This is a genomic window from Gilliamella sp. Pas-s95 (genome assembly GCF_009795795.1).
GTDB lineage: Bacteria > Pseudomonadota > Gammaproteobacteria > Enterobacterales > Orbaceae > Gilliamella > Gilliamella bombicola.
Genome location: NZ_WTFC01000023.1, coordinates 1 through 42,002, shown reverse-complemented (window position 1 = coordinate 42,002; position 42,002 = coordinate 1). Strand labels below are relative to the sequence as shown.

Annotated in this window: 36 protein-coding genes and 1 riboswitch; of the genes, 19 read left to right on the top strand and 17 right to left on the bottom strand. The window is 35.9% G+C overall.

Translation table 11 applies throughout. The features are described 5' to 3' along the window. Both GQ598_RS11120 and GQ598_RS07435 read left to right on the top strand, forming a co-directional pair. Nucleotides 1–208, top strand: a 208-nt coding sequence (locus GQ598_RS11120) for a hypothetical protein (protein ID WP_237410334.1), incomplete at its 5' end; no start/stop codon positions are given. 481 nt (nucleotides 209–689) lie between these two features. Further along, nucleotides 690–2,039: a hypothetical protein gene (locus tag GQ598_RS07435; protein WP_160403343.1), complete on the top strand. Its 1,350-nt coding sequence runs from the start codon at nucleotides 690–692 to the stop codon at nucleotides 2,037–2,039. 198 nt (nucleotides 2,040–2,237) lie between these two features. Here the strand turns inward: GQ598_RS07435 and GQ598_RS07430 are convergent, their stop codons facing one another. Genes GQ598_RS07430 through GQ598_RS07420 form a run of 3 tightly spaced genes read right to left on the bottom strand, consistent with a single transcriptional unit; the run spans nucleotide 2,238 to nucleotide 5,595 of the window. Then, nucleotides 2,238–2,873, bottom strand: coding sequence for a hypothetical protein (locus tag GQ598_RS07430; RefSeq protein ID WP_091350117.1), 636 nt, complete (start codon nucleotides 2,871–2,873; stop codon nucleotides 2,238–2,240). Between the two features lie 5 nt (nucleotides 2,874–2,878). Beyond that, a complete protein-coding gene (locus tag GQ598_RS07425; protein WP_160403342.1) occupies nucleotides 2,879–3,514 on the bottom strand; it encodes a hypothetical protein in 636 nt (211 codons plus the stop codon). Next, nucleotides 3,505–5,595 carry a hypothetical protein gene (locus tag GQ598_RS07420; protein WP_160403339.1) on the bottom strand — a complete coding sequence of 697 codons (2,091 nt, stop codon included), beginning with the start codon at nucleotides 5,593–5,595 and terminating at the stop codon, nucleotides 3,505–3,507. Before GQ598_RS07420 ends, GQ598_RS07425 begins: the two co-directional genes overlap by 10 nt. 408 nt (nucleotides 5,596–6,003) lie before the next feature. Then, nucleotides 6,004–6,129: riboswitch (molybdenum cofactor riboswitch) on the top strand. Here GQ598_RS07420 and moaA point away from each other — a divergent pair. Next, nucleotides 6,123–7,097 carry a GTP 3',8-cyclase MoaA gene (gene moaA, locus GQ598_RS07415; protein ID WP_160403337.1) on the top strand — a complete coding sequence of 325 codons (975 nt, stop codon included), beginning with the start codon at nucleotides 6,123–6,125 and terminating at the stop codon, nucleotides 7,095–7,097. It overlaps the preceding riboswitch by 7 nt. Here moaA and gluQRS read toward each other — a convergent pair. The 3 genes from gluQRS to folK form a co-directional block, all read right to left on the bottom strand. After that, nucleotides 7,077–7,964: a tRNA glutamyl-Q(34) synthetase GluQRS gene (gluQRS, locus tag GQ598_RS07410; protein ID WP_160403335.1), complete on the bottom strand. Its 888-nt coding sequence runs from the start codon at nucleotides 7,962–7,964 to the stop codon at nucleotides 7,077–7,079. The two genes, moaA and gluQRS, sit on opposite strands and share 21 nt — an antisense overlap. Before the next feature lie 33 nt (nucleotides 7,965–7,997). Next, entirely contained in the window at nucleotides 7,998–8,453 is a 456-nt protein-coding gene (gene dksA, locus GQ598_RS07405; protein WP_160403333.1) for an RNA polymerase-binding protein DksA, read from the bottom strand. Between the two features lie 142 nt (nucleotides 8,454–8,595). Continuing rightward, nucleotides 8,596–9,078: a 2-amino-4-hydroxy-6-hydroxymethyldihydropteridine diphosphokinase gene (gene folK / locus GQ598_RS07400; RefSeq protein WP_160403331.1), complete on the bottom strand. Its 483-nt coding sequence runs from the start codon at nucleotides 9,076–9,078 to the stop codon at nucleotides 8,596–8,598. A 226-nt stretch (nucleotides 9,079–9,304) separates the two neighbouring features. Here folK and GQ598_RS07395 point away from each other — a divergent pair, with 226 nt between their 5' ends. After that, nucleotides 9,305–10,663: an MmgE/PrpD family protein gene (locus GQ598_RS07395; RefSeq protein WP_160403329.1), complete on the top strand. Its 1,359-nt coding sequence runs from the start codon at nucleotides 9,305–9,307 to the stop codon at nucleotides 10,661–10,663. Between the two features lie 41 nt (nucleotides 10,664–10,704). On the opposite strand, the gene GQ598_RS07390 is transcribed toward GQ598_RS07395, so the two are convergent. From GQ598_RS07390 to syd, 7 genes are all read right to left on the bottom strand, one after another. Further along, nucleotides 10,705–11,457: an amino acid ABC transporter ATP-binding protein gene (locus GQ598_RS07390; RefSeq protein WP_160403327.1), complete on the bottom strand. Its 753-nt coding sequence runs from the start codon at nucleotides 11,455–11,457 to the stop codon at nucleotides 10,705–10,707. 11 nt (nucleotides 11,458–11,468) lie between these two features. Continuing rightward, nucleotides 11,469–12,140, bottom strand: a complete 672-nt coding sequence (locus tag GQ598_RS07385) for an amino acid ABC transporter permease (protein WP_160403326.1) — start codon at nucleotides 12,138–12,140, stop codon at nucleotides 11,469–11,471. Beyond that, nucleotides 12,137–12,919 (bottom strand): amino acid ABC transporter substrate-binding protein, encoded by a 783-nt coding sequence (locus GQ598_RS07380; RefSeq protein WP_160403324.1) that lies wholly within the window; start codon nucleotides 12,917–12,919, stop codon nucleotides 12,137–12,139. The genes GQ598_RS07385 and GQ598_RS07380 overlap by 4 nt, the downstream gene beginning before the upstream one ends. Further along, nucleotides 12,916–13,440: a GNAT family N-acetyltransferase gene (locus GQ598_RS07375; protein ID WP_160403323.1), complete on the bottom strand. Its 525-nt coding sequence runs from the start codon at nucleotides 13,438–13,440 to the stop codon at nucleotides 12,916–12,918. The genes GQ598_RS07380 and GQ598_RS07375 overlap by 4 nt, the downstream gene beginning before the upstream one ends. Continuing rightward, the gene (gene purB / locus GQ598_RS07370) at nucleotides 13,437–14,798 is read right to left on the bottom strand and encodes an adenylosuccinate lyase (RefSeq protein WP_160403321.1); all 1,362 of its coding nucleotides are present in this window, start codon (nucleotides 14,796–14,798) and stop codon (nucleotides 13,437–13,439) included. Before purB ends, GQ598_RS07375 begins: the two co-directional genes overlap by 4 nt. Before the next feature lie 424 nt (nucleotides 14,799–15,222). Further along, entirely contained in the window at nucleotides 15,223–16,398 is a 1,176-nt protein-coding gene (locus tag GQ598_RS07365; protein ID WP_160403319.1) for an amino acid aminotransferase, read from the bottom strand. Nucleotides 16,399–16,525: 127 nt separating this feature from the next. After that, entirely contained in the window at nucleotides 16,526–17,059 is a 534-nt protein-coding gene (gene syd / locus GQ598_RS07360) for a SecY-interacting protein (RefSeq protein WP_160403317.1), read from the bottom strand. Nucleotides 17,060–17,802: 743 nt separating this feature from the next. Here syd and rne point away from each other — a divergent pair. The 6 genes from rne to metA all read left to right on the top strand — a co-directional run bounded on the left by rne (nucleotide 17,803) and on the right by metA (nucleotide 25,308). Continuing rightward, entirely contained in the window at nucleotides 17,803–20,487 is a 2,685-nt protein-coding gene (gene rne / locus GQ598_RS07355; RefSeq protein ID WP_160403315.1) for a ribonuclease E, read from the top strand. Between the two features lie 75 nt (nucleotides 20,488–20,562). Next, nucleotides 20,563–21,498 carry an ABC transporter permease subunit gene (locus GQ598_RS07350; RefSeq protein ID WP_160403313.1) on the top strand — a complete coding sequence of 312 codons (936 nt, stop codon included), beginning with the start codon at nucleotides 20,563–20,565 and terminating at the stop codon, nucleotides 21,496–21,498. Next, on the top strand, nucleotides 21,491–22,351 hold the full coding sequence (locus GQ598_RS07345; protein WP_160403311.1) for an ABC transporter permease subunit: 861 nt from the start codon (nucleotides 21,491–21,493) through the stop codon (nucleotides 22,349–22,351). Before GQ598_RS07350 ends, GQ598_RS07345 begins: the two co-directional genes overlap by 8 nt. 2 nt (nucleotides 22,352–22,353) lie before the next feature. Further along, complete coding sequence (locus GQ598_RS07340; protein ID WP_091350065.1) at nucleotides 22,354–23,343, top strand: oligopeptide/dipeptide ABC transporter ATP-binding protein; 990 nt, start codon at nucleotides 22,354–22,356, stop codon at nucleotides 23,341–23,343. Nucleotides 23,344–23,362: 19 nt separating this feature from the next. Then, nucleotides 23,363–24,178, top strand: coding sequence for an ATP-binding cassette domain-containing protein (locus GQ598_RS07335; RefSeq protein ID WP_160403309.1), 816 nt, complete (start codon nucleotides 23,363–23,365; stop codon nucleotides 24,176–24,178). A gap of 197 nt (nucleotides 24,179–24,375) precedes the next feature. Continuing rightward, entirely contained in the window at nucleotides 24,376–25,308 is a 933-nt protein-coding gene (gene metA, locus GQ598_RS07330) for a homoserine O-succinyltransferase (RefSeq protein ID WP_160403307.1), read from the top strand. 95 nt (nucleotides 25,309–25,403) lie between these two features. Here the strand turns inward: metA and dtd are convergent, their stop codons facing one another. The 4 genes from dtd to rpsT form a co-directional block, all read right to left on the bottom strand. Continuing rightward, a complete protein-coding gene (gene dtd / locus GQ598_RS07325) occupies nucleotides 25,404–25,838 on the bottom strand; it encodes a D-aminoacyl-tRNA deacylase (protein WP_160403305.1) in 435 nt (144 codons plus the stop codon). Between the two features lie 7 nt (nucleotides 25,839–25,845). Continuing rightward, nucleotides 25,846–26,688 carry a virulence factor BrkB family protein gene (locus GQ598_RS07320; protein ID WP_255471337.1) on the bottom strand — a complete coding sequence of 281 codons (843 nt, stop codon included), beginning with the start codon at nucleotides 26,686–26,688 and terminating at the stop codon, nucleotides 25,846–25,848. A gap of 9 nt (nucleotides 26,689–26,697) precedes the next feature. Then, on the bottom strand, nucleotides 26,698–27,252 hold the full coding sequence (locus tag GQ598_RS07315; protein WP_160403301.1) for an SPOR domain-containing protein: 555 nt from the start codon (nucleotides 27,250–27,252) through the stop codon (nucleotides 26,698–26,700). A gap of 197 nt (nucleotides 27,253–27,449) precedes the next feature. After that, nucleotides 27,450–27,713, bottom strand: coding sequence for a 30S ribosomal protein S20 (rpsT, locus tag GQ598_RS07310; protein WP_160403299.1), 264 nt, complete (start codon nucleotides 27,711–27,713; stop codon nucleotides 27,450–27,452). A 224-nt stretch (nucleotides 27,714–27,937) separates the two neighbouring features. Here rpsT and pgk point away from each other — a divergent pair, with 224 nt between their 5' ends. The 9 genes from pgk (at nucleotide 27,938) to GQ598_RS07265 (ending at nucleotide 41,710) form a co-directional block, all read left to right on the top strand. Next, on the top strand, nucleotides 27,938–29,101 hold the full coding sequence (gene pgk / locus GQ598_RS07305) for a phosphoglycerate kinase (RefSeq protein WP_160403296.1): 1,164 nt from the start codon (nucleotides 27,938–27,940) through the stop codon (nucleotides 29,099–29,101). A 73-nt stretch (nucleotides 29,102–29,174) separates the two neighbouring features. Beyond that, on the top strand, nucleotides 29,175–30,254 hold the full coding sequence (gene fbaA, locus GQ598_RS07300) for a class II fructose-bisphosphate aldolase (protein WP_091350037.1): 1,080 nt from the start codon (nucleotides 29,175–29,177) through the stop codon (nucleotides 30,252–30,254). A gap of 187 nt (nucleotides 30,255–30,441) precedes the next feature. After that, the gene (gene rplK / locus GQ598_RS07295) at nucleotides 30,442–30,870 is read left to right on the top strand and encodes a 50S ribosomal protein L11 (protein ID WP_034884321.1); all 429 of its coding nucleotides are present in this window, start codon (nucleotides 30,442–30,444) and stop codon (nucleotides 30,868–30,870) included. A gap of 3 nt (nucleotides 30,871–30,873) precedes the next feature. Then, nucleotides 30,874–31,575: a 50S ribosomal protein L1 gene (rplA, locus tag GQ598_RS07290; protein WP_091350034.1), complete on the top strand. Its 702-nt coding sequence runs from the start codon at nucleotides 30,874–30,876 to the stop codon at nucleotides 31,573–31,575. 229 nt (nucleotides 31,576–31,804) lie between these two features. Further along, a complete protein-coding gene (rplJ, locus tag GQ598_RS07285; protein WP_065635705.1) occupies nucleotides 31,805–32,302 on the top strand; it encodes a 50S ribosomal protein L10 in 498 nt (165 codons plus the stop codon). Nucleotides 32,303–32,361: 59 nt separating this feature from the next. Further along, nucleotides 32,362–32,730, top strand: a complete 369-nt coding sequence (gene rplL / locus GQ598_RS07280) for a 50S ribosomal protein L7/L12 (RefSeq protein ID WP_065635704.1) — start codon at nucleotides 32,362–32,364, stop codon at nucleotides 32,728–32,730. A 247-nt stretch (nucleotides 32,731–32,977) separates the two neighbouring features. Continuing rightward, nucleotides 32,978–37,006 (top strand): DNA-directed RNA polymerase subunit beta, encoded by a 4,029-nt coding sequence (gene rpoB, locus GQ598_RS07275; protein ID WP_160403294.1) that lies wholly within the window; start codon nucleotides 32,978–32,980, stop codon nucleotides 37,004–37,006. A gap of 90 nt (nucleotides 37,007–37,096) precedes the next feature. Then, nucleotides 37,097–41,314: a DNA-directed RNA polymerase subunit beta' gene (gene rpoC / locus GQ598_RS07270; RefSeq protein WP_160403292.1), complete on the top strand. Its 4,218-nt coding sequence runs from the start codon at nucleotides 37,097–37,099 to the stop codon at nucleotides 41,312–41,314. Between the two features lie 84 nt (nucleotides 41,315–41,398). Beyond that, the gene (locus tag GQ598_RS07265; RefSeq protein WP_085247022.1) at nucleotides 41,399–41,710 is read left to right on the top strand and encodes an antibiotic biosynthesis monooxygenase; all 312 of its coding nucleotides are present in this window, start codon (nucleotides 41,399–41,401) and stop codon (nucleotides 41,708–41,710) included. Nucleotides 41,711–42,002 lie beyond the last annotated feature (292 nt).

Genomic DNA, 42,002 nt, shown 5'->3' with positions numbered 1-42,002 from the left:
CGGAATGGCTTTTGATTTAGTTATATCAAAACCCCAACTGACTTGGCCCTCAAAACCACTCAAAGCTAAAAATTCCCCACAAAAATCGGTCAGGAAAGGTATTGATTTTATTAAAGTTTTTATTTTGCTGTTTTTAAAAGAAAAACATCTCCTCCCAAAAAACACCCAACACTATTTTATTTATCATATTTCCCCATCATCTCATTAACTTAATTGAATTTATTCATCATGAGTAATTTTATGTAAACCTTCTTTGCTATGATTTATTCGCCTTGCAACTAAAAGAAGTGGTCAATTTTTTTTTATAAGCTATACTCTCAATAGGTTGCGGTAAATCAAAAATTAGTTTATCCATATTTTATAGACTAATCATTATAAGAAATACAAATAAGATAAACACTCTTGATATATAGGATATTATGCAACATAGCTACAACCGCTGTATATGGCGGTATTATTTTTTTAATCTTTTTCAGTATTTGTTTGGTCAACTTTTGAAAGTTGACCTTATTTCTATCCTAAACCTCTGTAATGTAAAAACAAAAAATTGTCGTCACACTTTAGTTATAATTTTTAATAAGTGGTCATGTTTTGGTTTAAAACCCCGATTGCGATTAATGCGTCATTCACGGTTACATTTATGGTTGACTTTTTTATTGTCACATAAAATATCTTTAACGTCGTTGATTTTGCTACCATATTCCGTCAGTTTGCAGGCATTATCAGTTAATACTACCAATACTACCAATGCTATTAATGGTTCGGCGCCATATTTTACGTTTGATGGTGGCCGAACCAAAGCAACTACGACTGATAGTTTGTTAGGTATTACTTTATCTGACGGTACAACAATCACTCCTTCAACCAACTTTTCGACGCTCATAAACCCAATAGTATTGCCTAATGTAAACGAAACTTTTACTGATGTGGGTATGTTGATGCCAGTAACAAGAAACTCTATACTGCTAAGCTCGCTTGTTAATGCAAGGTATAACTATTGGGGGGATGATGATGGCGATGGGCAAGGGACTAGGGGTGTTACCGCAACAGGTCGTTTAACTGTTGATATTCGAGATAAAAATAATCAAACCGTTGCTCGTAATGATACCTTAGATATTTGTAATGCACCTTATAAATTAGTATTACGTAACACTAATGGTAGTTTAACTACCCAGTACGGTGTGCCTAACCGTAGCATATTTACTGCCGATACAGTAACTTATTACATCAATCCAACATTATCCGCTAAAGTCTGTTATGCCAAGCCCGGGTTGCAAGAAGGTGTTGGTAGGTTTGCTGGTCCTGCTGATATGTGGGATACAAGGAAAGGATTTATCAGCCAATCTACCTCTTCCGATTCTTATAATCTTAACTTCCCAACTGTGGGGGCTAATGGTTTATACTTTGATTTAGACATAGGAGGAAGTGGGCTGCTGACTTGGGCTCCTGTCACTCAGGGCGGTATAACCGCCAATATGACGCCTAATGCGAGTGGTACTAGTGTGCGTGTCATGTTAACCGGTCCTGCAGCCACTAACGATGAACAGAGTAATGATTTACCTGGCCGACTTCAAGCCGGCATACCTGTTTTACCCCAAATATTCGAATTAGAAGGTAAAGATAGCAGTGGTAGAACCGTTGTAAAATATGGATTTGTTTTACAGAAGTGGTTTGTTAACCGTGGCTTGAGAACCGCGAAAGCGGCTAACATAACCGCTTGGTGTGCTAGTTTAGGTTACCGAATGATAAAAGTAAACGATGTCACCAATGCCGTTTGTGGCAATAATAGCTATTGTCAAGGCTCAGTTGGCGCTACACCGCCATCAAGTGGTAGCTATTACCAGCGTCGAATTAATGCTGGTTTGTTCAGCGAATGGGGGCGTATGTTAAATTATTCTGGTGCTGGTTTTTCTAATTCTGTTTATTGGACAAGTGATGTTACTGGTTCGCGTGCGTTTTATGTCTATGCATATAACGGACGAGTTTACCAAGGTAATCCAGCCACTGGCAACTATCATGGGCTATGTGTCTATCCTTAGGATTTCGTGTTTTACTCGCTCATCGTTGATAGGTGAATGGTGTGCTGGCTTAATTAAGACGAAGTAAACAAAGAATAGTTGCCTAGCAAAGATGTTTTTTAATATGAAAACGGAATACGATAATAATAAATACGCTAACGTGAGTGATAGCACGGTATGCTTTTCTACTTTTTGTCCGTGCTATTTTTTTGTATTTTGTTAATGCTTTAAGGTGATGAGATCTGTTTGTTCAATTCCTGTGTCGTAGGTGTCTTTTGAGTCAAAATACGTTGCTCTTGCATCAAAGAGGATTTCGTTGTTGAGTGAAATTCTTTTATAGTATTGTTCCAGTCGCTTATCCTGTGCCCAAGCGGGAATATTCGTATAATGATAGTAATAATAGACCCATTTCCCTGAGTCGACTTGGTAGTTGGTATATTCTATTTTGACGCTTTGAGTTTTCTCGATTTTATCTAGGATTATATTACCAAAGCAGAATGCCCCTTTACTGCCGATAAAGTATTTTTTCCCTTCTTCAGTTAATTGATATCTTAATCCTTCAATTTTGGTGGGGGATCTAGGCAGGGTGGTTATATCTGTATTGGCATCATAATATTGGGCTGTGATGTTTTTGGTTTTTAAGAATTTGAGATCGACAAATAGGTCGAGTATTTCAGTTTGTTTATCGAAAAACACATCGTTAGGAAAGATGTTTTGGTTATTTGGCAGGAAATAACATAATGCACGATTATCTTCTCTACTTAAAGTTTCTTGTAGCGATTGCTTATAATCTACATTATTGCAACCAAATAGTAGTAAGCTGAAAGTAGTTATCAGTGGATATTTTAGATTCATGATAATTAATCCCAATAGTTTTTAACAATTAAGCCAATACCACGGCTATAGAGCTTTTTTGTTTGTTCATCATAATAAAACCTTACGGTATCGGTTTTTAATTCATTTTTGGGCATTAATTTTGGCGGTAATTTATCAATAACATATTGATATTCAATTTCAATATAATTGCTATACGGCGTTATTTTGGTTACCGACTTGACAATCACTTTGCCAAAACAAAATCCTGACGAACTCAAGTTAGGCCATTTTCTATAGTATTTTTTGCCTTCTTCGGTAAGGTTATAGATATAAACGATGCGATTATTATCCATTCCGCTAATTTCAATTTGTTCTGTTAGCAAGCCTGCTTCTGTTAACGTTTGTAATAGGATCAATGTGTCAGAGTCGTATCGTCTGTCAAATATGTAATAAGGCGCAGTCATTACTATTGATATGCATTTTATTGGTTCGCCATTACCGTTTATGGTGTCAAATCGTTGTTGGATTTCGTTTTGCCATTGTTGTTCAGTTAAATTAAAAACCTCGGGCAGTTTTTCGAGTTCGGATTGGCTTTGTTGTGGCGGAGCATCACACGCATTTAGAGTGAGTCCGATTATTGTTACAGCTATTGTGCTGAGAAGATATTTTATTAATTCCATAAGGTTTTTCCCTCTTTTATTGGGTATCGGTTTTCCCTGAAGGAAAATAACTCATGGTAACTATTTAATTCAGTTTGCGTCGGATATTTTTCAAAGAGTGTGGTTATCGGTAGTGGAAAGCAAAATTCTTTATCTAAATAAATAAATTTATTGGCAGATAATGCCGAGTCTTTTATTGATAATTTGCTGCAAGGATAAGTCGAGCTGATATCGGCCTTTTCAAAAACCTTAATGCGATTAAGCCAATCAAATTCCATGGGCTTAAAATCGTTATAATCGTCGTAATAATCGTTTTTAAACACAATGATGTGGTCTTTGGCAAATTTTATATATTCGATAATTTGACTGGTTCTGTTTTGATCGCTTTCTGCTATGTGATATCGATAGCCAAATTTTAAACTTTGGTTTTCAAAATCAAATTCAGGGTCGATTAACCATTCAAATTTTTGATAGTCTTTGTATTCTTTATAATCTTCTATTCTTGAAGAAATTTTTGTTTTTAAATTTTCGATGTTGGTTTTGTCATCAAATAACTTTTTGACTTCAAGTAAGTCAATAAATCCGAGTTTATAAACATTTATACATAATCGGTTTTGATTGTCATAAGCTGGCGCGACAAACCTGTCACAATGTTCTGTGTTAGATGGGTTGTATTTTTCACTATATATATATCCTTCCGGTATACTTAGTTCTGCGATACCTTCAATTTTAGTTGTGTTGGGACCTGTAAGATAAATATCACCTTTTTCGAATGTAAATGGATTGGTATTTTTGTTGGATTGAATTTGTGTAAAATAGCGGCTGATTTCGGGAACTTTATCTTTTGGTATTTCAATCGCTTTACTTTCTTGCTTTTTATGTCGATAACTGTTGTCGTTATCGGTTTTTGCTGATTGAATATAACGATCTAAAAGACATTCTCGCTCTAAGTCTGTTGGCCAGACTATTTTGTTTTCTGCATTTTTTAATACTTTTACATCGCGATGACAGTGACTGTTTTGTTCTGAACCAACGATGTCTTCGTAAAGTAAGATGTTGCCATTTACATCAAAGATCGATAATAATATTTGTTTATCATTATCACTATCACTATTTTTATCTTTATTTTTTGGAGTGGTTTTTTGGGCATAGTAGAGTTTTTCTGTGCCAACTTGAAGAAGGGTATAATTATTATATTCACCAATTGTTTTGCCCGTAATATCAATCAAACGTTTTTTAGAATTATCACTATCTTGTACCCAACTTGCTGTACCATATAAAGGCGATACGGCATAGTACTGATTTTGATAATGCATTTTCCCATCATAATCATAAATTTGATAAACATGATAACCATCTTGATAATTGCCTAGCCAAAAATAACCTGCTGAAAGGTTTTTGGGGATGCAATCAAAATTAGTCGTCCACGCTTTGGAACCAACATCGGTTTCTTTGCCTGTTTTGCTATTAACTAGATATTGGCTGTTATTTTTTTTACATAGCTGCATTATTGTATCGGATGTGATTATTTTGCATTGTGGTTTGGTTTGGGATTGCGTTTTTTGTGTCAGTGTTGTTTTAGGGAGTTTTTTAAAAAATTTACCTTGTAGATTTAAATAGCCTTCATCATATTCTGGGGTAGTTACTTCGGCATAACCGTTAATGAAGGGGCCGATTTCGAGATAATAACGCCCTTTGGGTGTAATTAGATTACCATCGGTATCAATGACAACCGATAATTTTGTGTCTTGATAATAATAGGCTATTCGTTCTTCGCCTAGATAAGTTAAGGTGTCAATGGTTTTAAACTTCAATATGTCGCCTTTTTTTTCAAAAGCAAATTTAAAATTATCTATCTTTCTTATATTGCTGTAGAGGAGGCTATCGCTACTATTGGTTAACTGCACAATCCAATAATGATCTTTGTATGTTATTGAGTTAATTTTTTGGCTGTTATCAATAATTACTGTGCCATCACGATCAAATAGTAGGTTGTTATAAGTAATATATTGGCTAGCATTATCAGCTAACGCGAATGTTGAAGATAATAATAAGCTTAAGTTTGTTAGGTATTGGGCGAGCTTGATTATTTTTTTATTCATTATGGTAAGTAATTTTCCTTTTCAATTTTATTTTTGATTAAGTTGTTAGATAAACGATGCACATTTGAAAATGAATGATTTAATTGCATAATTTATTGATAGTTAATCTGTTTTCTATAAACACGTTGTTATTGAAAACATCTACTATGCGACAACTTAAACACTATTCCTTGGTTTATTACCGGTTGCTGATTATAATCTATAATATAGTCAATGAATTAAATCAAATTTATAAAATAGCATAAATTAACATAATGTAAATTTATTTATTCATAATAAATAAGATATTAGGTATGTATAAATATTTTTCTTATTAATACCTTGTCTATAAGTAAGTCTTCATTTCCGGATAACTAGGTCGCTTGTAAAGGTCGATTTGTTCATAGTCAAAAAATAAAGTCTATGCTAGACTGAATCAAACTCTGAAGCTCTTTTGCCTAAGTGATATTTCAATTCATATGGTGGATTAGCCGCGGTATAGCACAGAAATGGCTATGCTTCCCGATTTGGATAAGGTGTTTAAATATATGCAATTAGTTGATAATTATCAGCGTCGATTTCAATATCTGCGTTTGTCGATTACCGAGCTGTGTAATTTTCAGTGTCAGTACTGTTTACCCAATGGTTATCGACCTAACAAGGCTCATAAATTTTTGTCGCTTAGTGAGATTAATAATGTTGTTGCAACATTTACTGAACTTGGTGTGCGTAAAATTCGGTTAACGGGTGGCGAGCCTACTTTGCGTCGTGATTTTATGGATATTTTGTCGATGATCTCTGCTTACCCAAGTGTAAAAGAACTCGCCATTACAACCAATGGTTCTCGTTTATTAAAAAATATTCATAATTGGCATCAAGCAGGTTTGAATGCGATCAATATTAGTATTGATAGTCTGTCTCCGCATTTATTTAAATTAATTACCGGTCAAGATAAGCTTAAAGAACTAATGCAATGTGTGGATAGATCATTAGAAGTGGGTATAAAAAAAGTCAAAATTAATACCGTTTTGATGAAAAATATGAATGATAATTTAGATGATTATTTGTCATGGATTAAAAGTCGCCCTGTAGAGTTACGTTTTATTGAGCTTATGGAAACGGGCGAAAGCCTTGATGTGTTTAATCGCTATCACCAGTCCGGTAGTTTGATTGAAACACAGCTAATTGCACAGGGTTGGCAATTGCAATCTAAAAATCCGCTATCAGGTCCAGCTAAAGTTTATGTCCATGACGACTATCAAGGCAAAATTGGGCTGATTATGCCGTATTCAAAAGACTTCTGTAAAAGTTGTAATCGATTGCGTGTATCATCAATAGGTAAGTTGCATTATTGTTTGTTTGGTGATGCCGCCGTTGATTTGCGTGATTTGCTCCAAAGTCCAGCGCAAAAGCAACAATTAATTGCAAGAATCTTTTCTTCACTAATGATCAAACCAGAAAAACATCTGTTACATGCACATAATGTCGGTATTACGCCTAATTTATCCTATATTGGTGGATAATTGGGTGTTTTGTTTTGGTACATTCATCAGTTGCCAATGCTGTATTGCCCAATCTAAAAGTTGCTGTTGTGTGGCATCTTGCCAATCTTTTGGTACACATTGCCCTAAAAATTGCAGAGCTTGAACGGTTAATGCTTTAAGGTTGTTTAAATCAATCGGGTTGGCATGATTTTGTTTTGATAGCTTATTGCCGTTGTTATCGAGTACTAGCGGTAAATGGCAGTAGCTTGGCACAGGAAAGCCGAACAGTTGATACAGTGAGATTTGTTTAGCGGTGACCGGTAATAAATCTGCCCCCCTCACAATTTCAGTAATGCCTTGCTGATGATCATCTAATACCACCACTAAATTATAGGCAAATAAGCCATCTTTACGATGAATAATAAAATCTTCTTGTGCGCTAGCTTTTTCAACGGTTTGTAGGCCACGAATTTGATCTGTAAATTGAAAAATAGGGTGATTTTGTTTTAAACGAATCGCAACTTGTTTATTATTACTAGATAAATGCCTTTCACGACAAAAATTATCATAGATACCATTGGTCAGACTTTGAATTCGCTGTCTAGTACAATCACAATAATAGGCTTGTTGATTATCGATGAGCATTTGTAAAATAGCTTGGTAACGTTCGCTGCACAATGATTGGTATAAAACCTCATCATCCCAATATAAATTTAGTGCTTCAAGAGTTTTTAATATCAGTGATGATGCCCCTTTAACTTCTCGTGGTGGGTCGATATCTTCAATACGAACCAGCCATTTACCGAGGCAAGATTTAGCTTGGAGATAGCTCCCCAGCGCCGTTACCAACGAACCAAAATGTAATGGTCCTGATGGTGAAGGGGCAAAACGACCGATATAGTGCATAGGTCTAATTGAGAATGATAGATGGTACTGGTGTTACATGCCCATCTGTTTTTCGCGAAGTTCAGCAAGTGTTTTACAATCGATACATAAATCTGCTGTTGGTCTTGCTTCTAAGCGACGAATGCCAATTTCAACGCCACAAGATTCACAATAACCAAAATCATCTGTTTCGATTTTCTTTAACGTTTTTTCGATTTTTTTGATCAGTTTTCGTTCTCTATCTCGAGCACGTAATTCTAAACTAAATTCCTCTTCTTGTGTTGCTCGATCGGCTGGATCAGGAAAATTCGCAGCTTCATCTTGCATGTGAGAAACTGTTTTACCCATTTCATCTTGTAATTGAGTAAGCCATGCTTTTAATATCAATTCAAAATGTTTTAATTGTTTAGGGTTCATGTACTCCTCGCCTTGTTTTTCTTTATAAGGCTCAAGCCCCGCAATTGAAAGCAGGCTAAGAGAAGATGTATTTAATTTTTGTTCCTTTTTCACAGCAATCCCCTTAAGTACAGATTATTTGCAAGCGGTAAACTATATCAATAAATTAGCTGTTGGCAAATTTTTTTTATTATTTTTTTGTGTGTAAAAAATAAGCAAAATAGTGCAACTGTATGTTATTAATTAAGATAAGTAGTTATTTCCACTTTTTTAATCCATTTTTAGGGCATTTAGTTACTAAGTCGTACAGCTTATCGTTATCCGGTAAAACAAGTTTAGGACTGATGTCATATAGTGGGTAGAGCACAAATTCTCTGCTTTTCATGTGGTAGTGTGGAACGGTGAGCCTTTCACTTTCTAGTACTAAGTTGTCATACAATAAAATATCAAGATCTAAGGTTCTAGCTCCCCATCGATTGTCTTTACGTACACGACCTTGCGCTTTTTCAATTGATTGTAGTTCGTCAAGTAGTTCAATCGGAGATAAATTTGTCGTTAGTTCTATGACGGCATTAAGATAATCATTTTGGTCTTGTGGACCAAGAGGTTTGCTTCGGTAAAAAGGAGAAATAGCCGTAACTGTTGTGTTAGGCAAATTTTTTAACGCTGCAATTGCACGATTGGCTTGTGACAATGGATCTTCAAGATTACTGCCTAAGGCGATATAACAAGTTGACATAATAAGATGTTAAATTTTGATTTGATTATTTTTGTAGGAAGCATTTTAACATATAAAATAATGGCTAAAAATGATTATATCAATGGCGAATACGTTATGATTTTAGGTTATTAGAATATAACTACTTAATCTTTAACCTGTGGCTAATTATACGTTATTTTAGCTATTCCAAAGTAAATTAGTTTCACTAATCGCTTATCAACTTTGCTTAGTTTGAGAGTTTTGCATGAATTTAGGTCAACAGTTAAGTTTTTTAATCAGAAATACGCCAATAATCAGTGACCCTCAAGTTATTGATTGTGCTATTAATGGGATAACTGATTATTTTGCTTGCACTTTACAAGCTTGCCATGAAGATGATGTTCATAAATTGCTAGCATGGATAGCAGACGAAGGCGGTAATGCTAGAGCTTGGCTAATTGGTCAAAAAAAGTTAGCTAGCGCAAGGCAAGCCGCGCTACTTAATGGTTTTCAAGCCCATTGTTTAGATTATGATGATGTACATTCAGATGTTCGTGGTCACCCCTCTGCCGTTATTTTATCTGCACTTATTGCCAGTGTTCGATTAGATAATGCTGAGCAAAAAATTGATGGTCGGCGTTTTTTAACCGCTTATGTTATTGGTATCGAAGTGATGGCCTTATTGGGACAAAGCGTTAATCCACAGCATTATGAAAAAGGTTGGCATGCAACTATTACTTTGGGCGGGATTGCGGCAACAGCGGCTATTTGTTATCTCTATGATGAATCGTTTTTATCGCAAGCATTAACGTTAGCGGCGACTCAAGCATCTGGTATGCGTTTGTTAATGGGCACACCGATTAAGTTTTTGCATGCTGGGATAGCAGCCGAACATGCCATACAAGCGGTTGAGTGGTTAAGAGCGGGTATACATGCCGATCAGGATTTTTTAGATGATAAATTAGGTTTTTTGGCTATTTATGGACAAGGTAATACACGTTTTGATTTAAGTCATTGGGGTAAAACTTGGAAGATTGTGCATCCCGGATTATGGTTTAAAAATTATTCTTATTGTTCAGCTGCTGCTTATATTGCTGATGCGGGGCAATTGCTTTATCGGAATTCTAACTTTAGTGTTGATAAGATTGAGAATATCACTATCTTTTTTTCTCCACCACAAAGTGATGCAGCGTTAATTTATCAAATGCCTTTGCTTGCTGAGCAAGGGCGTTTTTCGGCTGAGTATGTTTTAGCATTAACTCTTTTAGGGTTGCCACTTAGTTTTGAACAGTTTTCAGCAAAACCTATTGCAAATGGCATAAAAAATTTGATGCAGAAGATGAAACGAAGCTATCAAATACAACTTACACCTCATCTTGAAGCGTATAATCAACGTTATGTTGTTGTTGAGATTGTCAATAGTACAGGTGAAAAGTTGGACCAACGAATTGATATTCCAAAAGGTTCGCCAAAAAATCCGTACAGTCAGCGAGAATTATCATTGAAGCTGGTCAAAGCCGTAGGTGACCAAAAGACCGCGGATAATTTATTGAAAGATATTCGTGCGCTTGCGGTCGGTTTAGATCTGCATACATTTTTATTATCACATCTTTTAACGCTTTAACGATTAAAAACTCATGCTATAGTTAAGTCAGTTTTTAATCGTTAAATTTCAAAATCGATTTCATCGGTTAATTGGCGCAAAAAGCGTTGTGTTATTTCATTTTGTGGATTATCGATTATTGATTTTGCCGGTCCTTGTTCAACAATTACGCCATCAGCCATAAAAATAACTCGGTCTGCAACATACTTAGCAAACTCCATTTCGTGGGTCACGATAATCATTGTGATATTTTCTTTAGCTAGCTGTAGCATTACTTGTAGTACTTCGTGTACACGTTCGGGATCAAGTGCGGATGTTGGTTCATCAAACAATAATACTTTGGGTCTGACTGCAAGTGCTCTTGCGATAGCAACACGTTGTTGCTGACCACCAGATAAGGTTATGGGATATTGTGTGGCGTAAGGTAACATACCAACGCGTTCTAATAATGATAAGCCAAGTTGTTCAGCTTCTTTTTTATCTATCTTTTGTCCAACAATTAATGGATAGGTGATATTTTCTAATGCGGTTTTATTTTTAAATAAATTGTAGTGCTGAAAGACCATTGCAGATTGCTTGCGTAAATGGGTTTCTTCTTTATTACTATAATGCTTAGCATCTAGCATTGCTGTGCCAATTTGAATGGTGCCGGTGTTTGGTTTTTCTAATAAATTTAAGCAACGTAATAAGGTCGATTTGCCCGATCCTGAAGGTCCAATAATTGCAACCACTTCGCCTTGTTCAATGTTTAGGTTGATCTCTTTCAAAACTTCATTATTAGCAAAGCGTTTAGATAAATGTGATACTGTAATCATAACTTGTCTCCTTAACGATGATAGGGGGCTGTGAGTTTCTGTTCTAACTGTTTTTGTATCCAAGAATAGATAACAACAGTCAACCAGTAAACAATACCTACAGCTAAATAGGTTTCAAAGTAGAGGAATGAGTTAGCGGTTAACATTTTTCCGGCTGCTAATAGTTCTTGCACGCCAACAAAAAAGGCGACAGACGAATCTTTAAGTAATGAGATAAACATATTACCGGTATTCGGTAAGGCATTGACCATGGCTTGGGGCAGTATAATACCTCGATAAACTTGTATTTTACTTAAACCTACTGTTAGCCCTGCTTCTTTCTGTCCGTGATCGACCGATTCTAAACTTGCTCGGAAAATTTCGGCTAAATAGGATGAATATTTTAAACTAAAGCAGATAATGGCCGCCGTTGTTGCCCCCATATGTTTTAAAACAGGAAAAATCTGCGGTAACCCGTAATAAATAATAAACAGTAAAACAACGGAGGGTATTCCTCTAAACAGAGATATAAACAGTGCGAAAATAGTATCGATAATCATTATTTTATTGCTACGCAGTAATGCAATCGCTAACCCTAATATAATGGCAAACATAATCGATATGATGGTAATAAAAAGGGTAACCGGCAGATAAGGTAATATCTGCGGAAACACACTTAAAAAATAGTTTACATTAAAATTCATAAGGTAATATCTTCGCCAAAATATTTAATTGCCAGATTTTTCAATGTGCCATTAGTGCGTAACTTTTCGATTGCTTGATTGAATTTTTCACGCAGTGCTTGACCTTTTTCATCTTTACTAAATGGAAAAGCAACTTGCTCAATAGTAATGGGTTCACCAACTAATTTGAAAGGTAGATTTTTACGCTTAATTTCAGCTAGTAATATCGGTTTTGAATTGACATAACCATCAACTCGTTGATATTCCGTATCATACATTGCGCCATCTCGTGTCTCATAGGTCTTGATGGTGATATCATTGTTAGGAAAGGCTTTTTTTAGATTGTTTATATGATTTGAGCCTAGCACACCAGCAATAGTTTTACCTTTAAAATCAGATAATTGATTGATATTGTCGTTATCTTTGTGAGTCACAATTTGGCTACCGTAAAAGCTATAGGTGTTGGAAAAATCATATTTGGCTTGACGAGCAGGTGTAATTGCAACCGCATTGGCTATAGTATCTAACCGCCCAGAATCAAATTGTCCCATTAAGCCACCAAATTCGGCAATGACCCATTCAACTTTATAGCCTAATTCTTTGGCGATCGCCTCGGTAACTTCAACATCAAATCCGACTAATTTGCCATCTTGTTTATAGCCGTTTGGATAGCTTTGTCCTGTAGAACCCACTTTAATAATATTTTGCTCTGTGACTTGATGGTTGGATTGATTATCACAACCAATTAAGGTTAGGCTAGTTAATAAAAGAGCGGACAGTAGTGTACTTATTTTTTTCATTGTTTATTACTCCTTTTTTTCCATTCGGTATAGCTTTTATGATTTAAAATTTTTTCAAAATAGAGCGTAGTATGATCTGACGTTAAATCCGCTTGCCCTATTTTTTTATAGCCTTTATTTATGTACGTCTGGGCAAGCCATGGATGATTTGCGGCGGTGCCTAACGTGACGGCAGGTAACTTTAGTTGGTTAATTAAAATTTGCTGTTCAACAAAATCCCATAATGCATTACCATAGCCTTGACCTTTATATCGTGGAGCTGTTGCAAACCAACCTAAATGGGGTAACCCATAAGGTCCTGGGTTATTGCCCCACGGAAAGCGAATGCTTAAAGTGGATAGTAGCTCACCATCTTTTTCAAATAAATACACGGCATTAGACTCAATATGGTCAGCAATCTGTGATTGCTTGATTGCTGCTGCGGCAAAATGAATGCCTAATTGAGTTGTGGCTTGATAAGCACTATGCAGTAGGGCTTGATAAGCTGGAATATCTTTATCAGTTATTAAACGAAAACTCATGCTAATGCTCCACACTGTTCAGCATATTGAATGACTTGTGCTACTTTTTCAGGAGCAGAGCCAAGATAGTTAATTGGATCTAACCAAGTATCCAGCTCGGATTCGGTAAATTCTTTGTTTAAACTTGGATCTTCTAATAATATATCTTTAAATGGTCGATTTTGTTCAAACGCTTTCATGGCGCTTTGATAAACCAGTTGATGAGCAGTTTGTTTGCCTAATCGCTTACCAATTTCGAACATGACTTTTTCTGATAACAGCAGGCCATTTTGTAGTGATAAGTTAGCTAACATCCGATCAGCATTGACTTTTAGACCTTTAAGTACCGCTAATGCTGTTTGTAGTTGCGCTGAAATGTAAAGGTTAATTTCGGGTAGTGCGATCCATTCTGCACGCCAACTCATGGCATCGCGTTCATGTTCAACTTTCATTGATTCGTGAATTAATGCGACGCTTTTTAAAAGTGGCGCTGTCAAACTGGCTAAACCTTCTAATGCTGCTGGGTTGCGTTTATGTGGCATGGTGGTTGAGCCAATTTTTCCCTCTGAGAAGGGTTCTTCAACTTCGTTAATTTCAGTACGCATCAAGTTGTAAAATTCATTGCCTATTTTGCCTAATGTGCCACTGATTAGCGCGATGACTGATGCATATTCAGAAAAACGATCACGCGCCGCTTGCCAACCGATATTAGGGGTATTTAGCCCTAGTAACGTTAACGCACGCGATTCAACCTGTGGGCCTAACTTGCCTATTGATGCATACGTACAAATTGCGCCACTAATATTACCGACTAATACGCGTTGTTTAATTTCGCTTAAACGTTGTAAATGCCGAATAAATTCATCTAACCATACTGCAAGTTTAAAGCCAAAGGTTGTGGGAAGCGCTTGCATGCCATGCGTACGCCCAACCATGGGTAAATATTGATACTGTTTGGCTAAACGTTTTAGTTCGAGTGCCACCTGTTTGCTATCGCGTTCAATGACAACAAATGATTGTTTTAATTGTAAAACAGTTGCAGTATCGACAATATCTTGTGTGGTTGCCCCGTAATGAATATATTGACCGGCATCACCGACTTGTTTTTGTAGTGCGTTAATGGTCGACATTAACGAGTGTTTGGCCTTTGCCGCTTCTTCGGCAATGTGTTCAATTGATAATTTAGTTGCATCGGCTTTGGTTATGATTGCATTGGCAGCTTCAGCGGGAATTACACCTAGCTCACCTTCTGCTTGAGCTAAAGCAACTTCGACCTCTACTTGTTTTTGCAGGCGATTTTGTTCTGACCAGATCGCCCTCATTTCGCTCGTACCAAAGTTATTGCCTAAAATTAAAAAATCTAAAATATGTGACGCCACCCAACTATCCTCAATCATGGTTATTATTCTATTAAATAATTATTAGTAATTATTGGGAGATCGTCTAATAATCTGTTTGTCTATGGATATAACCAATTGGAATAAAAGATTAATGAAAAAGGGTAATTTTTGTGCTTAAGTAGTAATCAGGATATTTTTTGAGTAGTGAGGAGGGGAATACTAAACAAGTTAATCTTTTGAAAAAAACGTTCAGAAAAGCTATTGATTTTATTGTGTTTTTTTTGAGTCGCTAATGATTTGCTGATTATGCTACATTGCCATTAAAGTACGTACCATGCTTTCGATTTATTTATTTTAGGGTTGGTTGGTCTCGTGAATTTTTAATTGATATCTCAAATTTTAAATACTAAAGAAAAACACTCTGGTTATTTGAGTGTTTTTCTTGTGACTTAAACAACAATTTTTATAGCACTTGAACAATCGATTCGCAAAGTCTAGACATGTTATCTAACGTCATACCTGCGACATTGATACGTCCGGAATTAACAATATAGATGCCGTAATCGCTACGTAATTTTAGAACTTGCTCTTCACTTAAACCGCTAAACGAGAACATGCCATTTTGTTTGACAATAAAACTAAAATCTTGATTAGCACCTTTATCTTGTAAGGTTTTCACAAATAGTTGGCGCATGCGGTGGATGCGTTGGCGCATATTGGTTAATTCATCAATCCATTCTTCTTTTAATTCATCATTGTTTAAAATATACGAGACTATTTTTGCACCATGGGCTGGTGGGTTAGAATAATTTGCTCGAATGATGGTTTTTACCTGACTAAAAGCGCGATCGGCAATTTCAGCATTGGCGGCAATTAAGGTAAATGCTCCAGCTCGTTCATTATATAAGCCAAAATTTTTAGAATATGAGCTAGCAATAAGAAGTTCAGGATGATTGTTCGCAAATAACCGTAGCCCATAGACGTCTTCTTCTAAACCCTGTCCAAAGCCTTGGTAAGCTAAGTCAAAGAGTGGTAACCAACCATTTTTTAAGGCTAAGTCCGAGATAGCTTGCCATTGTTCAGGGGTTGGATCAATACCCGTTGGGTTGTGGCAGCAACCATGGAATAACACAGCTTCTCCTGAGGCAACTAAGTTTAAGTTATTCATCATTGCATCAAAATTAAGACTGTGAGTCTGAGGATCGTAATACTGGTATTCACGAACCTCAAGGCCTGCCATTTGAAATACACTACGATGATTTGGCCAAGATGGGTTGCTGATCCAAACGCGTTTTACTTTTGTTCTGCGAGCTAAAAAATCGGCCATAATTCGTAAGGCGCCAGTTCCCCCTGGTGCTTGGGCGGTTTTGGCTCGTTCATTTTCATGACCAAAAAGTAGTCGTTGGGTTGCTGTATTAAAGGTATTATCACCGTCAATTGCTAAGTAGCTTTTTGAGGTTTCATTAGTTAATAAGAAGTGTTCTGCTTTTTTTACACTTTCTAGAATAGGTGTTTTGGTGGTTTCATCTTTGTAGACACCAACACTGAGATTGATTTTATTAGTGCGTTCGTCTTTGTTGTAAAGATCGGCTAGCCCTAAAATGGGATCGGCTGGAGCTGCTGTTAAATATTCAAACATAATTCACCTATCAGATCTAATGACTGTTAACGCATTATATACACATTATTTTGTAAGTTACAATTTCGATAGTGGTATTCTATAAGTATGTTTTTGTAAAAATTTCTTTAGTTTTGCTTTTCTATATTTAGTGAAAAACAGTAATTTGGTTAAAAAATGAAATCAAATCATTAGTTAAGGTTGTTAATTCACCTGTAATTAAATCTTCTTTTACTACTTCGCCGGTTAAGTTGTTTATTGAAATAATTTTAGTGCTGTCATCTGTTGAGGCAATAAAAATAGTCGGTATGCGTTTTAATCTTTTTTGTTGAGATAAATGAGCAATTAAATTTTGTTCTAAGTTTGAAAAATCATCATCATTCCAAGCTTGGATCAAAACTAAATTAGTGTCATTAAACTTAGCTGTCATATTGCCCGCGTATTGTGTCCCGTAAAAAATATGCGTACTTGGGTGTAATTTAATGCCAATAACTTGTTCAATAATGGTTAAGTTTCGAGGCGGTTCCAATAAGAAAGGTTGCCAATATACTGTTAATTTTTCAGTTTTTAAAATACAAGGTGAAGGTATTGCATGGAGATCTTCACTTTGTGGGGCGTATTTAAATTGCTCAATCCAGCGAGTTGTAAAATGGAGTAAAGCAGTTTTATCAGTAGAGTCCATAAACAAATATATCTCATATTTAGATTATTATGTTATTTAATCATAATTATACCGGTTAAATTCGGCTATACATAATTGTATCAATGTTTTTTTATTAATTTGGTAATTACTAAGAGAAGGTTTTGTAAAAATGGTTTAGATCAGTAGTCGTTTTAATATAAGATTTTAAGCAACTTAATATAAGTTATTTATAATTTGGTAAAGGTTAATTAGAAATAAGAAAAATGGATACTTATATTGTTTATAAAATAGCGAGTTTAATTTTCTTGCTATCCTTTGCCTAAACGTTAATAATAGAGAGGGATAATTTTATCCTTGTAATGCAGCAATGGCGTTAGACATTACAGTTTGTCAAAATAAAATAGTGTAAGTAGAATCATTATAATTAGATAATATGTTTATTTTAAACAGTTGCATAAAGATTTAGTTTATTTGCCAAACCAGTAAAATATAGCGGTTTGCAAATTAACGATAATAACAATGTCAATAAATTATACAATTAGTTTTTTTGCAAAGTATTTAGTGTCTTTTAATTTAATATTTTGCCTAGCGTATTATATTGATGTTGATTAAGCAGTATCGGTTTCACATAAAATAATAACAAAAATAACACAAATAAAATAATGAATACCGTATATAAAATATTTAGTTAAGTACCATTATTCATCATTGTTAAAATAATCACTTATCAATAATAAGATTCTACCTACAAGTTAATTAAGATTAATGAAGAGTGTAGAATAATGAAAAGAATGCTAATCAACGCAACCCAGCAAGAAGAGCTGCGCGTTGCGCTTGTTGATGGCCAACGCTTATATGATTTAGATATTGAAAGCCTTGGGCATGAACAAAAAAAAGCGAATATTTATAAAGGTAAAATCACTAAAATCAATCCAAGTTTAGAGGCAGCTTTTGTTTCTTACGGTGGGGAACGTGATGGGTTTTTACCTTTAAAGGAGATTGCAGAAAGTTATTTCCCATCTAATATTTCTGGTCGTCGTAGTATTAAGCATCTACAAGAAGGTCAAGAAGTTCTTGTCCAAATTGAAAAAGAGATTCGAGGTAAAAAAGGTGCGGCTTTAACCACTTATATTAGTTTAGCGGGTAGCTATTTAGTGTTAATGCCTAATGATCCACGTGCTGGTGGTGTTTCGCGTCGTATAGAAGGCGAAGAAAGAGCGGATCTTAAACGTATTATTGATGCTATCGAAAAACCTAAAGGTATGGGTGTTATAGCTCGAACCGCAGGTGTAGGTAAAAGCCAAGAAGAGTTGCAACAAGATTTAGATGCATTAGTTAACTATTGGACTGCCATTCAAAATGAGGCTAAAAAACACCCTGCTCCAAGTTTAATTCATAAAGAAAGCGATATTATTACTCGCGCATTTCGTGATTATTTACGTGATGATGTTGGTGATATTTTAATTGATAACTCGAAAGTGCTTGAGATAGCAAAAAAACGGTTAGCTGATTTAGGTCGCGTTGAATATGTTAATCGCCTTAAATTTTATGATGGTGATGTGCCTTTATTTAACCATTTCCAAATTGAAGGGCAGATTGAGTCGGCATTTCAGCGTGAAGTGCGTTTACCTTCTGGTGGTTCGATTGTTATTGATACCACCGAAGCACTTACTGCGATTGATATTAACTCGGCTAAGTCGATTCGTGGTAGCGATATTGAAGAAACCGCTTTTAATACTAATCTTGAAGCAGCAGAAGAAATTGCGCGTCAGTTACGTTTGCGTGACTTAGGTGGTTTGATTGTTATTGATTTTATTGATATGACGCCAATTCGTAATCAACGTGAAGTCGAAAACCGCTTAAAAGAGGCGATGAAAACTGATCGAGCACGTATTCAAACCACTCGCATTTCGCGTTTTGGTTTACTTGAAATGTCCCGTCAACGTTTAAGTCCTTCTTTACGTGAAGCAACACATCATATTTGTCCTCGTTGTCAAGGCACAGGTACGGTTCGTGATAACAATTCATTGTCTTTATCTATTCTCCGGTTAATTCAAGAAGAAGCGATGAAAGATAATACTGTACAAATTGATGTCATCGTTCCTGTACCAATAGCGAGCTATTTACTTAATGAAAAACGTCGCGCTATTAATAACATTGAAAGCATGCATCCAGATGTCAAAATCGTGATTGCTGGCGACGAAGAGATGGAAACACCATTGTATAAGGTTATCCGTAAGCGTAGAGGCGAAGAAACAGACGTACTAAGTTATAATCTTCCAAAACTGATTCGTGAACTTGAAGAAGAGGAAGATGAACAGCAAGCTGTGGAAGTTATTGTTGAACAAGCCGTATTATCTGGTCCTAAAGTTGAAGCTTCTGTTGCACCAAAAGAAAAATCAGCGCCAAAAACTAAAAAATCAGAAGGTTTATTTAGTGGGCTATTTGGTAAACTACGTAAGTTGTTTGTTACAGAAAAAGTAGAGCCAGAGCCAGAAGTTAAACCAAAGGCAACCAAAAGACGAGATAATCAGCGTTCAAATAATCGACGTCAACGTAATAACCGAAATAGTAGTGCGGCTAGCAATGCTAATATTGTTACAGCAGGTACTCTTGATGAGGCGAAAGAACCGAGTAGAAATAATAATCGTAGAGCTAAATCAAATGCGAATTTGTCAAATTCAACAAATAATATTAAGGTAGATAAAGTCGCTGATGAAGTAGTGCAACCAAAACAGCGCGAAGCAAAACCAAGACGTCAACAACGTGTATTAGCTAAAAGTGTTCGTGTAAAAAATACCGATATAACTGTACAATCTCAGCAAGAAAAAGTAATCATTCCTTCTTTGTTGTTGCCAGTTATTGTTACTAAAGAAACTGAAGACCATATTACATCAGAAAATCAATCAAAGCGTCAGCGTCGCACATCTAGGCATTTGCGAATGAATGGTCAACGTAATAAACGTCGTGTTCGTAACGTGGAATTAAAGCAGTCTCCAATGCCGTTATCATTTGCTGCTGCATCATTAGAATTGGCATTGGGTCGAGTTGTTGTCGATTACAGCCAAATAGTAAATGATGAACCAAATATTGTTGTGCCTGTTATTCCTTCGCTTTTAGTTCCTGTTATTGTTAAAAATGACGAAGATGTAAATAGTCATAGTGTTGATAGTGGTACAATTGATGAACAGTCAAAAAGTTCTTTATCTACATATGTTCAAGAAGATTTTGAAGATAGCGAAAAAATTAGTGATGGAACTGATCAGATAACTCATGATTTACAATTAACAGGTTATTCTTCTTCAGCAATGGCTAAAGCGCCAGCACCAGAGTATGAAACTTCTGACGTTGGAATAAAATTACGTGAAGAGTCAGATTATCACTTTGAAGGTAAAGGTAATGCTGGTGGTTTAAGTGCACAAGATCATGCGTATGCCGCAGCAAGTAAACCGGTGATGCCGGATTAATCAATAGATAAATTAAAACACGGTGAGCGTTTGTCACCGTGTTTTGTTTATTTATAATAGTGATAAAGATAAATAATGATTATCTATATTTTTAAGAGAATAGTAACGTTTTTATTTATTATCTGCGTACTGGCTCAGATTAGCTTCTGTTTAGTTTATTTTACTCCTTATTCAATGTCTAACTTTCATAATCTAAGTTTTATTGATGCCTATAGTTCTTTTTTTAAGCAGTTGCTGCAAGGTGAATTTAGGTTGTTAACGGGGGAAACAGTACTTTTTTTTCAAACATTATTGGCTACATTTGAACTTTGTATCCTTGCTTTATTCGTTGCTCTACTTATTGGATTACCTTTAGGAATTTTTCTTGGACTGAGTAATATTAACTGGTTGAATAATATGATTCGCTTAGGGTCTTTATTATTATATTCTTGTCCTATCGTTATGTTAGTTATTGTTGTTATGTATTGTCTGTCGCCAACTTGGACTATATCGATGAATTTTGACATATCACCATCAGTTACTGGGACTTCTTTACTGGAGATCTTGGCTTCAACAAAAGCATCTAAATGGCAAGAGTTGTTTGAGCAATTTCATTATTTAATTTTACCAATCATTCTTTTAGCTATTCAGCCAAGCATTATGACCATTCAATTAATCGGTCAAAATGTAAAAAACACATCAAGACAAAATTTTATAAAAATGGCGATTATTCGTGAGCGTTCACCGTTTAAAATTTTACGTCGACATTTGTTACCCAATTCAATCCCAGCCACTATTCCACAGTTGACTTATAATACAACAACGCTGTTATTTTCAACGATGGTTATTGAAATTTTATTTAATCGAGCAGGACTTGGGCAGTGGGTAATGATTGCTTATCATCATCATAATTATTTTATTATTTCGATTGCTATTCTAGCTTGTGGAACGGTTATTAGTTTATTAACGTTATTAGGCGAAATTTCGGCGATTGCAATTTATCCTTTGCGCCATAAGGAATATTATGTTTAGACTAGCTAGTTTAATGAAAAACATTAAGTCATGCTTTAGTCGGCTACATGGTAATATCTATTTAATTGTTGGTTTTTATGGCATATTGGCGATTACTTTTGTCGCATTATCAACTAAATGGTTTTTTCATGCCCATTTAAATCCTACCTATCCTGCATTATTGCCCCCCGCTTGGTGGCTTAATGGTGATATCAATCATATATTAGGTACGAACTCGAAAGGACAAGATATTTTTAATTATTTGCTAATTGGCTATCGTTCAACTATGTCAATGACATTAAAAGTGGTATTTTATGTGGTTGTCATTGGTGGATTGATTAATTATTTAATGTTTTTTATATCGTTGATACGTCCTTTTGTATTATTCATTTTTAAATTTTGTATGGTAGTACCACCATTACTTGGTGTGATTGTGATTAGCTTATTGTTAGAAGATGATATTACTAATATGTTATTGGTGGTTGGGTTATCTTATACTCCACGCTTTATTTACAATATTCATCAACGCGTTATTAATGAATGGAATAAGACATATATTACAGCTTATAGATTGGATGGCTTATCTTCATTTTCAATTTTAAATCGTTTTATTTTACCTAATATTTTACCTATCTATTTGACCGAGATTGTTTCGTTATTTGGTTCAATCATTTTATCTCTTACCACTATAACTTTTTTAGGTTTTGCTAATGATGTTTCCCGACCTGATTTAGGCATGATGATGTTTCAAATGAAAGATATTATTGCCACTAATTATTTAGCCTTTCTATCTCCTGGAATTGCAGTGTCTGCTACAATAATTTTTATTTATTTGTTTAACTTTGGATTATATGGTCGGCGAGCAGGAACTTAATTATGGCATTATTAGACATTCGAAATTTAACCATTGAGTTTATTACTCCAGATGGTCTTTTGCGTGCAATTGATCGCGTTAATTTGAAGTTGTCTGAAGGCGAAATTCGAGGCTTAGTTGGTGAGTCAGGTTCAGGGAAAAGTCTTATCGCTAAAGCTATTTTAGGGGTAACTAATCATAATTGGAAAATTTCTGCTGATCGATTTTATTTTGATAATATTGATTTACTAAAGTTAACACCTAAACAACGTCGAAAAGTCATTAGTGATAATATTTCGATGATATTCCAAGAACCACAATCTTGTTTAGATCCTTCAATGAAAATTGGTCAACAATTGATTGAAGCTATACCAAAACGAACCTTTAAAGGGCATTGGTGGCAGCGGCTATTTTGGCGTAAAAATCGTGCTATTGAACTGTTGCACCGAGTTGGTATTAAACATCATAAAGAGATATTAAAATCTTATCCATTCGAATTGACCGAAGGTGAGTGTCAAAAAGTAATGATTGCAATTGCATTGGCTAATCAACCTAAACTACTGATTGCAGATGAGCCGACAAATGCGATGGAAGCAACGACCGAAGCGCAAATTTTTAGGTTGCTGGCTAGTATGAATCAAAATATGGGTACCACTATTTTGCTTATTAATCATGACTTGCAGATGGTAACTCGATGGACAGATCGTATTAATGTTCTGTATTGTGGGCAAACAGTTGAAGTTGCCGATAGTGAAGATTTAATTAGATCTCCTTATCATCCTTATACTCAGGCTTTAATTTATGCGATCCCTGATTTTGGCAAAGCGATGCCACATAAAAGTCCGTTAAATACCTTACCTGGTGTTATTCCGTCACTTGAACATTTACCGATTGGATGTCGATTAGGTCCAAGATGTCCTTATGCCCAAAAAAAATGTATTTTGGCACCAGAATTAATACCGATAAAAGATCATTTTTTCGCCTGCCATTTTCCGTTAAATACTGATGAGTAACTGTAAATAATAGGAATACTTGATGAATCCAATATTAAAAGTACGTAACTTATCTAAGCAATTTAAAGTCCATAAAGGTTTTTTGGGGCATTTACGTATTGATGCGGTGAAAACATTATCATTTTCTCTTAATGAAGGTAAAACCCTTGCAATTATTGGACAAAATGGTTCAGGAAAATCGACATTGGCAAAAATGTTAGTAGGGATGATAAAACCTGATAGCGGTGATATCTGGATTGATGGTAATAAAGTTCAATACGGCGATTATAGTCACCGTTGCCAACTGATTAGAATGATTTTTCAGCATGTTGAAAGTTCATTCGATCCTAGATTGCGTATTGGACAATTGTTAGAAATCCCGCTTAAACGTAATACCCATTATGATGCCCATGAGCGTGAAAAACTAATTAGTAGTGTATTAAAACAAGTGGGATTATTGCCCGAACACGCCTCTTATTATCCTTCAGTGATGGCGGCAGGACAAAAGCAACGTGTGGCATTAGCAAGAGCTTTAATTTTAAAACCCAAGGTAATTATTCTTGATGAGGCTTTAGCTGCATTAGATATTTCGATGCGTTCACAGATTGTTAATTTGATGCTGTCATTACAAGTTCAACAAAATATTTCTTATGTTTATGTAACGCAAGATATTGGTATGATGAAGCATATTAGCGACGATATTTTAGTTATGCATAATGGCGATCTTGTTGAGTATGGCAATACTGCTGAAGTATTAGCCTCTCCTTTAAGTGATATTACTAAAAAATTGATAAATAGTTATTTTGGTGAAGCGCTGACTGCTGATACTTGGCGTACTGATACAAGGGCTTTTTAATAGGGCGTTCTTTTATCGCCTATAATCGTTAATAACATATGTATCTATTATTATGATTTAGTTTTAAATTTCATCTCGAATATTGCTCAATAAAAATCTCGACAAATAATCTAAAACGCACTATATTTAGCTATATAGATTTCTAGACGTCTATTTTAGAGGTTTAAAATAACTTATTGTTTTTAGGAGCTTTTGTTATGCCTATTTGTATTCCTGATTCATTACCAGCTGTTGATGTATTACGTAATGAAAATGTATTTGTTATGACTTCATCACGCGCTAATACTCAAGAAATTCGCCCTCTTAAGCTTCTTTTTTTAAATTTAATGCCTAAAAAAATTGAGACTGAAAATCAGTTTTTAAGATTACTTTCTAACTCATCTTTACAAGTTAATATTCAGTTATTGCGTATTGATCAACGAGAATCAAAAAATACACCTGTCGAACATTTAAACAGTTTTTATTGTGATTTTGATGATATTCGTGAACAGAATTTTGATGGACTGATTATAACCGGTGCACCACTAGGTAAGGTTGCTTTTTCTGATGTTGTGTATTGGCCTAAATTAACCGAAATTATAACATGGGCGAAAGAGCATGTTACTTCAACCATGTTTGTTTGTTGGGGGGTTCAGGCTGCTTTGAATGTATTATATGATTTACCAAAATTTACTCGTACCCAAAAATTATCCGGTGTTTATCAGCATCAAAATAATCAACCCAATGCTATTTTAACACGCGGTTTTGACGATACTTTTCTGGCTCCTCATTCGCGATATGCTGATTTTCCTATAGATAAAATAAAAAAATATACTGACTTAACTATTTTAGCTGAATCGGATATTACTGGTCCTTATTTGATGGCAACCACAGATAAGCGGATGGTGTTTGTGACCGGTCATCCTGAATATGACTCTACAACACTGGCAAATGAATACTATCGAGACTTAAATGCAGGTATTCATCCTGATATGCCGTTTAATTATTTCCCTAATAATAATCCTCATTTAACACCAAAAGCTACATGGCGTAGCCATGCTTATTTATTATTTAGTAATTGGCTTAATTATTATGTTTATCAGTTAACGCCATTTGATTTAACTACTCGAAATTTAACAATTGATGATTAATAAATATAAGAAATGTTGAAAGATAATCAGTCATGAGGTTTTAAATATTTCAATAAGTTATTGCATATTAACTAAATATGGCTTTAGTTATGTGATTAAACTTGTAGCCAAAATGTAACAGGGCCATCATTAATTAATGATACTTGCATATTAGCAGCAAATTGACCTGTTTGTGTCGTTATCTGTTGTCTGCATTGTTCGACAAAAAATTGATAAAGCCTATTAGCTTCATCTGGTTTTGCTCCTTTTGTAAAACTCGGTCGCATTCCTTTTTTAGTGTCTGCCGCTAGAGTGAATTGAGAAACTACTAATACTTCACCATTAGCTTGCTTAACGTTTAAATTCATTTTTCCTTCACTATCACTAAAAATCCGATAGCCTAATACTTTTTCACATAAACGAATTGCTTTTTGTTCGTCATCACTTTGTTCAACACCGAGTAAAATTAGTAACCCCTGATTAATCTGTCCAATAACGTTATTGTTTACTGTAACACTAGCTTGGTTTACTCGTTGGATTAAGGCGATCATAAATTAATTACTCTGGTAAAGGTTGATTCTTAGTAATGTGTTTTTTTCGTTGGTTATAGTCAGTTAAAGTTGCAGCAAACTCGGCACCGAACAATATAATACACCACGAACAGTAGATCCAAACTAACATGATGGGAATAGATGATACTACTCCGTAAATGAGTTGGTATGTTGGGAACGAAGTAACATAAAGCGCAAACGCTCGTTTGCCTAATTCAAACAATATTGCAGCTACAAATGCCCCTATCATGGATTCTTTAAAAGGCACAGACTCGGTCGGAATAATGCTATAAAGTAACCAAAATCCAAATACAGAAATAATAAAGGGGAGGGTACTAAGTAAAATAGTGTCTGTTGTAGCTGTTGAAAACCAATTTAGTGAGAATATGTAAGAACTCACCGCTATACTTGCTCCAACTAAGATCGGGCCTAAGGTTAAAATTGTCCAGTATATGGTTAGGTTATACATGAAGGAACGTTTTCGTTTGGTCTTCCAAATATGGTTAAGTGTTGTATTAATTGAGTTAATTAGCAATAGTGATGTAACAATTAAGCCAATTACTCCCAAAAAAGTCATTTTTTTAGTATTGGCGATGAATTGTTCTAGGTAATTTTGAATAGAATCACTAGCTGTGGGAACAAGATTGTTATAAATCAATTGTTTTAATGAAAGACTAGCCTCATTAAAAATCGGGAAAGCTGACAATAAGGAAAAAATAACAGTAATAAGAGGCACTAGTGCAAGTATTGTAGTATAAGCAAGCTCAGCAGATGAGGTCGTTAGACGATCATGGTTAATACGATTCCATAACATTTTCATAAAGAGCTGTATTTGCTTAAGTGATTTCATCATTTTTTTCTAGTTAGAAATGACACAACTATTAATCCCATTACTATTTAATGAGTTTAATGCCTTATCTGCCTCTTTTTTGTTGGTATATGGTCCTACCGTGACTCGATATAACTGGCCCGGAGAAATATTGGCACTAATACCAGTCATTGCAAGCTTAGCCCTTAGTGTATCAGCATTAGATTTATCTTTAAATGCACCGCATTGTAGTAGCCATTTATTGTTAACAGTTTGTACTGGCGATGATGTTATATTTGTTGTTTGATTTTGTGTTACTGAGTTTTCTTTCGAGGAAGATGCAGTAGCCTGAGTATTATTAATAAAACTATCTAAGATTTGTTGCCTTTCACTCGCAACTGAATTTGATGTTGAAGAGTAGTTTGCATTAGGGGTTTCTAACTCTTTAAGATATGTCCAACGCTCTTGAGGTTGCTCAGGTAGAGTTATCGTTGGAGGTTGAGTTTTTGCTTTTGGTGCTTCAACAGTTTTTTTAGGTGTATTATTCGTAACAAAATAGAGAATAGCAGAAAATAGAATAATGACAATAATAGCCAAAAATATCATTAAATTAGGCTTATTTCGTGACTTATTTTTTTTTGACTGGCTCTTTTTTCTAACATAATCACGCTGAACCACAATAGACTCTCTTCTATTTTATTAACATTACATAAATAATTAGTATACAAATAAAAAAAGTGGTTTACACCACTTTTTGTTATTTTTCTTTAACTATGATAGTTAACAATTCACAAATAAAGCTATTAACCCAATGCTTTAATTTGCTTAATTAAATTTGCTTTATGGCGTGCAGCTTTATTTTTGTGGATTAAGCCACGAGCCGCCTGACGGTCAACAACTGTTTGCATGTCTTTGAATGCTACTTCAGCTGTTTGTTTATCACCAGCTGCAACTGCTGCGTAAACTTTTTTAATATAAGTACGCATCATTGAACGGTTGCTAGCATTATGTTTACGGCGTTTTTCGGATTGAACCGCACGTTTTTTAGCTGATTTGATATTAGCCAAAGTCAACTCCCAAGTTTAGATAAAAATTAGATATTAATAAGGTCGCAGAATATGCCTGATTTTCTTTCTATTGTCAATGCTGTTGTATAAAAAAATATAATTGGTTATTTTTAGTTTACAATAAATGTTTACTATTCGACCAATAATGTCTATAACCTAAAAAGAAATTTTATGTTAGAATAGTAAAAGTTTTATTTTATTTATATTTTACAAGAGGAAGTATCATGTCTATTATTAGAATGCAAGATCTTGATCTAAAAGGAAAACGTTTGTTTATTCGCTCAGATCTTAATGTACCGGTAAAAAACGGTAAGGTTACTTCGGATGCACGTATTAAAGCATCATTACCTACTATTGAGGAAGCCATTAAAAAAGGTGCTAAAGTAATGGTTACCTCTCATATTGGTCGTCCAACCGAAGGTGAATATAATCCAGAGTTTTCACTACAACCTGTTGTTGATTATTTAAAAGAACATGTGTCATTCCCTGTCCGTTTAGTGAAAGATTACCTTAATGGCGTGGATGTAAAAGAAGGCGAATTGGTTGTTCTTGAGAACGTCCGTTTTAATGTTGGTGAAGGTAAAGATGATGAAGCTTTATCTAAAAAATATGCCGCGCTTTGTGATATTTATGTGATGGATGCGTTTGGTACGGCTCACCGTGCTCAAGCTTCAACTCACGGTGCAGGTAAATTTGCGCCAGTTGCTTGTGCAGGTCCATTATTAGCAGCTGAACTTGATGCTTTAGGTAAAGCGCTAGATAATCCAGCAAGGCCAATGGTGGCTATTGTTGCTGGCTCTAAAGTATCAACAAAATTAACCGTACTTGATTCTTTATCGAAAATTGCTGATCAAATTATTGTCGGTGGTGGTATTGCTAATACCTTTATTGCTGCTGAAGGTTATAATGTAGGTAAATCGCTTTACGAAGCAGATCTTATTCCTGAAGCTAAAAAATTAATGGCGAACTGTGAAATCCCGGTCCCAACTGATGTGCGTGTTGCAACTGAATTTAGCGAAACAGCTACTGCAACTGAAAAGTCAGTTCAAGATGTTAAAGAAAATGAACAAATTCTTGATTTAGGAGATAAATCAGCAGAAGTATTAGCAGATATCATTAAAAATGCTAAAACCATTTTGTGGAATGGTCCTGTAGGTGTTTTTGAGTTTCCTAATTTCCGTCGAGGAACTGAAATTGTCGCTAAAGCAATTGCTGATAGCCAAGGATTTTCAATCGCGGGTGGTGGTGATACCTTAGCAGCAATTGATTTATTTGGTATTGAAGATAAAATTTCTTATATTTCAACCGGTGGTGGTGCTTTTCTTGAATTTGTTGAAGGTAAAAAACTGCCTGCTGTAGCCATGTTAGAGGCTAGAGCAAAAGCGTAATATTGGTTCAATAGGAAGGATGGGGAAAAGACTCATCCTTTATTTTTATATAGATAAATTTATAGGTAACAAAATGACTACAAAGATTTCTGATGTCGTTAAACCTGGTGTAGTAACTGGTGATGATGTTCAAAAAGTATTTCAAATCGCTCGCGAAAATAATTTTGCATTACCCGCAGTTAATTGTGTAGATACTAATACAATCAATGCTGTTATTGAAACAGCGGCAAAAGTAGGTTCTCCTGTTATTGTCCAATTCTCTAACGGCGGAGCTCAATTTATTGCCGGTAAGGGTTTAAAATTAGATGGTCAAGAATGTGCTATTCTAGGAGCAATTTCTGGTGCAAAACATGTTCATCTTATGGCTGAAAAATACGGTGTTCCAGTTATTGTTCATACCGATCACTGTGCTAAAAAATTACTCCCGTGGATTGATGGTTTACTTGAAGCTGGTGAAACTCATTTTGCTAAAACAGGTAAACCTTTGTTTTCTTCTCATATGATTGATTTATCAGAAGAAACATTAAAGGATAATATTGATATTTGTTGTCAGTATCTTGCTCGTATGTCTGCAATGAAAATGACATTGGAATTAGAGTTGGGGTGTACTGGTGGTGAGGAAGATGGTGTTGATAACAGCCATATGGATAGCTCGGCACTTTATACTCAACCAGAAGATGTGGCATACGCTTATGAGCGTTTAAGTGCTATTAGTCCTCGTTTTACTATTGCAGCATCATTTGGTAATGTTCATGGTGTTTATAAGCCAGGTAATGTTAAATTAACGCCTAAAATTTTAGATAATTCACAAAAATATGTATCTGAGAAGTTTAGTTTACCTGCAAAATCATTGAATTTTGTTTTCCATGGTGGTTCAGGTTCTACACCTGAAGAAATTGCTGAAGCAGTAAGCTATGGTGTTATCAAAATGAATATTGATACAGATACACAATGGGCAAACTGGTCTGGCATTTTAGATTATTACAAAGCAAATGAAGCTTACTTACAGGGGCAATTAGGTAACCCAGAAGGTATTGATGCACCCAACAAAAAATACTATGATCCGCGCGTATGGTTACGTAAAGGACAAGATTCTTTAATTGCACGTTTAGAGCTAGCATTTAAAGAACTTAACGCAATAAATGTTCTTTAATTTTTGTGTTTTTTGAGACTAAAACAGGGCTATTGCCCTGCTTTTGATTTATCCTATATTAAATTAAGTCTTGCATTTTTATTTTAGTTATAGGATAATTTTGCCCTCATTTAACTTAGGGGAGCTGTCTATTTATTAATAGTTATTATTAATAGAGGCGTTTGCACCCGAGCAAAGGAAACTAAAAATGGCAAAAAAAGTACAAGCCTACATCAAGTTGCAAGTGGCAGCTGGTGCAGCAAATCCTAGTCCACCTGTTGGTCCAGCACTTGGTCAACATGGTGTTAATATCATGGAATTCTGTAAAGCGTTTAATGCGAAAACAGAAAGCATGGAAAAAGGCTTACCGATTCCTGTTGTAATTACAGTATATTCTGACCGTTCATTTACATTCGTAACTAAAACTCCTCCAGCAGCAGTTTTATTAAAGAAAGCAGCTAAAATCAAGTCTGGTTCAGGCGAACCTAACAAGAAAAAAGTTGGTAAAGTAACGAGTGCACAAATTCGCGAAATCGCTGAATTAAAAGCTGCAGATATGAATGGTGCTACCATTGAAACGATGATGCGTTCTATTGAAGGAACAGCGCGTTCAATGGGCTTGGAAGTGGAGGGTTAATTCATGGCTAAATTATCTAAGAAAGCTAAACTTATCCGCGAAAAAGTAAATGCGACTAAGCAATATGAAATTAATGAAGCTATTGCTTTATTAAAAGAACTTGCAACCGCTAAATTTACCGAAAGTGTTGATGTTGCCGTTAATTTAGGTATTGATTCACGTAAATCAGACCAAAATGTTCGTGGCGCAATCGTGCTTCCACACGGTACTGGACGTAGCGTACGTGTTGCTGTATTTACTCAAGGAGCGAATGCAGAAGCTGCTAAAGAAGCTGGTGCTGAATTAGTGGGTATGGACGATCTTGCTGATCAAATCAAAAAAGGCGAAATGGATTTTGATGTTGTTATTGCATCACCTGACGCTATGCGTGTTGTTGGTCAATTAGGTCAAATTTTAGGACCACGTGGTTTAATGCCAAACCCTAAAGTTGGAACTGTAACCCCTAACGTTGCTGAAGCTGTAAAAAATGCCAAAGCTGGTCAAGTTCGTTACCGTAATGATAAAAATGGTATTATCCATACTACTATCGGTAAGGCTGATTTTGATGCAGATAAGCTTAAAGAAAATTTAGAAGCATTACTTGTTGCGCTAAAACGTGCAAAACCGGCATCTTCTAAAGGTGTCTTTGTTAAGAAAGTTAGTCTTTCAACTACAATGGGCGCTGGTGTTGCAATTGATCAAGCAACATTAAATGCAACTGTTTAATTATTTTATAGTTAAACAAAAAAATCGGTTGGTGTCTGGCCTTAACCAGACCCCGTCCAAGACCGTAGGTGTAGTTGAAATTTGACTACTTAATTTTCCTACGTAGACGGTGACAGAACCTGATAAGATATAATAGAAGGATTCTGCTCATCGTGATTGTGCTAGCTACATCTGTAGCTAGTTAAAATTAGTCTAGGCTTTTGCCTAGTGTAATCCAGGAGCAATACCAATGGCACTAAATCTTCAAAATAAACAAGAAATTGTTGCTGAAGTTAATGAAATCGCCAAAGGTGCGCTATCTGCAGTTGTTGCTGATTCTCGTGGCGTAACTGTAGAAAAAATGACTGCATTACGTAAATCTGCTCGTGAAGCGGGTGTTTATATGCGTGTTGTTCGTAATACGCTATTGCGCCGTGTTGTTGAGGGTACTCAATACGAGTGTTTAAAAGATACGTTTGTTGGTCCTACTCTAATTGCATTTTCAAATGAGCACCCAGGTGCTGCAGCGCGTCTTTTTAAGGCGTTTGCGAAAGAAAATGACAAATTTGAGATTAAAGCCGCAGCCTTTGAAGGTGAGTTAATTACTGCAGCGAACATTGATCGCTTAGCAACATTACCTACTTATGAAGAAGCATTAGCTCGCTTGATGTCAACCATGAAAGAAGCCGCAGCTGGCAAATTGGTTCGTACTCTTGCAGCGGTTCGCGATCAAAAAGAAGCTGCTTAATTGGCAGTTTGATTGTGAATTTTATCAATTAAAAAAATGTAAATTTGGGAAACTATATTATGTCTATCACTAAAGAACAAATTTTAGATGCAGTTGCTGAAATGTCTGTTATGGACGTTGTTGAACTTGTATCAATGATGGAAGAAAAATTCGGCGTTTCTGCAGCGGCAGCAGTTGCAGTTGCAGCAGCAGGTCCTGCTGAAGCAGCAGAAGAAAAATCTGAATTTGATGTAATCTTAAAAGATGTTGGTGCTAACAAAGTAGCTGTTATCAAAGCAGTTCGTGGTGCAACAGGTTTAGGCTTAAAAGAAGCTAAAGATCTTGTTGAATCAGCTCCAGCTACAGTTAAAGAAGGCGTTAGTAAAGCTGATGCTGAAGAACTTAAAAAAGCGCTTGAAGAATCAGGTGCAGTTGTTGAACTTAAATAAGTTTATCGACAACGAGGCAAATGGCTGGGGGTTTTATACCTCCAGCCTTTTTGCGCTATAACAAGTTAAAGATTTTTATTTGAAGATTATCAATAAAAGTAATAAAGAAATAGTATATTTATTAAGCCTAATCAATTGATATTTATAGATATTTTCGATGAGGTGTCAGGTGTTATCAATTTAGTGGTAGTATTCCTGATGAATATTTAATCATGCTAAAATAGCAGATAAGCAAGTTGAGGAACTAATGGTTTACTCTTATACCGAGAAAAAACGAATTCGTAAGAATTTTGGTAAGCGTCCACAAGTCTTGGATATACCGTATCTTCTTTCTATTCAACTTGATTCGTTCCAGAAATTTATTGAGCAAGATCCAGAAGGACAATATGGCTTAGAAGCTGCATTCCGTTCAATATTTCCGATAAAAAGTTATAGTGGTAACGCTGAGTTACAATATGTGAGCTTTAAGATGGGCGAACCTGTGTTTGATGTTAAAGAATGTCAAATTAGAGGGATCACTTACTCAGCACCGTTGCGCGTAAAATTACGTTTAGTTATTTATGATAAAGATGCGCCAGAAGGAACAGTTAAAGATATTAAAGAGCAAGATGTCTATATGGGCGAGATTCCTTTAATGACGGACAATGGTACATTTGTGATCAATGGTACAGAGCGTGTTATTGTTTCACAATTACATCGTAGTCCTGGTGTGTTCTTTGATAGCGATAAAGGTAAAACACACTCTTCTGGTAAAGTTTTATATAATGCTCGGATTATTCCTTATCGTGGTTCTTGGCTTGATTTTGAATTTGATCCAAAAGATAATCTTTTTGCTCGTATTGACCGTCGTCGTAAACTTCCAGCAACAATTATTTTACGTGCGTTAGGTTATGAAACAGAAGAAATTTTAGATATCTTCTTTGAGAAAACTATTTTTGAAGTTGGCAAGTCTAAGTTAAAAATGGATCTTGTTCCAGAGCGTTTACGTGGCGATACAGCACTATTTGATATTGAATCAAAAGGTAAAATTTATGCTGAAAAAGGCCGTCGTATTACTGCTCGTCACATTCGTGAATTAGAAAAAGATAAAGTTAGTAAAATTGATGTTCCAGTTGAATATATTGTTAATAAAGTTCTTGCTAAAAATTATGTTAATGAAGACACTGGTGAAGTAATTGCTTTTGCCAATACACCGATCTCATTAGAGCTATTACTTCAATTAACCAATGCTGGATATAAAAAAATAGAAACCTTATTCACTAATGACTTAGATCATGGTGCATTTATTTCTGAAACATTAAATGTTGATTCAACTCGTGACCGATTAGGTGCGTTAGTTGAAATTTATCGTATGATGCGTCCGGGCGAGCCACCAACGAAAGAAGCTGCTGAAGGATTATTTGATAATTTATTCTTCTCTGACGAACGTTATGATTTATCTGCTGTTGGTCGAATGAAGTTCAACCGTTCGTTAGGGCGTGATGATATTGAAGGCGAAAGCGTTTTAACGAAAGATGATATCGTTGAGGTAATGAAGAAATTAATCGCTATTCGTAACGGTCACGGTGAAGTCGATGATATCGACCATTTAGGTAATCGCCGTATTCGTAGTGTTGGCGAAATGGCAGAAAACCAATTCCGTATTGGTTTAGTTCGTGTTGAGCGAGCAGTGAAAGAGCGCTTATCTTTAGGTGATCTTGATTCACTAATGCCACAAGATATGATTAATGCTAAACCAATTTCAGCAGCGATTCGTGAATTTTTTGGCTCAAGCCAGCTATCTCAATTTATGGATCAAAACAATCCATTATCTGAAATTACGCATAAACGTCGTATTTCAGCATTAGGTCCAGGTGGTTTAACGCGTGAACGAGCAGGGTTTGAAGTACGTGACGTACATCCAACGCATTACGGTCGTGTATGTCCAATTGAAACGCCTGAAGGTCCAAACATCGGTTTAATTAACTCATTAGCGGTTTATGCTCGTACCAATGAGTATGGATTTTTGGAAACACCATATCGTCGAGTAATTGATGGTATTGTAACTGACGAAATTAATTATTTATCAGCAATTGATGAAAGTGAATTTGTGATTGCTCAGGCAAACTCAAATCTTGATGAAGATGGTCGTTTTAAAGAAGAATTAGTGACTTGTCGCTTAAACGGTGAGTCAGGCTTATATAGCCCAGAACAAATTCATTATATGGACGTATCAACCCAACAAATCGTATCAGTTGGTGCATCATTAATTCCATTCCTTGAACATGATGATGCGAACCGTGCTTTAATGGGTGCGAACATGCAACGTCAGGCAGTACCAACGTTGAAAGCGGAAAAACCGTTTGTTGGAACTGGGATGGAACGTGCTGTTGCCGTTGACTCAGGTGTAACAGCCGTTGCTCGCCGTGGTGGTACAGTTCAATATGTTGATGCATCACGTATAGTGGTTAATGTTAACGCTGATGAAATATATGCCGGTGAAACAGGTATTGATATTTATAACTTAACTAAATATACCCGTTCTAACCAAAACACATGTATCAATCAAATTCCATGTGTAGAATTAGGCGAAAAAGTTGAACGTGGCGATGTGCTTGCCGATGGTCCATCAACAGACTTAGGTGAGTTAGCATTAGGTCAAAACATGCGAGTGGCTTTCATGCCATGGAATGGTTATAACTTTGAGGATTCTATTTTAGTTTCTGAAAAAGTGGTACAAGATGACCGTTTTACATCAATTCATATTCAAGAATTATCTTGTATTTCTCGTGATACAAAGTTAGGCGCAGAAGAGATTACCGCTGATATTCCAAATGTGGGTGAAGCTGCACTATCTAAACTTGATGAATCAGGTATCGTTTATATCGGTGCTGAAGTTCAAGGTGGCGATATTTTGGTCGGTAAAGTGACACCTAAAGGTGAAACACAATTAACGCCAGAAGAAAAATTACTGCGTGCAATTTTTGGTGAAAAAGCCTCTGATGTTAAAGATACTTCATTGCGCGTGCCTAATGGTGTTTCAGGTACAGTTATTGATGTTCAAGTGTTTACTCGTGATGGCGTACAAAAAGATAAACGTGCGCTTGAAATCGAAGAGATGCAACTTAAACAGGCAAGAAAAGATTTAACTGAAGAACTTAAAATTTTAGAGGCTGCATTATTTGCTCGTATTCGTGATGTACTAATTTCAGGTGGAATCAGCGCTGATAAATTAGATGCTTTACCACGTGAAAAATGGTTAACAATCGGTATTGCAAATGAAGATAAACAAGCTCAATTAGAACAACTTGCTGAACAGCACGAAGAGATCAAAGCTGAATTTAATAAAAAACTTGAAGCTAAACGCATGAAGATCACACAAGGTGATGATTTACAACCAGGTGTGCTCAAAATAGTGAAAGTTTACTTAGCGGTTAAACGTCAAATTCAGCCTGGTGATAAGATGGCTGGTCGTCATGGTAACAAAGGGGTTATCTCTAAAATTAACCCAATTGAAGATATGCCATATGATGATAAAGGTCGTCCTGTTGATATCGTATTAAATCCACTAGGTGTTCCATCTCGTATGAATATTGGACAGATCCTAGAAACTCACTTGGGTATGGCTGCTAAAGGTATTGGGCAGAAAATTGATGCGATGTTAAAAGAACAGCAAGAGTTAGCTAAATTACGTGAGTTTATTCAAAAAGCGTATGATCTTGGCTTAGGGGCTGCACAAAAAGTTAATGTAGCAGAATTTACTGATCAAGAAGTCATGAATTTAGCACAAAACTTGCGTAATGGTATGCCACTAGCAACACCTGTGTTTGATGGTGCCAAAGAGCAAGAAATTAAAGCCTTATTAGAGCTGGGTGATTTGCCGACTTCAGGCCAAATTACGTTGTATGACGGTCGTACAGGTGAACAATTTGAACGTCCAGTTACTGTAGGTTATATGTACATGCTTAAATTGAATCACTTAGTTGATGACAAAATGCATGCCCGCTCTACTGGTTCATACAGTCTGGTTACTCAACAACCATTGGGTGGTAAAGCTCAATTTGGTGGTCAACGTTTTGGTGAGATGGAAGTATGGGCACTTGAAGCATATGGTGCAGCTTATACTTTACAAGAAATGTTAACCGTTAAATCAGATGATGTAAACGGCCGTACTAAGATGTATAAAAATATTGTAGATGGTGATCATCGTATGGAGCCTGCGATCCCAGAATCATTTAATGTACTATTAAAAGAGATCCGTTCGCTAGGCATTAATATCGAGTTAGATGAAGAGTAATTTTTGCTAACTTAAATGATTTCTATTTATAGGGATAACTTATTAGCAATAATAAGTTATCTAATTGGTTTAACTCCATAGGAGTCAATTGTGAAAGACTTACTAAAGTTTCTAAAAGCACAAACAAAAACAGAAGATTTTGATGCTATCAAGATAGGGCTTGCTTCTCCTGATATGATTCGTTCATGGTCTTTTGGTGAAGTTAAAAAACCTGAAACAATCAATTATCGTACGTTCAAACCTGAGCGTGACGGATTGTTTTGTGCGCGTATTTTTGGGCCAGTAAAAGATTATGAATGTTTATGTGGAAAATATAAACGTTTAAAACACCGTGGTGTGATTTGTGAAAAATGTGGAGTTGAAGTAACTCAAGCTAAAGTACGTCGTGAACGTATGGGGCACATTGAACTTGCATCACCAACTGCCCATATCTGGTTTTTAAAATCATTACCATCTCGTATCGGTTTATTACTTGATATGCCACTTCGTGATATTGAGCGAGTGCTTTATTTTGAATCATTTATGGTTCTTGATGGTGGTATGACCAATCTTGAGCGTGGTCAGATTTTAACTGAAGAACAATATTTAGATGCGTTAGAAGAGTTTGGTGACGAATTTGATGCTCGCATGGGGGCAGAAGCTATCCAAGAGTTATTACGTAATATTGATGTGCAAGCGGAATGTGAAGCACTACGTGATGAACTATCAACTACTAATTCTGAAACTAAGCGTAAAAAACTGACCAAACGTATTAAGATTATTGAAGCATTTATTCAATCAGAAAACAAACCTGAATGGATGATTTTAAACGTATTACCTGTGTTGCCACCAGATTTACGCCCATTAGTTCCACTTGATGGCGGACGTTTTGCAACATCAGATCTCAATGATCTTTATCGTCGAGTTATTAACCGTAATAACCGTTTAAAACGTTTATTAGACTTGGCTGCGCCGGATATCATTGTACGTAATGAAAAACGTATGTTACAAGAATCGGTCGATGCATTATTAGATAATGGTCGTCGTGGTCGTGCAATTACAGGTTCAAACAAACGTCCATTGAAGTCACTTGCTGATATGATTAAAGGTAAGCAAGGTCGTTTCCGTCAAAACTTATTAGGTAAACGTGTTGACTATTCTGGTCGTTCTGTAATTACTGTAGGTCCATACTTACATTTGCATCAGTGTGGTTTACCGAAGAAGATGGCCCTTGAATTATTCAAACCATTTATTTACGGTAAATTAGAGCGTCGCGGTTATGCAACAACCATTAAAGCAGCGAAGAAAATGGTTGAGCGTGAAGATGCAATTGTATGGGATATCTTAGATGAAGTTATTCGTGAACATCCAGTATTACTAAACCGTGCGCCAACATTACATAGATTAGGTATTCAAGCATTTGAGCCGATTCTAATTGAAGGTAAAGCAATTCAATTACATCCATTAGTTTGTGCGGCATTTAATGCTGACTTCGATGGTGACCAAATGGCGGTTCACGTTCCATTAACGTTAGAAGCACAATTAGAAGCACGTGCGTTAATGATGTCAACTAACAATATTCTTTCACCGGCAAGTGGTGAGCCTATCATCGTTCCTTCACAGGACGTGGTTTTAGGTCTTTACTATATGACTCGTGATAAAGTCAATGCCAAAGGTGAAGGCATGATATTAACCGGTCCTAAAGAAGCTGAAAAGCTGTATCGTTTAGGTCTAGTTGAATTACATGCTAAGGTTAAAGTCCGTATTACTGAAAGCCAACGTAATAGTGTAGGTGAGTGGGAAGATACCACCTCGGTGGTTGATACAACAGTTGGTCGTGCAATTTTATGGTTAATTATGCCAAAAGGGATGAGCTTCTCTGTTATCAATCAACCTTTGGGTAAAAAAGCGATCTCTAAAATTTTAAATATCTGTTATCGCCAGTTAGGCATGAAAGATACAGTTATTTTAGCTGACCAAATAATGTACACTGGATTTGCTTATGCGGCGCGTTCAGGTGTATCAGTTGGTATTGATGATATGGAAATTCCAGCGAAGAAATCACAAATCATCAACGAAGCTGAAATCGAAGTTGCTGAAATTCAAGAGCAATTCCAATCTGGTTTAGTAACTGCAGGTGAACGTTATAACAAAGTTATCGATATTTGGGCTGCCGCTAATGAACGGGTTGCTAAAGCGATGATGGATAACTTATCAACTGAAAAAGTAACTAACCGTGACGGTGAGGAAGAAGTTCAATCTTCTTTCAATAGTATTTACATGATGGCCGATTCAGGTGCGCGTGGTTCTGCAGCACAGATTCGTCAGCTTGCTGGTATGCGTGGTTTGATGGCAAAACCAGATGGTTCGATTATTGAAACGCCTATCACTGCAAACTTCCGTGAAGGCTTAAACGTACTTCAGTACTTTATCTCTACGCATGGTGCGCGTAAAGGTCTTGCTGATACCGCATTAAAAACAGCGAACTCAGGTTACTTAACTCGACGTTTAGTTGATGTGGCACAAGATTTAGTGGTCATTGAAGATGACTGTGGCACCTTAGAAGGCGTGGTAATGACACCTGTTATTGAAGGCGGTGATGTTAAAGAACCACTTCGTGAACGAGTATTAGGTCGAGTTACGGCTGAAGATGTATTAAAACCAGGTAGTGCGGATATCTTAATCCCACGTAACACATTACTTGATGAAAGTAAATGTGACTTACTTGAAGCGGAATCTGTTGATAGCGTTAAAGTGCGTTCAGTGGTTTCGTGTGATACTGATTTTGGTGTGTGTGCAAAATGTTATGGTCGTGACTTAGCACGTGGTCACTTGGTCAATAAAGGTGAAGCAATCGGTGTTATTGCGGCGCAATCAATCGGTGAGCCAGGTACACAGTTAACCATGCGTACGTTCCATATTGGTGGTGCGGCATCGCGAGCGGCTGCTGAATCAAGTGTTCAAGTTAAAAACAAAGGTAGTATTAAATTAACTAATGCTAAATTTGTAACTAACCCAGATAAGAAACTAGTAATTACTTCGCGTAATGCTGAATTAACCATTATTGATGACTTAGGTCGAATGAAAGAAACCTATAAAGTGCCTTATGGTTCGATTTTAAGTAAAGGTAATGGTTTTGCGGTTGATGCGGGTGAAACAGTGGCTAACTGGGATCCACATACTATGCCAGTTATCTCTGAAACTAGAGGTTTTGTCCGTTTTGTGGATATGGTTGATGGTCAAACAATTACGCGTCAAACCGATGAATTAACAGGTTTATCATCTATTGCGATACTAGATGTAGCAGAACGTACTGGTGTTGGTAAAGATTTACGTCCAGCCATCAAAATTGTTGATGCTAAAGGTGATGATATCTATCTTGCTGGTACAGAAATGCTTGCGCAATACTTTTTACCTGGTAAGGCATTAGTACAGTTAGAAGATGGTGCTGAAATAAATATTGGTGATACACTTGCTCGTATTCCACAAGCATCTGTAGGTACTAAAGATATCACCGGTGGTTTACCGCGTGTTGCTGACTTATTTGAAGCACGTAAACCAAAAGAACCAGCTATCTTGGCTGAAATTGATGGTATCATTTCATTCGGTAAAGAAACAAAAGGTAAACGTCGCTTAATTATCACGCCATTAGATGGTAGTGAACCATATGAAGAGATGATTCCAAAATGGCGTCAACTTAACGTATTTGAAGGCGAACAAGTTGGCCGTGGTGATGTAATTTCTGATGGTCCTGAATCTGCGCATGATATTTTACGTCTACGTGGCGTTAATGCGGTAACACGTTATATTGTTAACGAAGTTCAAGAAGTTTATCGTCTACAAGGTGTAAAAATTAATGATAAACACATTGAAGTTATCGTACGCCAAATGTTACGTAAAGCAACGGTTATTCATCCAGGTGGCTCTCGTCTACTTGAAGGTGAACAACTTGAAGTTTCACGCTTGAAGATTATCAACCGTGAACTTGAAGCGCAAAATAAAGAACCAATTGTTTACTTACACGATTTACTTGGTATTACTAAAGCATCACTAACAACTGAATCATTTATTTCTGCCGCTTCGTTCCAAGAAACGACTCGTGTGTTAACCGAAGCTGCAGTGGCGGGTAAAAATGACGAATTACGTGGCTTAAAAGAAAACGTAATTGTTGGTCGATTAATTCCAGCAGGTACGGGGTATGCTTACCATAAAGAACGTTTACGTAAACGCGCAATGCCATCAACTGATGAGATTCAAACAACAATTTCAGCGGAAGAAGCAACCGCTAATTTAGCTGAATTGTTAAACTCTGCTGAAGAGAATCAATAGTCTCATTCGGTTTAATTTACAAATAGCACGCATGGCGTGCTATTTTTTTTATGTCATGTTATAAAACTATAAAAGGAGATTGGTATGTACATTGTAATGAACCGTTTTAAAATTAAACGGGGTAGCGAAGATACATTTATTGAAATATGGCGAAATCGTGATAGCCATCTGAAAGAAATGAAAGGGTTTAACCGTTTTTACTTTTTGCAAGGAAAAACAGAAGAAAATTATACACTATTTTCTTCATTTACTGAGTGGCAATCTAAAGCTGATTTTGAAGCTTGGGTTAATTCTGAACACTTTAAGCATACCCACCGTAATACGAATAACCGACCAAATAACAGTGATATTTATTTTGAGTCGGCACAATTAGAGTGTTTTGACGTTATATTATAATAAATTCAGATATCAAGTTTGACATAAATGCAAAAAAGCTAATTTAGCTATTTATCATTTATTCAGTCAGTCCAACGAAGTTTTGTGAGCAATAATAAATTGATTTGGACGCCGATATGACAATAACAAAGGTGCCTAAAATCTAGCAGTAAATGTCGGATTTATTATATAAATAGTTGATTTTATTTTAAAATCCTGGATTCAAACATGAAGTGCAATTTTAAACACGGTGGAGTGAAGAAAGTAGAAAGGTGATTTATACTAGCACCTTCGCACCACCACAGTTTGGAGA

What these genes read in the sequence shown, in the direction of transcription:
- GQ598_RS07430 (WP_091350117.1), bottom strand. Translation starts at nt 2,873, where the DNA reads ATGAATCTAAAATATCCACTGATAACTACTTTCAGCTTACTACTATTT.
- GQ598_RS07425 (WP_160403342.1), bottom strand. Translation starts at nt 3,514, where the DNA reads ATGGAATTAATAAAATATCTTCTCAGCACAATAGCTGTAACAATAATC.
- GQ598_RS07420 (WP_160403339.1), bottom strand. Translation starts at nt 5,595, where the DNA reads ATGAATAAAAAAATAATCAAGCTCGCCCAATACCTAACAAACTTAAGC.
- moaA (WP_160403337.1), top strand. Translation starts at nt 6,123, where the DNA reads ATGCAATTAGTTGATAATTATCAGCGTCGATTTCAATATCTGCGTTTG.
- gluQRS (WP_160403335.1), bottom strand. Translation starts at nt 7,964, where the DNA reads ATGCACTATATCGGTCGTTTTGCCCCTTCACCATCAGGACCATTACAT.
- folK (WP_160403331.1), bottom strand. Translation starts at nt 9,078, where the DNA reads ATGTCAACTTGTTATATCGCCTTAGGCAGTAATCTTGAAGATCCATTG.
- GQ598_RS07395 (WP_160403329.1), top strand. Translation starts at nt 9,305, where the DNA reads ATGAATTTAGGTCAACAGTTAAGTTTTTTAATCAGAAATACGCCAATA.
- GQ598_RS07390 (WP_160403327.1), bottom strand. Translation starts at nt 11,457, where the DNA reads ATGATTACAGTATCACATTTATCTAAACGCTTTGCTAATAATGAAGTT.
- GQ598_RS07385 (WP_160403326.1), bottom strand. Translation starts at nt 12,140, where the DNA reads ATGAATTTTAATGTAAACTATTTTTTAAGTGTGTTTCCGCAGATATTA.
- GQ598_RS07380 (WP_160403324.1), bottom strand. Translation starts at nt 12,919, where the DNA reads ATGAAAAAAATAAGTACACTACTGTCCGCTCTTTTATTAACTAGCCTA.
- GQ598_RS07375 (WP_160403323.1), bottom strand. Translation starts at nt 13,440, where the DNA reads ATGAGTTTTCGTTTAATAACTGATAAAGATATTCCAGCTTATCAAGCC.
- GQ598_RS07365 (WP_160403319.1), bottom strand. Translation starts at nt 16,398, where the DNA reads ATGTTTGAATATTTAACAGCAGCTCCAGCCGATCCCATTTTAGGGCTA.
- syd (WP_160403317.1), bottom strand. Translation starts at nt 17,059, where the DNA reads ATGGACTCTACTGATAAAACTGCTTTACTCCATTTTACAACTCGCTGG.
- rne (WP_160403315.1), top strand. Translation starts at nt 17,803, where the DNA reads ATGAAAAGAATGCTAATCAACGCAACCCAGCAAGAAGAGCTGCGCGTT.
- GQ598_RS07350 (WP_160403313.1), top strand. Translation starts at nt 20,563, where the DNA reads ATGATTATCTATATTTTTAAGAGAATAGTAACGTTTTTATTTATTATC.
- GQ598_RS07345 (WP_160403311.1), top strand. Translation starts at nt 21,491, where the DNA reads ATGTTTAGACTAGCTAGTTTAATGAAAAACATTAAGTCATGCTTTAGT.
- GQ598_RS07340 (WP_091350065.1), top strand. Translation starts at nt 22,354, where the DNA reads ATGGCATTATTAGACATTCGAAATTTAACCATTGAGTTTATTACTCCA.
- metA (WP_160403307.1), top strand. Translation starts at nt 24,376, where the DNA reads ATGCCTATTTGTATTCCTGATTCATTACCAGCTGTTGATGTATTACGT.
- dtd (WP_160403305.1), bottom strand. Translation starts at nt 25,838, where the DNA reads ATGATCGCCTTAATCCAACGAGTAAACCAAGCTAGTGTTACAGTAAAC.
- GQ598_RS07320 (WP_255471337.1), bottom strand. Translation starts at nt 26,688, where the DNA reads ATGAAATCACTTAAGCAAATACAGCTCTTTATGAAAATGTTATGGAAT.
- GQ598_RS07315 (WP_160403301.1), bottom strand. Translation starts at nt 27,252, where the DNA reads ATGATATTTTTGGCTATTATTGTCATTATTCTATTTTCTGCTATTCTC.
- pgk (WP_160403296.1), top strand. Translation starts at nt 27,938, where the DNA reads ATGTCTATTATTAGAATGCAAGATCTTGATCTAAAAGGAAAACGTTTG.
- fbaA (WP_091350037.1), top strand. Translation starts at nt 29,175, where the DNA reads ATGACTACAAAGATTTCTGATGTCGTTAAACCTGGTGTAGTAACTGGT.
- rplK (WP_034884321.1), top strand. Translation starts at nt 30,442, where the DNA reads ATGGCAAAAAAAGTACAAGCCTACATCAAGTTGCAAGTGGCAGCTGGT.
- rplA (WP_091350034.1), top strand. Translation starts at nt 30,874, where the DNA reads ATGGCTAAATTATCTAAGAAAGCTAAACTTATCCGCGAAAAAGTAAAT.
- rplJ (WP_065635705.1), top strand. Translation starts at nt 31,805, where the DNA reads ATGGCACTAAATCTTCAAAATAAACAAGAAATTGTTGCTGAAGTTAAT.
- rplL (WP_065635704.1), top strand. Translation starts at nt 32,362, where the DNA reads ATGTCTATCACTAAAGAACAAATTTTAGATGCAGTTGCTGAAATGTCT.
- rpoB (WP_160403294.1), top strand. Translation starts at nt 32,978, where the DNA reads ATGGTTTACTCTTATACCGAGAAAAAACGAATTCGTAAGAATTTTGGT.
- GQ598_RS07265 (WP_085247022.1), top strand. Translation starts at nt 41,399, where the DNA reads ATGTACATTGTAATGAACCGTTTTAAAATTAAACGGGGTAGCGAAGAT.